This is a genomic window from Streptomyces sp. NPDC001380 (assembly GCF_042895785.1).
Classification (GTDB): Bacteria; Actinomycetota; Actinomycetes; order Streptomycetales; family Streptomycetaceae; genus Peterkaempfera.
Window position 1 is genome coordinate 562,692 of record NZ_JBIAWP010000001.1, and the last position, 56,840, is coordinate 619,531.

A 56,840-nucleotide genomic window follows, 5' to 3' on the forward strand; every position below is an offset into this window, starting at 1 on the left:
TGCTGCCGGTGCCGGGCACAACCGTGGCCGGGCTGCTGCCGGAGCCGGCCGTGGAGGTCCCGACCTACCACCACCAGGCCGTGGACCGGCTCGGCGCGGGCCTGCGGGTGGCCGCCCGCGCGGCGGACGGCACGGTGGAGGCGCTGGAGGGGGACGGGCCGGGGTTCGTGCTGGGCGTGCAGTGGCACCCCGAGCAGGGCACGGACGTGCGGCTGGTGCACGCCCTGGTGCGGGCGGCGGCCGGGTCCCGGTAGGAGGCCGCCCCGGCGGGACGGGACGGACGGGACGGGGCCGGACGGGCGCGGACCGGACGGGACGGGCGGGCCGGGGCGGGCGCACGGCGGCGCCCCGCCGCGCCGGGGTCTCCGGTGCGGCGGGGCGCGGTGCGGTGCGGACCCGGCCGGGTCAGGAGGCGCCGAGCGGGGCCATGCGGTCCACCAGGCCCGGCTGGGACCTCAGCCAGGTGCGGACGCCGTCCTGCTCGTGGCCCTGTCCGGCGTCGTGGATGGCCTGCTCCAGGCCGCCGAGCTGCTCCTCGGTGAGCCGGAAGTCCTTCATCCAGCGGGAGACCTGCGGGAACTCCGAGGGGAAGGACCGGTGGGCGAGGGTGTGGAGGCGGTCGCCCCTGCCGAAGAGCCCCCTGGGGTCGGCGAGCTTGGTCAGCGGGTACTTGCTGTACGCCCAGTGCGGCGACCAGAGCACGACCGCGACCGGCTCCTTCGCCTTGACCGACCGCTCCAGCTGGGCGAGCATCCCGGCGGTGCTGCCGGTGGTCAGCTGGTACTCCTTGTCCAGGCCGTAGCCCTTGAGCACGGTGGACCGGAGCAGCTTCATCTCGCCGGCGCCGGGCTCGATGCCGATGATCCGGCCGCCGAACTCCTTCGAGCGGCCCCTGAGGTCGGCCAGCGAGCGCACGTCCTTGACGTAGGAGGGGACGCTGACCTCCAGCGAGGTGGGGCCGTACCAGGAGCCGAGGTCGGTGAGGCTGCTGCGGTACTTCCTCCAGTAGTCGGCGTGGGTGACGGGCAGCCAGGAGTCGAGCTCGACGTCGACCCTGCCCGTGGACATGCCGGTGTAGAGGGCGCCCACGTCCATGTTCTGCACCTGCGGGCGGAAGCCGCGCTGCTCCAGCACCTCCTTCCAGAGGTAGGTGGCGGCGACGCCCTCGTCCCAGTTGATGGTGCCGATGTCGACCGTGCGGCCGTGGCCGACGTCGTGGCCGGCGGGCAGCGCGGCACGGGTGCCGCCGCTGCCGCCGAAGGTGTGCAGGCCGCCCGCGACCAGGGCGAGGACGACGACGGCGACCCCGGCGACGGCGGTGCTCGGCCGGTAGCGCAGCACGGCGGAGCGGTCGGCGGAGCGCTCGCGGGCGAGGGCGCGGCGGCCCAGCGGGGAGACCCGGCGGCCCAGCGCGCCGGTCATGCGGTCCAGGTACATGGCGAGGATGACGACGGCGATGCCGCCCTCGAAGCCGAGGCCGACGTCGACCTGGCTGATGGCGGTGAAGACGGAGGCGCCGAGGCCGCCGCCGCCGACCATGCCGGAGATGACGACCATGGAGAGCGCCAGCATGATGACCTGGTTGACGCCGGCCATGATGGTCGGCAGCGCGAGGGGGAGCTGGACGCCCAGCAGGGTGCGGCGCGGGGCGGTGCCGAACGCCTCGGCGGCCTCCACCAGTTCGCCGTCGACCTGGCGGATGCCCAGTTCGGTCATCCGCACGCCGGGGGGCATGGAGAAGACGATGGTGGCGATGATGCCCGGCACCTGGCCGACCCCGAAGAAGAAGATCCCCGGGATGAGGTAGACGAAGGCGGGCATGGTCTGCATGAGGTCGAGCACCGGGCGCAGGGCGGCGCCGACCCTGGTGGACCGGGCGGCCCAGACGCCCAGCGGCACGGCGAGCAGCACGGTGATCACGCTGGCGACCAGCACCAGCGAGAGCGTGGACATGGCCTGGTCCCACTGGCCGACGCCCTCGATCAGGGCGAGTCCGGCGAAGGAGAGCAGGGCGGCGAGGGGGCCGCGCAGCCACAGCGCCACCACGGCGAGGATGCCGGCCAGCAGCAGCGGCTGGGGGGCGCCGAGCACGGCGTCGACACCGTCGTACATGCCGGAGACGACGGTGGTGATGCCGTCGAAGAAGGGCTGGAAGTGGTCGCGGAGGAAGTCGACCCCGGTCTCCACCCAGTCGCCGAGGGGGATCCTAGCCACGGTTCACCGCCTTCCCGCCGGCCGCGGCGTCCCTCGGGGCCTGCTGCGGCACCTCCCCGGCGGCACCGCGGTCCGCGCCCGGCCCGCCGGGCCGGACGGCGGCGCGCCCGAGGACCCGGTCGCGGTCGACGTCCTCGACGAAGGCGGCGACGTAGTCGTCGGCGGGCGAGAGCACGATCTCGGCGGGCGTGCCCTGCTGGACGATGCGGCCGTCGCGCATCACCGCGATCCGGTCGCCCAGCCGCATGGCCTCGTTGAGGTCGTGGGTGATGAAGACGATGGACTTGCGCAGCTGCTGCTGGAGCTGGAGCAGCTGCTCCTGCATCTCGCGGCGGATCAGCGGGTCCAGGGCGCTGAACGACTCGTCCATGAGCAGCAGGTCGGCGTCGGTGGCCAGGGCGCGGGCCAGGCCGACGCGCTGCTGCATGCCGCCGGACAGCTCGTCCGGCCAGGAGTCCTGCCACTCGCCCAGGCCCACCAGCTCCAGGGCCTCGGCGGCGCGGCGGTCGCGCTCCCCGCGCTCCACGCCCTGCTGCTCCAGGCCGTAGCCGGCGTTCTCCAGCACCGTGCGGTGGGGGAAGAGCGCGAAGTGCTGGAAGACCATGCTGATGCGGTGGGAGCGGACCGAACGCAGCTCCCTGCCGTTCAGGGCGGTCAGCTCCTGCCCGTCGAAGAGCACGCGTCCGGCGGTGGGCTCGGCAAGGCCGTTGAGCATGCGCAGCAGGGTGGACTTGCCCGATCCGGACAGGCCCATGATGACGAAGATCTCGCCCTCGCCGACCTCGAAGCAGGCGTCGACGACGGCGGCGGTGGCGCCGTCCTCGCGCAGCTCCTCGCGGCCGGCGCCCGAGCGCAGCCTCTCCACGGCGTCGTCGGGGTGCTTCCCGAAGACCTTGAACAGATGATCTGCTTCCAGCAGGGACACGGGTACCTCTCGGTCGTGCGGGGCCGCGATCCGCGACCCCCGGATTGCTACCGCGACCGGTTACCCGGGCCTCGTGCGTACACAAACGCGTTTGTGGCCACCGTCACCGGACTCCCGCCGCCATATCGCCACGCAAGTGACGAAAGCGGGCATAGCGCCTGCACCGCGGCCGACACGGGCCGCAGTACGGCATGATCGGGGCGTGACCGCTCCCCGCCTCATGCTCCTCGACACGGCGTCGCTCTACTTCCGCGCGTACTTCGGCGTGCCCGACTCGCTGCGGTCGCCCGACGGCATCCCCGTGAACGCCGTGCGCGGGCTGCTCGACTTCACCGCCCGCCTCGTCGCCGACCACTCCCCCGACCACCTGGTGGCGTGCACGGACGCCGACTGGCGGCCGCAGTGGCGGGTCGACCTGATCCCCTCGTACAAGACCCACCGCCTCGCCCCCTCGCCGCCCGCCGGGCCGGGCGAGGAGGAGGTGCCCGACACCCTCGGCCCGCAGATCCCGGTGATCGGGCAGGTGCTGGACGCCGTCGGGATCGCCCGCGTCGGCGCCCCCGGCTACGAGGCGGACGACGTCATCGGCACCCTCACCGCCCGCGCGCGGGGGCCGGTCGACGTGGTCACCGGCGACCGCGACCTCTTCCAGCTCGTCGACGACGCCCGGCAGGTGCGGGTGCTCTACCCGGTCAAGGGCATGGGCACGCTGCAGAGCACCGACGACGCGCTGCTGCGGGAGAAGTACGGCGTGGACGGCTCCCGCTACGCCGACATGGCGGTGCTGCGCGGCGACCCGAGCGACGGCCTGCCCGGCGTCGCCGGGATCGGGGAGAAGACCGCCGCGAAGCTGCTGGCCGCGTACGGCAGCCTCGACGGCGTCCTGGCCGCGGCCGAGGACCCGTCCTCCGGCCTCACCCCCACCCAGCGCAGGCGGCTGCGGGAGGGCGCCGGCTACCTGGCGGTGGCGCCCCGGGTGGTGCGGGTCGCCGACGACGTGCCGCTGCCGGACGTCGACCCGGTGCTGCCGCGCGGGCCCCGCGACCCGATGACGCTGGAGGAGCTGTCCGACCGGTGGGGCCTCGGCGGCTCCCTGCAGCGGCTGCTGGCGGTCCTCGCGGGCTGACCGTCCCGGCGGACGCACGGCGGGGACGGCCCGGCGGACGCACGGCGGGCGTCGCGGGCGCGGCGCGCACGGAGGGACGGCCCGGGGACGGGGCGGCACGGCGCCGGCCCCCGGCACCGGGGGCGGCGCCCCCGCGGCGGACCTGCGGGGACGCCGTGGCACCCTTGGCCCGGTGAGCCCCCTCAGACGCCTGCACCCCCTGGACCTGGTCGCCCTCGCCCTGCTGCTCCTCGGGCTGCTCTCCGTCGCCACCGGGCTGCTGCCCACCGGTCCGGCGGGCGACGTGCTGGAGCGGATCGCCCCCCTGCTGCCCTTCCTGGGCACCGTCATCGTGCTGGCGGAGCTCACCTCCGAGGCCGAGGTCTTCGACGTGCTCGCGGGCCGCACCGCGCGGGCGGCCCGGGGCAGCCGCACGGCGCTCTTCCTGCTCTGCGTGGGCCTCGCCTCGCTGACCACCGTGGTGCTCAACCTGGACACCACGGCGGTGCTGCTCACCCCCGTCATGCTGGCGACGGCGCAGCGGATCGGGCTCCCCCCGCTGCCGCTGGCGATGACGACGGTGTGGCTCGCCAACACCGCGAGCCTGCTGCTCCCGGTCTCCAACCTCACCAACCTGCTGGCCGCGGAGAAGGTCGCGCTCTCCCCCACCGGCCTGGCGGCGCGGATGTGGGCGCCGCAGCTGGCCGCGCTCGCGGCCACCGCGGCCTGCCTGTGGCTCTTCCACTGGCGGCGCGGGCTGCTCGGCGGGGACGGCTACCGCGTCCCCGAGCCGCAGCGCCCGGCAGACCCGGTGCTCCACCGGGTCTGCGGACTGACCTGCGCCGGGTTCCTGGCCGCCGTGCTGGTCCTGGACGCGCCGCTGTGGGCCGCGTCCTCGGTGGCCGCGGCGGTGGCGGTGGCCGCCTTCGCGGTGCGGCGGCGCGAGGTGCTGCGGCCGGGGCTGGTGCCCTGGCGGCTGCTGGCGTTCGTCCCCGGCCTCTTCCTCGTGGTGGAGACGCTGCGGGTGCACGGCCTGGGGAGCCTGGTGGGGTCACTGACGGGCGCGGACGGGGGCCTGGCGGGGCTGCTGCGGACCGCCGGCGTGGGCGCGGGCCTGTCGAACGTGGTCAACAACCTCCCGGCGTACCTGGCCGGGGAGGCCGCCCTGCCCGGCGGCGGGCACGGCCCGCTGCTGGCGCTGCTGATCGGCACCAACGCGGGCGCCCTGGTCACCCCCTGGGCGTCCCTGGCGACGCTGCTCTGGTTCGAGCGGTGCCACGCCCAGGGGGTGAGGGTGCCGCTCCTCCGCTTCACGGCGACCAGCGCCGTCCTCGCGGTCACGGCGGCCGGCGCCGCGGTGACGGCGCTCTCCGTCACGGGCTGAGCCACCGTCACCGGCCGATCCTCCGCCACGGTCCGGGCCACCGCCACGGGCCGGGCCGCACGCGGTGCCCGCCGGCCGTCCGGACGGGAGCACGACGGGGCAGCGGGCCCGCGGCGGGCGGGAGGTGACGGCGCGTCCGCTCCGGGACGACGCCGCCGCCTCCCGCGGGTCAGCCCACGGAGGAGTAGGCGATCACGCCCCGCCGCAGCGCGTCGACGGCCTTGCGGGCGGCGCCGCGCAGCTCCTGGTCCTCGCCCGCGGCGTCCTGGATCTGGCCCAGGACGTCGATCAGCTGCTTGGTCCAGCGGACGAAGTCGCCGGCGGGCATGTCGGCGTCCCGCAGCACCGCGTCGAGGCTGTGGCCGGACGCCCAGCGGTAGGCGGCCCAGGCGAAGCCCAGGTCCGGCTCGCGCTGGCCGACACCCTCGGTGCCGGCCAGCCGGTGCTGCTCCTCCAGGGCGTCCAGGTGGCCCCAGAGGCGGACCGTCCGGTTCAGCGCCTCCTTGGCCGGGCCCTCCGGCACCCGGGGGGCGCCCGTCTCGTCGGTCTGCCGGGCCTCGTAGACCAGCGCGGAGGCGCAGGCGGCCAGCTCGGCGGGCTTCAGGCCCTTCCAGACGCCCTCGCGGATGCACTCCGAGGCCAGCAGGTCCAGCTCGCCGTAGAGGCGGGCCAGGCGCTTGCCGTCCTCGGTGACGGTGTCGCCGCTGAGGTAGCCGAGTTCGGTGAGCAGGCCGCAGACCCGGTCGAAGGTGCGGGCGATGGTGTGGGTGCGCGAGCGCATCCGGCGCTCCAGCTGGCCGGTGTCGCGCTGCAGCCGGTGGTAGCGCTCGGCCCAGCGGGCGTGGTCCTCGCGCTGGTCGCAGCCGTGGCAGGGGTGCTGCCGCAGCTCGGCGCGGAGCCGGGCGATCTCCGGGTCGTCGGCCGCGGCCGAGCGGCCCCTGCGGTGGTGGCGCTGCGGCTCGATGTGGCCGGCCTTGGTCCGCAGGGCGGAGGCCAGGTCCCGGCGGGACTGCGGGCTGCGCGGGTTGAAGGACTTGGGGATGCGCATCCGCTCCACCGGCTCCACGGGGACCGGGAAGTCCACCATCGCCAGCCGCTTGACCTGCCGCTCGGCGGTGAGCACCACCGGGCGCGGGCCCTCCTGGAACTCCGGCCGGTGCCCGCCCCTGCCCTGCGGAGGCAGGCCCGGGTCCAGCACCAGGGCGAGGCCGGAGAAGCGGCCGGCGGGGACGTGGATGACGTCGCCGGGGCGCAGCCGCTCGATGGCGTCGACGGCGGAGGCGCGGCGCTGGGCGGTGCCCTCGCGGGCCAGCTCGTTCTCCCGGTCCTTCAGGGCGCGGCGGAGCGCGGCGTACTCGTCGAAGTCGCCGAGGTGGCAGGTCATCGCCTCGCGGTAGCCCTCCAGGCCCTCCTCGTTGCGCTGCACCTGGCGGGCGATGCCGACCACCGCACGGTCCGCCTGGAACTGGGCGAAGGAGGTCTCCAGCAGTTCGCGGGAGGTGTGCCGGCCGAACTGGCCGACCAGGTTGACGGCCATGTTGTACGACGGCCTGAAGGACGACTTCAGCGGGTACGTGCGGGTGCCCGCCAGGCCGGCCAGCGCGGCCGGGTCCAGGCCGCGCTGCCACAGGACGACCGCGTGGCCCTCGACGTCGATGCCCCGGCGGCCGGCGCGGCCGGTGAGCTGGGTGTACTCGCCGGGGGTGATGTCGGCGTGGGACTCGCCGTTCCACTTGACGAGCTTCTCCAGCACCACCGAGCGGGCCGGCATGTTGATGCCGAGCGCCAGGGTCTCGGTGGCGAAGACGGCCTTGACCAGGCCCTGGACGAAGAGCTCCTCGACGACCTCCTTGAAGGTCGGCAGCATGCCGGCGTGGTGGGCCGCGACGCCGCGCTCCAGGGCGTCGAGGAACTCGAAGTAGCCGAGGACGTGGAGGTCCTCGTCGGGGATGGCGGCGGTGCGCGCCTCCACCAGGGCGCGCACCCGGGCCCGGTCGGCGTCGCTGTTGAGGCGCAGCCCGGCGGCCAGGCACTGCTGGACGGCGGCCTCGCAGCCGGCCCGGCTGAAGATGAAGGTGATGGCGGGGAGCAGTCCCTCGGCGTCGAGCCGGTCGATGACGTCGACCCGGCTCGGGGTCCAGGCGCGGCCGGGGCGGCCGTTGGGCATGGAGCGGCCGCGGCCGCGGGCGAAGCGGTCGGCGCGGCGGTCCTGCTCGGAGCGGGCGAGGCGGACCAGTTCGGGGTTGACGTCTTTGGACGGGGGCCGCGGCTCGCGCCGGCCGGCCGCCTGCTGCCGGTCGCGCCCGGTGGTGAAGAGGTCGTACATGCGGTTGCCGGCCAGGACGTGCTGCCAGAGCGGGACCGGCCGGTGCTCGGAGACGATGACCTTCGTGCCGCCGCGCACGGTGTCCAGCCAGTCGCCGAACTCCTCGGCGTTGGAGACGGTCGCCGACAGCGAGACCAGGGTGACGGACTCGGGGAGGTGGATGATGACCTCCTCCCAGACGGCGCCGCGGAAGCGGTCGGCGAGGTAGTGGACCTCGTCCATGACCACGTAGCCGAGGCCGGCGAGGGTCTGCGAGCCCGCGTAGAGCATGTTGCGGAGCACCTCGGTGGTCATCACGACCACGGGGGCGTCGCCGTTGACCGTGTTGTCGCCGGTGAGCAGGCCGACCTTGTCGGCGCCGTACCGTTTCACCAGATCGGCGAACTTCTGGTTGGAGAGCGCCTTGATGGGCGTGGTGTAGAAGCACTTGCGGCCCTCGCGCAGCGCGAGGTGGACGGCGAACTCGCCGACGATCGTCTTGCCGGAGCCGGTGGGGGCGGCGACGAGGACCCCCTGGCCGGCCTCCAGGGCCTGGCAGGCCTCGATCTGGAAGGGGTCGAGCGGGAAGTCGTACAGCTCGCGGAAGCCGTACAGAGCCGTGGCCTGCTCCTTGGCGCGGCGCCGCGAGGCGGCGTAGCGCTCGGCGGGCGACATGTCCTCCGGGTCGGGTGCGGCGTCGGCGGTCGCGGGGTCCGCGCCCTCGTGGGCCGCGGTCGCGTGGTCCGCGCCCTCGCGGCCTGCGGCTTCGCGGCCTGCGGCTTCGTGGTCAGCGGACGGGCCGGGCAGGGCCTGCGGGTCCGTGGGCTCCCGGCGGGCGGGCTCGTGCGCGGCGGGGCCGCCGCCCGGCCGGCCGGCGGGGATGGCGCTGCTCATCGGCGTCACCTCTTCTTCCCGTGGGAGTGCTGCCCGCTGGGGCTGGACGGGAGGGCGTGCGGCGGCGCCTGCGGCTGCGGGGCCGCGTCGGCCTGGGCCGGCGCCGGGGCGCAGCGGGTGTGGTCGGTGTGGTGAAGGAGCATCTCAAGCCAGAGGTTACCCGGCGGCACCGACATCGATAACACCGTTTTCGGGGCCCGCACGGCGGCGCGCTATTGACGTGAACACATCCATGGCTTCAGCATCGGGCTCGCACCTCCGATCGGACGCCCCACCGGCCGCGCCGCGGGGCATCCGTTCGTTCCGCCTCACCCCGCCGGACATCGGAGCCCCCATGACACCCAGCGCCGGACAGCGCCCCGTGCGGCCAACCCGCCTGCGCCGCTGCGCCACCGCGGCCGGCACGGTCGCCGCGCTCGCCACCGCCCTGCTCGCCCCCTCGGCCCTCGCCTCCGCGGCACCCGCGGACACCGGGAGGAGCACCGCCCCCGTCCTCGCCCCGGCCCTCGGGACCCCCGCCCTCGCCGCGCCCGACATCCCGGTCGCCGACGTGAAGGCCGACCTGGACCAGCTGCAGTCCGTCGCCAACGCCAACGGCGGCAACCGGGCCCACGGCCGGACCGGCTACCGGGCCTCGGTCGACTTCGTGAAGGGCAGGCTGGACGCGGCCGGGTTCACCACGACCCTGCAGTCCTTCACCTACAACGGCGCCACCGGCTGGAACGTGATCGCCGACTGGCCCGGCGGCGACACCGCCCACACGGTGATGTCCGGCGCGCACCTCGACTCGGTGACGGCCGGCCCCGGCATCAACGACAACGGCTCCGGCTCGGCCGGCATCCTGGAGGTCGCGCTCGCCGTCTCCCGGGCCGGACTGCAGCCCGCCAAGCACCTGCGGTTCGCGTGGTGGGGCGCCGAGGAGTACGGCATGGTCGGGTCGAAGCAGTACGTGAACGGCCTCTCCGCCGCCCAGCGGTCCTCGATCGACGCGTACCTCAACTTCGACATGATCGGCTCGCCCAACCCCGGCTACTTCGTCTACGACGACGACCCGGCGCTGGAGTCGCTCTTCAAGGACTGGTTCACCGCCAAGGGCATCGCGACCGAGCCCGAGACCGAGGGCGACGGCCGCTCGGACCACTCGCCGTTCAAGAACGCCGGGATCCGGGTCGGCGGCCTGTTCTCGGGCGCCGACTACATCAAGACCTCCGCCCAGGCCGCCAAGTGGGGCGGCACCGCGGGCCGGGCGTTCGACGCGTGCTACCACGCCTCCTGCGACACCTCGGCCAACCTGAGCACGACGGCGCTGGACAACAACACCGACGCCATCGCCAACGCCGTCTGGACGCTCGGCACCGGCACGGCCACCCCGCCCCCGCCCCCGCCCGGGACCGTCTTCGAGAACACCGCGGACGTCGCGATCCCCGACGCGGGCGCCGCCGTGGAGTCGCCCGTCACCGTCAGCGGGATCACCGGCAACGCCCCCTCCACCCTGAAGGTCGGCGTGGAGATCAAGCACACCTACCGCGGCGACCTGGTCGTCGACCTGGTGGCGCCGGACGGCAGCACGTACCGGCTGAAGAGCAGCAGCACGAGCGACTCCGCCGACAACGTGAGCGCCACCTACACGGTGAACGCCTCCTCGGAGGTCGCGAACGGCACCTGGAGGCTGCGGGTGCAGGACAGGTACGCGCAGGACACCGGCTACATCGACAGCTGGCGACTGACGTTCTGAACCCCGGGCGTCCCGCTCCGGCCGGCCGGCCGGCCCCTCCGGGGGGCCGGGAGGCCGGCCCCCCGGAGGCGGTCCAGGTGGCGGCGCATGCAGCGCTCGGCGCCGGCCGCGTCGCCGGCGGCCAGCAGGTCCAGCAGGTCCAGGTGGTCCCGGGCTGCGGCGGCCAGGTCCTCCGGTCCCGGGGCGCCGGGCGGGGAGGACCGCCTGCCGAGGTCGGCGGCGACCTCGACCAGCCGCCGGTTCCCGGACAGGCCCAGCAGCGCCGCGTGGAAGCGGCGGGAGGCCTCCCGGCAGCCGGCGGCGTCGCCGCGCTCCGCGGCGGCCACCGCCTCCTCGGCCGGCGGGCGCAGCGCGCCGAGCTGGGCGGCGGTGGCGGTGCGGGCGACGAGCCCGGCGATGGGGACCTCGACCAGCGCCCGCACCTCGGCGAACTCGGCCAGGTCGCGCCCGCTCGGCTCGGTCACCCGGAAGCCCTTGTTGCGGACCGGCTCGACCAGGCCCTCCCGGACCAGGTCGAGCATCGCCTCGCGGACGGGGGTCGCCGAGACGCCGTACCGGGCGGCGAGCACGGGCGCGGAGTACAGGGCGCCGGGCTCCAGCTCGCCCGAGGACAGCGCGGCGCGCAGGGCCTTGGCGATCTGGTCGCGCAGCCGCTCCTGCACCATGACCCGTTCGCGGTGCGGGAGCGGCTGCGCGCCGGGCCCCGGGGGGCCGGTGCCGGAGAGGCCGGTGTCGGGGGGTCCGCTGTCGGGGGGTCCGCTGTCGGGGAGCCCGGTGTCGGAGGGGCCGGTGTCGGGGGGTCCGCTGTCCGGGAGCCCGGTGTCGGAGGGGCCGGTGTCGGAGAGGCCGGTGTCAGGGAGCCTGCTGCCGGGAGGTCCGGCGCACGGGAGCCCGCTGTCGAGAGGCCCGGTGTCCGGGGGGCCGGTGTCCGCCATCAGGGGGTCAGGTGACGTCGTCGAAGCGCTCGGCGCGCCCCGCCTGCGCCTCGGCCGGTCCGGGCTCCCCGAGGAGGGGGGCGGCTCCGCCGACGTGCTCCACGGGGGCGAGCGGGGCCGGGGCCAGGTCCAGGACGGAGGCCTCCTCGTCGTCCAGTCCGGCGTTGGGGTCCGCGGCCCGTGCCCGGCCGCGGCGCCGGTCGTTGAGCCAGGCCACGGCGCAGGCGAGGACGTAGAGCAGCAGGATCGGCCCGGCGAGGAGCAGCATGCTGACCGGGTCGGTCGTCGGGGTGGCGATCGCCGTGAACAGGGTGATGCCCATGACCATGCCCCGCCACCAGCCGCCCATCCGGCGGGCGCTGAGGACACCGCCGAAGTTCAGCATGATCAGGACGAGCGGCAGCTCGAAGGAGAGGCCGAAGACGATGACCATGCGGGTCGCGATGTTGAGGAAGTCGTCGACGTTCTGGATGTTGGTCGCGTTGTGCGGCGTGAACGACTGCAGCGTGGCGACGGTGGTCGGCAGGATCGAGTACGCGAACCAGGCGCCGCCGAGGAAGAGGGGGATGCCGAGGGCGAGGAAGGCCAGGCTGTACTTCTTCTCGTGCCGGTGCAGGCCCGGCGCGATGAACGCCCACAGCTGGTACAGCCACACGGGGCTCGCGATGATGAGGCCCGCGGTGAGGGAGACCTTGATGGCCAGGCCGAACGGCGACAGCAGGTTGGTGACGGCGATGATGCACTGCTCGCCGCCGGTGCCGTTCATCTTGGCGGTACAGCCGTCGAGGGGCCGGATCAGGAAGTCGATCAGGTCCCGGTAGTAGAAGGCGGCGGCGATCGTGACCACCAGGATGGCGCCCACGGCCTTCATCAGGCGGTTGCGCAGCTCCCTCAAGTGGTCACCGAGGGACATGCGCCCCTCGGGGTCCTTCGGCGCCCTGGCGGCAGCCTTGGCGGACTTCAGCAACCCTGGTCCTCGACTCGTGCAGGGGGCCGGGCGGCCCGCCCGCGGCTCTGCTGGTGGTGCGGGAGGCGGTGCGCGGACCGGAGGGTCAGCGCTGGGCGTCCCGCTGCGGCGCGGCGGCCTGCTCGCCGACCGGACGCGCGCCGGCGGTGTCGCCGGGGGCGGCCTGGATGGTCTTCGGAGCGACGGGGGCCGGGTCCGCGGGGTGGTCCTGGGCGGCGCCGTCCGCCTTCATGGCCTTCGTCTCGCTCTTGAGGATCCGCAGCGACTGGCCGAGGGAGCGGGCCATGTCGGGGAGCCGCTTGGCCCCGAACAGCAGTACGACGACCACGAGGATGAGGATGATCTCGGGTGCTCCGAGCCTGCCGAACATGTGCGACTACCTTCCCGCCGAGGGGCTTGTCAGAGGTGTGCGCCTGCGGGTCGAGGCGCGGGAGGCACGGTCCGGGCAGCTGTACCGGTCTCCTGACGGCGATCGTAGCCTGCGCGGATGAACGGCCGGGATACTCCGGCCGGTCTCCGTGGGGACGGGCCCCGTCGCCTGCCCGGGGTCCGCTTCACGAGCGTAACGCGGCCGGGAGGCGGGGGACGAGTCCGAGGACCGTGCGGAGGTCACCGGCCGGCGCCGGGGGCGGTCGCGGCGAGGGCGTCGGCCAGGGGCGCGGCGGCCTCCTCCAGCGTCGCGGCGGCGCGGGCGACGGCGCGGGAGGCCGCGTCCACCTCGCGGGCGAGGTGGCGCACGTCACGCCAGAGCCGCACCGCGAGCAGGCCGAGCACGAGCAGCCCGGCGGTGGCCAGTCCGACGGCGGCGGTGGTCATCCAAGGCATGCCGCCGAGCCTAGGGCATGGGGCGCCGGACCCGGACGGCGGCGTCGCGGGGGCGGGGGCGCCGGCAGCGCGGGCGCGGGCGGCCGGACGGCGGCGCCACGGACCGCCGCGCCCCGGACCGCCGCGCCACGGAGCGCGGGCTCACGGCCCCAGGTGCAGCCGCATGGTGCTGACACCCGCGCCGGTCAGCGCGGCGACGATGCGCTCGCCGGCCGGCCTGCGCACCGCGGCGCCGCACTCCGGGCAGGTGAAGCTGTAGAAGGTCCGCTCGCTGGTGCGGCCGACGGCGAGGCGCAGCGCCTCCGCCCCCAGCTCCACCTTGCTGCGGCACTCCGTGCAGAACGCCTTGAAACGCGTGGTCGCGGACACCCGCATTCCGTTCCTCTCCGGGCCCGTCCGGGCCCCGTCCCGCCGCCCCGGGGCGCCGGTCAGCTCCCCGCCGTCCCCTGCACGGACCCGTCGGACCCGTAGGCGGCCAGCGCCTCCAGTGCGGCGGCGCGGGCCTGTGCGGCGAGGTCCGCGGGGGCGGCGATGCGGCCGTCGCGTCCGAGCCGCAGGGCCAGGCGGCGCAGCCCGGCGGGTTCCGGGGTGCGCAGGGTGATACGCAGCCCGCCGTCGGGAAGCTCGACCGCCTCGTCGTGGGTGTAGTACTCGGTGACCCAGCGGCCGGCCGGTCCGACCTCCAGGACGACCTCGGGGTCGTCGGCGTCGGGGTGCACCAGCCCGTCGGAGAGGTCGCGCACCTCCAGCGGCGGCGGGTCGGCGGGGGTGTCCAGGACGCGGATGTCGGCGACCCGGTCGAGCCGGAACATGCGGCGCCCCTCGGAGACCCGGCACCAGGCCTCCAGGTAGGTGTGGCCCTCGGTGACCAGGCGGATGGGGTCCACCTCACGCTCGGTCATGCCGCCGCGGCCGTAGGAGTAGTAGCGGAGCCAGAGCCGGCGGCGCTCCGAGAGGGCCCGGTCGACGTCGGCGAAGACGTGGCCCTCGGCCTCGAAGGTGACGCCGACCCGGGCGCTGCCCTGCGCGCTCTCGCCGGCGGCGGACTCGATCTTGGCGACGGCCCGGGTGAGCGCCTGCCGGTCCCGCTCGCGCAGGCCGGGCAGGGCCGCGACCGCGCGGGCGGCGACCAGCAGGGCGGTGGCCTCGTCGGCGGCCAGGCGCAGCGGCTGGGCCACGTCGTCGGCGTTGTGCCACCAGATGCGCTCGCCGTCGGTGTCGATGTCGAGGAGGTCGCCGCCGCGGAAGCTGGTGCCGCACATGGGCAGCACGTTGAGGTCGGCGACGAGCTCCTGCTCGGTGACGCCGAAGGCGCGGGCGACCTCGCCGACCCGGGCGCCGGGGCGTTCGCGCAGGTAGGTGACGAGGGAGAGCATCCGGCGGGTCTGGTCGATGGCGTTGCTCACCGCTGGGCTCCCTGGGGGGCGGTCTCGGGGGCGGAGGCGCCCCGGGCGGTCCCGGGGGCGGGGGCGTCGGCGGTCCCGGGGGCGGGGGCGTCGGCGGTCCCGGGGGCGGGGGCGTCGGCGGTCCCGGGGGCGTCGGCGGTCGCGGCGGCGGGGTCCGCGGGGGCGAGGCCGGCGACGGCGCGCAGCCGGTCGACGACGTCGGCGCGCAGGTCGTCCGGCCCGAGGACCACCACGTCGGCGCCGAACTCGGCGAGCCAGGCGCCCAGGCCGTGGCCGTGGGGCACCTCCAGCTCGTCCCAGTCGGCGTCCACCGGCTCGACCGACAGCGCCTTCGCCCGCAGCGGGAAGGCCGCGCCCCGGCGCAGCCGGATGCGGGCGGCGGCGGTGGCGCCCTCGCCGGCGAAGCGGGCGACGGTCTCGCGCACGTCCACGTGGTCGGGCACCTCGGCCGTGAACCGGCCGGCGCGGGCGCGGACCCGGCCGGTGATGCGACTGAGCCGGAAGACCCGGACGTCCTTGCGGTCGCGGTCCCAGCCCGCCACGTACCAGTGGCCGTGCCAGCACTCCAGCGCCCAGGGCTCGACGGTGCGCTGCTCGGGGTCGACGGCCCCCGCCTTGCGGTAGTCGAAGGCGACCGGGCGGCGGTCGCGGGCGGCGGCCAGGAGGGGTTCGAAGGCGGCCTCGCGGGCGAGGATGCGCGGCTCCAGGGCGGTGTGCTCCCGGTCGGCGGCCTCCTCGAAGGGCACGCCGGCCGCGCGGAGCTTCTGCAGGGCGCCGCTGGCGGCGCCCGCGAGCCGCGCCTGCTGCCAGACCCGGGCGGCCAGGCTGAGCGCGGCGGCCTCCTCCGCGTCCAGGGCGATCTCGGGGAGCCGGTTGCGGTCGCGGCGGGCGACGTAGCCGGCCTCGCCGTCGAGCGCGGACTCGTCGATGTCGATGACCAGGCCGAGTTCCCGCAGGTCGTCCTTGTCCCGCTCGAACATCCGGTTGAAGGCGTCCTCGCTGCCGGAGGCGGACGCCTCCCGGTAGGCCTCGATGGAGTCCCGGAGCTCCCGCTTGGAGAGCGGACGCCGGGTGTTCATCAGGCACAGGGCGAGGTTCATCAGCCGCTCTGCCTTGGCGATCGCCATCGCTGACCCTTCCGGTGTGCTGCCGGTGCACGGGGCACCTGCCGGGCGGCCGTGCCCGGCGCCTCGACCGTACCGTCACCGGCGCGACCTGGGAAACCTGGTGCGGGGGTGAAGTCGGGGCACGGGTGTGCGGGCGGCCCGGAACGCACGCCGCCCCCCGGCGGACCGGGGGGCGGCGTGCGGGTCGCGGCCGGCGGGACCGGCCGCGGGGCCGGTCGGGCGGCGGCGTCAGACCGACAGCAGGTCCACCACGAAGATCAGCGTCTCGCCGGGCTTGATGGCGGGGGTGGGGCTCTGGTTGCCGTAGGCCAGGTGCGCCGGGATGACCAGCTCGCGGCGGCCGCCGACCTTCATGCCGACGACGCCCTGGTCCCAGCCCTTGATGACCCGGCCGCCGCCCAGCGGGAAGCGGAACGTCTGGTTGCGGTTCCAGCTGGCGTCGAACTCCTCGCCGGTGCTGAAGGCGACGCCCACGTAGTGGACCTCCACCGTCTGCCCCGGCTTGGCCTCGGCCCCGTCGCCCACCCAGATGTCGCGGATCTGCAGCTCGGCCGGCGGCTCGCCGCCCGGGAAGTCAACCAGCGGCTTCTCGATGCTCACAATGCCTCTTTCCATGGCCCCGGCGGTTCCGGGGCACGTCTGTCGCGTACAGGGCGGGACGCCGCGAGGGCGGCCGCCCGGTCATTCCTACCCCGCGTCCAGGATGTCCACGACGAACACCAGGGTGGAGTTCGCGGGGATGGAGCCCTGCGCCTGGTCCTTGTAGCCGAGGGACGGCGGGATCACCAGCTCGACGCGGCTGCCGACCTTCTGCCCGACCAGGCCCTTGTCCCAGCCCTCGATGACCTGGCCGCCGCCGGTGGCGAAGGAGAACGCCTGGCCGCGGTCCAGCGAGGAGTCGAACTTCTTGCCGTTGCTGTAGAGCAGGCCGGTGTACTGGACCACGACCTTCTGCCCGGCGGTGACCTTCGGGCCCTTGCCCGGGATCAGCACGGCGGACTTCAGCTCCTTGGGCGCGGGGACGCCCTTGGGCGGCGTGATGGTCGCCGCCTTCCTGCCGTGGTCCTGGACCTGCGGCAGGCCGGCCGGGGCCGGCACCGGGGTGCCCTGGACGACGGCCGCCGGGTCGGTGGCCCGGACGATGTCCAGGGCGAAGGTCAGGGTGTGCCCGGGGCCCACCCCCGCCTGCGGGTTGCCCTGGGCGCCGAAGGCGGCCGCGGGCGGCGCGACGACGAGGACGCGGCTGCCCACCCGGTGGCCCGCGATGCTCCGGTCCAGCGCGGCGATGAGCTCGCCCGCGCCGGCCTGGAAGAACTGCGGGTGGCCGCCCTTGTCGTACGAGCCGGGGATGGCCTTCCCGCTCTCCCAGTCCTTGCCCGTGTAGTCGACGGTGACCCAGTCGCCCTTCTTCACCACCGGGCCGCCGCCCTGGGAGAGGGTCTTCACCACGAAGGTCCCGTCGGGCTTGGCCTTGGGCACCTGGATGACCGCCGGCTTCCCGAAGGCACCGGTGACGGTCGGGAGCACCGCGGCGGTGTCCTTGATCGGCGGCACGGTCGGCTGCGGGGGCGCGGACGGGGCGGCGGTGGGGGTCTGCGCGGCCTCGGCGGCCGGCGCGGCCGCGTCGTCGCCGCCCCGGTTGGTCAGGTACAGCGTGACACCGCTGCCGACGAGCAGCACGGCGAGGACCGTGCCGAGCACCACGCCGAGCCGGCCGACGCCGGTCGGCTCCTCGTCGTACCCGGCCTCGGACTGCGGGCGGCGCCGCACGTTGGAGGCGAAGACCTGCGGCTGCTCCTCCTCCGCGGGCCGGGCCGCCCGGCGTCCGACCTCGGCCTTGCGGACCACTATGGACTCGCCCGTGCCGCCCACGGCCCCGCCCGGCCGCAGCGCGGCCGGGTCGCTGGTCCCGCGGGGGTCGCCCGGGCCCGGCGCGTTCTCAGACATGACTCCCCAATTCGCCGTTCCTCGTCACTGCTGCGCAGAGCGGCAGCAGTATGTCAGGTCCGGCCGGGCGGCGGCCCGGAGCGGCGGCCCGGGGCCCCGTACGCGCCCGCGGCCGGGCGGCCGGGCGGGGCCCCCGGGCCCGGTGCCCGCCCCCGCAGCCGCCCGGCCGGGAGGACGTCAGACGGCCTGGAGGATGTCGATGACGAAGACCAGCGTGGAGTCGGCGGGAATGGGGCCCTGCGCCTTGGCCCCGTAGCCGAGCGACGGCGGGATGACCAGCAGCACCCTGCTGCCCACGGTCTGGCCGACCAGCCCCTGGTCCCAGCCCTTGATGACGTTGCCGGTGCCGATCTGGAACGCGGTGGCGCCGCCGTGGTCCCAGGAGGAGTCGAAGTTCTTCCCCGTCGCCCACAGCGCACCCGTGTACTGGGCGACGATCGTCTGCCCGGAGGCCACCTTCGGCCCGTCGCCCTTGATCAGCACCGCCTTCTGCAGCGCGGTCGGCGGCTTCTGCCCGGCGGGCACGGTGATGGTGGCGGCCGCCCTCCCGTTGTCCTTCACCTGCGGCATGCCGGACGGCGCCGGGACGGCCCGGCCCCGCAGCACGGTGTCCTGGGGCACGGCGCTCAGGACGTCGACCGCGAAGACCAGCGTGTCGTCAGGGCCCACCCCCAGGGCGGTGCTGCCCTTGCCGCCGAAGGCGGCCGCGGGAGGCGCCACCACCAGCACCCGGCTGCCGACCCTGCGGCCCACCACCCCGGTGTCGAAGGCCGGGATCAGCTGGCCGGAGCCCGCCTGGTAGAGCTGCGGCTTCTGGCCGCGGTCGTAGGAGCTGGGGATGGCCTTGCGGGTCGTCCAGTCCGTGGCGGTGTACTGGATCGTCACCCAGTCCCCCTTGCCGACGACCGGACCGGTCCCCTGCGTGGCCGTGGCCACCACGAACCTGCCGGTGGGCGGCCCGGAGGGGAGGGTGATGGACGCCCTCCTGCCGGGGGCCCCGGAGACGGAGGGCATCGGCGACGCGGAGGCCACCGGGGTCGGCACCGGCGGCGGCGAGGCCGGGGCGGAGGCGGAGGCCGGGGGGCTGCTCGGGCCGTTGGAGCCGCCGTCGCTGCCGCACCCGGTGAGGAGCATGAGGGGCAGGACGAGCAGCGCGGCGATGGGACGCACGGCGTTCCTCACTGTCGGTCGCTCAGGCCGGCCCGCGGGCCGGCGCACGGGGACCGGACGTGCGGGACCGGGCCCCCGGACCGGCTCCCCGGACCGCCGGGGGCCGGACACACGGGTCGGGTCCCCTGATGTCCGGACTCTCCGGACACCATAGGACCCGACGTGCCGCCGTTCCCGGCAGGCGGCGGCCGACGCTCCGCCGGACCGGTGATCGGTCATCCCTTCCGATCAGCGGCCCGGCGGCCGTGCGCCCGTCCTCCGCGGGCCGGTCACATGCCGGCGATGAGCTTGTCCACCCGCTCGTCCACGGAGCGGAAGGGGTCCTTGCACAGGACCGTGCGCTGCGCCTGGTCGTTGAGCTTGAGGTGGACCCAGTCGACCGTGAAGTCCCGGCGCTGCTCCTGGGCGCGGCGGATGAAGTCGCCGCGGAGGCGGGCCCGGGTGGTCTGCGGCGGCACCGACTTGGCCTGGAAGGTCTTGAGGTCGGTGGTCACCCGCTCCGCCTGCCCCTTGTTCTGCAGCAGGTAGAACAGGCCGCGGCGGCGGTGGATGTCGTGGTACGCGAGGTCGATCTGGGCCACCCGGGGATGCGACATGCTCATCCCGTTCTTCTCGCGATAGCGCTCGATCAGCTGGTACTTCATGACCCAGTCGATCTCCGTGCCGACCTTGGCGAGGTCCTCGGTGCGGACCGCGTCGAGGGTGCGGCCCCACAGGTCCAGGACGCGCTCCACCGTGCCGGTGCGGATGCCGCGGCGGTCGGCGAACTCGACCGCCTTGGCGTAGTACTCCTCCTGGATCTCCAGCGCGGACGCCTCCCGGCCGTTGGCCAGGCGGACCTGGCGGCGGCCGCTGAGGTCGTGGCTGACCTCGCGGATGGCCCGGATGGGGTTCTCCAGGGTGAGGTCGCGCATCACCGTGCCGGCCTCGATCATGCGGAGCACCAGGTCGGTGGCGCCGACCTTGAGCAGGGTGGTGGTCTCCGACATGTTGGAGTCGCCGACGATCACGTGCAGGCGACGGTAGCGCTCCGCATCGGCGTGCGGCTCGTCGCGGGTGTTGATGATCGGCCGGGAGCGGGTGGTGGCCGAGCTGACGCCCTCCCAGATGTGCTCGGCCCGCTGGCTGACGCAGTACACGGCGCCGCGCGGGGTCTGCAGCACCTTGCCGGCGCCGCAGATCAGCTGGCGGGTGACCAGGAAGGGGATGAGGATGTCGGCCAGCCGGGAGAACTCCCCGTGCCGCGCCACGAGGTAGTTCTCGTGGCAGCCGTAGGAGTTCCCGGCGGAGTCGGTGTTGTTCTTGAAGAGGTAGACGTCCCCGGCGATGCCCTCCTCGTGCAGGCGCCTCTCGGCGTCCACGAGGAGCCCTTCGAGGATGCGTTCCCCGGCCTTGTCGTGGGTGACCAGTTCGGTGACGTCGTCGCATTCCGGCGTGGCGTACTCCGGGTGCGATCCGACGTCCAGGTAGAGGCGGGCGCCGTTGCGCAGGAAGACGTTGCTGCTGCGGCCCCACGAGACGACACGGCGGAAGAGGTAGCGCGCCACTTCGTCCGGGGACAGGCGCCGCTGCCCCCGGAACGTGCAGGTGACACCGTACTCGTTCTCCAGCCCGAAAATGCGGCGGTCCATGAGGGGACTTTACGCTTTTGAGCCGCTTCTGAAACCGTTTCGGGGACGGCGGTTCGATCACGGCCCGCGGGTGCGGCGGGACTTCCGCCGATCGGCCCCGTCGGCGGCGCGGGCCGCCGCCCCGGCCGGCCCGGACCTGTGCGGGGGCGCTCCGGGCATGCCGGTGCGCCCCCGCGACCGCTGGTCGTCGCGGAGGCGCACCGGGCCGGCGGCGCGGGGCCGGAACGGCCCGCAGGGAGTCCGGGCGGGCCTTACGGCCCCAGCGGGCCGGGAGGGCCCCGCAGGGGGCCCGGCGGGTCCCTCAGGGGCCCTCCCGGCCCGCTGGGGCTCCGGGGCGGGGCTCAGAGCAGGGGCGCGGACGGGCCCCCGCCGCCCTCGGCGGCACCCTCGCCGCCGTCCTCCGGCCCGGCCGGCTTCCTCTCCAGCGGGGGCGCGACGGGCGCGTCGTCCTCGGCGGCCAGCAGGCGGCCCAGCTGGGCGCCGAGGACCCGCTTGAACTTGCGCTTCTGGGGGCGGCTGCGGTCCAGCACGGCCACCTCCAGCTGCTCCGGGGTGATGGTGCGGGGGGTGCCCCCGTTGGGGTCCCGGGCCAGGGAGTCCACGGCGAGCCGGAGCGCCTCGGCCAGGGTGAGCCCGGACCGGTGGCGCTGGCCCAGGTAGTTGCCGATGGAGTCGGCGTTGCCGCCCACGACGACGCTGTTGTGCTCGTCCACGACCGAGCCGTCGGGGGTGAGCCGGTAGATCTGGTCGTCCTCGGGGCCCTTGCCGACCTCGGCGACGATCAGCTCGACCTCGTACGGCTTCTCGCCGACCGAGGAGAAGATGGTGCCGAGGGTCTGGGCGTAGACGTTGGCCAGGCCGCGGGCGGTGACGTCGGCCCGGTCGTAGGAGTAGCCGCGCAGGTCGGCGTAGCGGACGCCGCCGATGCGCAGGTTCTCGAACTCGTTGTAGCGGCCGACGGCGGCGAAGGCGATGCGGTCGTAGATCTCGCTGACCTTGTGCAGCGCCCGGGAGGTGTTCTCCGCCACGAAGACGATGCCGTCGGTGTAGGTGAGCACGACCACGCTGCGGCCGCGCGCGATGCCCTTGCGGGCGTACTCGGCGCGGTCCGCCATGGCCTGCTGGGGTGAGACGTAGAACGGCGTCGACACCGGCTGTCGTCCCCTTCTGTCGGTGGGCCCGGACGGGGCCGGGGGTGGGTTGCGGACGGGGCGGGGCCCCCGGGGCTACAGCAGCGGCGCCTGGGGCCCGTCGGGCTGCTCCATCCGCCCGGCGGTCACCGAGCGTGCGATCTCGGCGACCTCGTCGTCGGACAGCCTGCGGAAGCCGTCCTCGGTCACCAGGGCCACGATGGGGAAGATCCGCCGGGCGAGGTCCGGGCCGCCGGTGGCCGAGTCGTCGTCGGCGGCGTCGTACAGGGCCTGGACGGCCAGGGTGGCGGCCTGGTCGGCGGTGAGGTCGTCGCGGTAGAGCTTCTTCATCGACCCGCGGGCGAAGACCGAGCCGGAGCCGGTGGCCGCGAAGCCGCGCTCCTCGGAGCGGCCGCCGGTGACGTCGTAGGTGAAAATCCGGCCGCGGCCCTCGTCGAGGTCGTACCCGGCGAAGATCGGCACCACCGCGAGGCCCTGCATGGCCATGCCGAGGTTGCCGCGGATCATCGTGGAGAGGCGGTTGGCCTTGCCCTCCAGGGAGAGCTGGGCGCCCTCGATCTTCTCGTAGTGCTCCAGCTCCAGCTGGAAGAGCCGCACCATCTCCACGGCGAGGCCCGCGGTGCCGGCGATGCCGACCGCGGAGTACTCGTCGGCGGGGAAGACCTTCTCGATGTCGCGCTGGGCGATGACGTTGCCCATGGTGGCGCGGCGGTCGCCGGCCAGCACCACGCCGCCGCGGAAGGAGGCCGAGACGATGGTCGTCCCGTGCGGGGCCTCCAGCGCGGCCGCGCCGGCCGCCGGACGGCGGCCGGGCAGCAGCTCCGGGGAGTGCTGCCCCAGGAAGTCGATGAACGAGGAGGACCCGGGGGTCAGGAAGGCAGCCGGCAGACGCCCGGTGCCGTGAGTGTTGGCTTCCACACGATCCCTTCCTAGAAGGCGGCGGTCCGCCGTACCAGTACGGCACGGACCCTACCCGTTCCATGGTCGTCTTCCACCGCGTCCGCGGTGCGGGAACGCACCGCGTCCGCGGCGGGCGGGCACCCGGTCCGGTCCGGGCGGTCAGCAGACCGCGGAGCACTCCGGAGAGTGCTCCGCGGTGCCGCCCGCCCCCCGGACCGGGCGCCGTCCTGCCGCTACTCGCCGCCCTTCTGGACGAACCCGCGGACGAAGTCCTCGGCGTTCGACTCCAGCACCTCGTCGATCTCGTCCAGGACGGCGTCGACGTCGTCGGAGAGCTTGTCCTGCCGCTCCTTGAGGTCGTCCGAGCCCTGCGCCTCGGGGGCCTGCTCCTCGACCTCCTCGGAGGAGCGGTTGGCCCGCTGCTGGCCGCCGCCGGTGTCCTTGGTCGCCATCTCCCTCACCCCGCTCACTTCGACTGCGATACTGGTCAGACCCTACCTACGGGCTGTGACAAGCGCTCCGGTTACGCGCACCTTCCTCGACGACCGGTGCTCCTCCTCATGATTCCCCCCGGAGGGGGGCTTCACCCTTGGTGACCGCCGGGTCACGAGCCGGACAGCACGCGGACGAGGTCCTCCGCGGTGCGGCAGCGGTCGAGCAGCTCCTTCACGTGGTTGCGGGTGCCCCGCAGCGGCTCCAGCGTGGGCACGCGCTGCAGCGAGTCCCGTCCGGGCAGGTCGAAGATGACCGAGTCCCAGGAGGCGGCCGCGACGTGGTCCGCGTACTGCTCCAGGCAGCGGCCGCGGAAGTACGCACGGGTGTCCTCCGGGGGCTTGACGGCGGCCCTGGCGACCGCGTCCTCGTCCAGCAGCCGCTCGAAGCGCCCACGGGCCACCAGGCGGTTGTACAGGCCCTTCTCGGCCCGCACGTCGGAGTACTGCAGGTCGACCAGGTGGAGCCGGGGGTTGTCCCAGTCCAGGCCGTCGCGCTGCCGGTACCCCTCCAGGATCTCCTTCTTGGCGATCCAGTCCAGCTCCCGGCTCAGGCTCATCGGGTCGCGCTCCAGGCGGCCGAGGACGTCCTCCCAGCGGTCGAGCACGTCGCGGGTCTGGTCGTCGGCGTCGGCGCCGTAGCGGTCCTCGACGTACTTGTGGGCGAGCTCGCAGTACTCCATCTGGAGCTGCACCGCGGTGAGGGTGCGGCCGTTGCGGAGCGTGACGATCTGCTGGAGCGTCGGGTCGTGCGAGACCTGGTGCAGGGTGCGCACCGGCTGGTCCACGGCGAGGTCCACCGAGATGAAGCCGTCCTCGATCATGGAGAGGACCAGGGCGGTCGTGCCCAGCTTGAGGTAGGTGGAGACCTCGGAGAGGTTGGCGTCGCCGATGATGACGTGCAGCCGGCGGTAGCGCTCGGCGTCGGCGTGCGGCTCGTCCCGGGTGTTGATGATGGGCCGTTTGAGGGTCGTCTCCAGGCCGACCTCGACCTCGAAGTAGTCCGCGCGCTGGCTGATCTGGAAGCCGTGCGCCGAGCCGTCCTGGCCGATGCCGACCCGGCCGGCCCCGCAGACCACCTGCCGGGAGACGAAGAACGGGGTGAGGTGGCGGACGATGTCCGTGAACGGCGTCGACCGCCTCATCAGGTAGTTCTCGTGGCAGCCGTAGGAGGCGCCCTTGTTGTCGGTGTTGTTCTTGTAGAGGTGGATCGGCTGGGCGCCGGGCAGCTCCGCGGCGCGCGCCGCGGCGGCGGCCATGACCCGCTCGCCGGCCTTGTCCCAGAGCACGGCGTCGCGCGGGTTGGTGGTCTCCGGGGCGCTGTACTCCGGATGGGCGTGGTCGACGTAGAACCGGGCGCCGTTGGTCAGGATCACGTTCGCCAGGCCGATGTCCTCGTCGGTGAGCTGGCTGGAGTCCGCGACCTCGCGCGCGAGGTCGAAACCCCGGGCGTCCCGGAGCGGGTTCTCCTCCTCGAAGTCCCACCGGGCCCGCCTCGCCCGCTGCATCGCCGCCGCGTAGGCGTTGACGATCTGCGACGAGGTGAGCATGGCGTTGGCGTTGGGGTGTCCGGGGACGGAGATCCCGTACTCGGTCTCGATCCCCATCACGCGCCGTACTGACATGCGGCCCTCCTTGCCCGGCACCGCGCCCCGACCGGGCGCGGCACTGCCCTTCGAGCCTAGAACCACCGGCGGACGTCGGGCGGATCGTCCGCCGCGCGCACCGTCCGGCTGCGGGAGATTGCGGTCTCCCGCAGCCGGACGGTGGAGGCGGTGGTGCGGCGGCCCGTGCGGGCGGCCGGTCCTACAGGTACTGACCCGTGTTGGCCACGGTGTCGATGGATCGGCCGGACTCGGCGCCCTGCTTGCCGGTGACGAGCGTGCGGATGAAGACGATCCGCTCGCCCTTCTTGCCGGAGATGCGGGCCCAGTCGTCCGGGTTGGTGGTGTTGGGCAGGTCCTCGTTCTCCTTGAACTCGTCCACGCAGGCGGCGAGCAGGTGGGAGACGCGCAGGCCCTTCTGGCCGTGGTCGAGGAAGTCCTTGATGGCCATCTTCTTCGCCCGGTCCACGATGTTCTGGATCATCGCCCCGGAGTTGAAGTCCTTGAAGTACAGGACCTCCTTGTCACCGTTGGCGTAGGTGACCTCCAGGAAGCGGTTCTCCTCGGTCTCGGAGTACATCCGCTCCACGACCGACTGGATCATGGCGTCCACGGCGGCGTCCGCCGAGGAGCCGTGCTCCTTGAGGTCGTCGGGGTGCAGCGGCAGGGTGGCCTTGAGGTACTTCGAGAAGATGTCCCGGGCCGCCTCGGCGTCCGGACGCTCGATCTTGATCTTGACGTCCAGCCGGCCCGGCCGGAGGATCGCCGGGTCGATCATGTCCTCGCGGTTGGAGGCGCCGATGACGATGACGTTCTCCAGGCCCTCCACGCCGTCGATCTCGGCGAGCAGCTGCGGGACGATGGTGTTCTCCACGTCCGAGCTGACGCCGGAGCCGCGGGTGCGGAAGAGCGACTCCATCTCGTCGAAGAAGACGATGACGGGCGTGCCCTCGCTCGCCTTCTCCCGGGCCCGCTGGAAGACCAGGCGGATCTGCCGCTCGGTCTCGCCCACGTACTTGTTGAGCAGCTCGGGGCCCTTGATGTTGAGGAAGTAGCTCTTGCCCTGCGGGCGGCCGGTGACCTCGGCGACCTTCTTGGCAAGGGAGTTGGCCACGGCCTTGGCGATGAGCGTCTTGCCGCAGCCGGGCGGGCCGTAGAGCAGGACGCCCTTCGGCGGCCGGAGCTCGTACTCCTGGAAGAGGTCGGCGTGCAGGTACGGCAGCTCCACGGCGTCGCGGATCTGCTCGATCTGGTTGGCCAGGCCGCCGATCTGCCGGTAGTCGATGTCCGGGACCTCCTCGAGGACCAGCTCCTCGACCTCGGACTTCGGGATCACCTCGTACACGTAGCCGGAGCGGGGCTCCAGCAGCAGTGCGTCACCGGACCGCAGGAGGCTGTCGCGCAGCGGCTCGGCGAGCCGGACCACGCGCTCCTCGTCGGTGTGGCCGAGCACCAGGGCGCGCTCGCCGTCCTCCAGGACCTCCTTGAGGGTGACGATCTCGCCGAGGGACTCGAACTCGAGGGCGTCCACGATGTTCATGGCCTCGTTGAGCAGGACCTCCTGGCCGCGCCGGAGCTCGTCGAGGTCGATGTTGGGACTGACGTTGACCCGCAGCTTGCGGCCGCCGGTGAAGATGTCCGCCGTCCCGTCCTCGACGGTGCTGAGGAAGGTGCCGAATCCGGCCGGGGGCTGGGCGAGCCGGTCCACCTCCTCCTTGAGGGCCACGATCTGGTCGCGGGCCTCGCGGAGGGTGGCGGCGAGCCGCTCGTTCTGGGCCGTCACACCGGCCAGGTTGGTCTGCAGCTCGACAATGCGCTCCTCGAGGATCCTCGAGTGGCGCGGCGAGTCGGCGAGCTTTCGGCGCAGCACGGCAATCTCCTGCTCCAGGAACGAGACCTGAGCGGCCTCCTCGGAATCCCGAGCCGGCCTGGCGCTGCTGCGGTTGTAGTCGTCATCGTGGGCTGCCACGGTCCTCACCTCCTCCGGGGGAGCTGGACGCTTCCAGACCCTACCTGTGCCAGGGGGCGTGTAAACCCCTAGATCAGAAAGACGGAAGGGGCGTGTCCGATCTTCACCCTTGCGCGCTTCCCCTCGCCAGGGAGATACCCACCCGGCACCTGCGGAAAGCGACCAGATGTATCGTCGATCAGGTCAATGAGCGATCGCTGCCGCCGCAACCGGACCGATCGTTGTACGAATGGCGGGAATGCCCCGGACGGGGCGACTCAGGACAGAAACGGCAGGCGAGATGTCCCCGACCGGCAGGCCTTCGGAAGCAGAGCCCCTCGAGGTGTGGATCGACCAGGATCTCTGCACCGGCGACGGGATCTGCGCGCAGTACGCGCCCGAGGTCTTCGAGCTCGACATCGACGGACTGGCCTACGTGAAGGGCGAGGACGACGAGCTGCGGCAGGAGCCGGGCGCGTCGGTCCCGGTGCCGCTGACGGTGCTTCAGGACGTGGTGGACTCGGCGAAGGAGTGCCCGGGCGACTGCATCCACGTCCGCCGCGCCCGCGACCGCGTGGAGGTGTACGGGCCGGACGCCGAGTAGGACCGCGGGACCGGTCCGCTCCCCCGCCGGCCGCCCGCGGGCGGCCGGCGGGGGCAGGGCGGTGCGGGCGGGGCCGCCCTACTGCGGGTCCGGGACCTGCGCGCGGACCCACGAGGTGCCCGCCCGCGCCCAGCTCAGGATCAGGTGGACGTCCGGGCAGCAGCGCGGCACGTCCAGGGTGGAGTAGCCCTGGACCCGGGCCGTGACGGTGCCGTCCCGGTCCGCCTCCAGCGCCAGCACGTCGAGGTTCTCCTCCGGCCGCACCAGGGTGGCCGCGATCCGCGGGCCCGCGGGTCCCGCCGCGAGGAGGTACACGCCGTCGGGCGGTGTGCCGTTCGTGCCGTCGCAGTGGGCGGCGACCACCGTCTCGGGGCGGCCGTCGCGGTCGAGGTCGGCGGAGGAGGAGTGCGCCGCCTTCACCGGGAACGGACCGCAGTCCAGCGGCAGGCGGACACGGGCCGGGTCGGGGGCGGCGGCCGGGGCCGCGGAGGGCACCGGATGCGCGGCGGGGCCCACGGGCGCGCTGGGGGCCCCGGAGGGGGCCGGGCGGGCCGTCCGGGCGGCGCCCTCGGCCGGGGCCGTGACGACGGCCGTGGTGATCACCGCGCCGACCGCGGCCGCCGTGGCCGCCCAGTGGAACGGCCCGGAGCGGGCGTGCGCGGGGCCGCCGCCCCGTCCGCGTCCCCCGTCCGCACGCGGCTCCGCGTCCGCTGCCTCGGCTGCTGCGTCCACCTGGTGATCCCCTCCACCGGCGCGGGTGTGCCCGGCCGCCGGAACGGTGGGCATGTCATGTGGCCCAGATCCTGCCACACCGTGGCGCGATCGCGTCCCCCGGGGCGGTGCGGCCGTGCGGACCGCCGGGGTGGCTGCCGGAGGCCCCGGGAGGCGGCTGCGGGAGGGGGTCCGGAGGCGGGGTGCGGCCGGGGTGCGGCGAGGGCTGCGGACGGCCCGGGGAGCACGGACGGCGGGGCGGGGCGGGCCGGAGGACCGGTCCGTCCCGCCCCGCCGTCGTGCGGGGCGGTGCGGGGGCGCGTCAGGCCGCGCCGCCGCCCGCCGCCTCGTAGTCCTCGCCGTAGGCGCCCTTGGAGGGGCGGCGGCGGCGCAGCGGGGGCTCCACGCCGTCGGCGAGCCGGCGGGCGGTGAGCAGGAAGCCGGTGTGGCCGATCATCCGGTGGTCCGGGCGGACCGCCAGGCCCTCCAGGTGCCAGGTGCGGACCATGGTCTCCCAGGCCTGCGGCTCGGTGAACGTCCCGTGCTCGCGCAGCGCCTCGACGGTGCGCGACATCTGGGTGGTGGTCGCCACGTAGCAGCAGACCAGGCCGCCGGGGACCAGCGCCTTGGAGACGGCGTCCAGGCACTCCCAGGGGGCGAGCATGTCCAGGATGACCCGGTCGACCTCGGTCTCGGCCAGGTGGTCCTGGAGGTCGCCGACGGTCAGCCTCCACGCGGGGTGCGGACCGCCGAAGTACCGCTCGACGTTCTTGCGGGCGATGTCCGCGAAGTCGGCCCGGCGCTCGTACGAGGAGAGCATGCCCTGGTCGCCGACCGCGCGCAGCAGGTAGGTGGAGAGCGACCCGGACCCGACACCGGCCTCGACGACGCGGGCGCCGGGGAAGATGTCGGCCATCGAGATGATCTGCCCCGCGTCCTTGGGGTAGACCACCGCGGCGCCGCGCGGCATGGACAGGACGTAGTCGGGGAGCAGGGGCCGCAGCGCGAGGTAGGCGACGTTCCCCGTGGTACGCACGACAGTGCCCTCGGGGGCACCGATCAGCTCGTCGTGGGGGAAGGAACCCTTGTGGGTGTGGAAGTTCTTCCCGGCCTCGAGCGTGAACGTGTAGTGGCGTCCCTTGGGGTCGGTGAGCTGGACCTGGTCCCCGACCTGGAAGGGCCCGCGACGGCGGGCGGCACCGGTCGGTTCGGACATGCGGTTCATTCTAGTGCCAGTCCGGGGGCTTCCCCGACCACGCGGCGGCCGCCCGCCCGGCGGGGGGCCGGGAGGGGCGGGGCCCCGCCGGGCACCGGCCGGGAGGCGGGACGCGGCGGCCGGCGGGCGGGAGCGGGGACGCGGCCGCAGCCGGGCGGCGGGCGGGGACGCGGCGGTCAGCGGCCCGCCATCGCGGCGGCGAGGACCCGCTCCACGTCGGCGAGGGAGAGCACCCCGTGGACCGTGCCGTCCGCCTCGACGACCAGGTACTCGCTGGCGGGCGCCCGCCGCAGCGCCGCCAGCAGCTCCTCGCCGTCGCCGTCGGCGGACAGCCGCATGCCCGGGAGCAGGTCGCGGGCGAGGGCGCCGGTGGCCGTCCAGGGGCGGCGGTGCTCCGGCACGGCGAGGACGGCGGCCTCCCGGACCAGGGCGCGCGGCTCGCCGCGGCCGTCGACCACCACGATGCCGCGGGCCCCCGCCTCGCGGGCCTGCCGCAGGGCCTCGGCGAGCGGGGTGTCCGCGGCGACCTGCACGGCCGGGCGGGTGAGGGCGCGCACCCGCAGCCGCGGCAGCGCCTCCTTGAGGCGGGCGGTGCGCAGGCTCTGCCCGGCGCCGTTCCAGATGATTGCCGCCAGGACGGCGGCGAGGACGGCGTCGGTGAGGGTGTCGGCCCCGGAGGCGGCCGGCGCCGTGCGCCGGGCGGTCAGCAGGGGCAGCCCGACCAGGACGGCCACCGCGAGGCAGCGGCCCGCCCAGGCCGCGGCCGCGGTGCCCGCCAGCGGCCGGCCGGTGGCGCGCCACACGGCGGCGCGGAGCATCCGGCCGCCGTCCAGCGGCAGGCCGGGCAGCAGGTTGAAGGCGGCCACGACGACGTTCGAGGCCATCAGGCCGGCCAGCAGCACCCCGGGCACCGTGTCGGGCCGCACGAGGCGGAGGCCCAGGTAGAAGACGCCGCCGGTCACGAGGGAGAGCAGCGGACCGGAGAACGCGAGCCAGAACTCCCGGCCGGGGGTCTCCGCCTCCTTCTCGATCTCGGAGACGCCGCCGAAGAACTGCAGCTGGATGCGGCGCACGGGGAGGCGGTAGCGGAGCGCGACCAGGGTGTGGGCGAGTTCGTGGACGAGGACCGAGGCGTAGAAGGCGACGGCGAAGAAGAGCGCCAGCAGGTAGCGCTCGCGGCCCAGTCCGGGCAGCACCGTCCCGAGTCGGCTGCCGAAGACCCAGGTGATGAGCGCGGCGATGACGAACCAGGTGGGGGTGACGTAGACCGGGACGCCGAAGGGGCGCCCCATGAGGATCCCGCCGCGCGGGCGCTCGGGGTCGTCGGGCCGTCCGGGGCCGGGCCGTCCGGGGCCGGGCTGACCGGGGCCGGACGGCAGGGGGCCGGCCGGTCCGGGGTCGGGCCGCCCGGGGTCGGGCCGCCCGGGGTCGCGGGGGGCCGGGCCGGAGGGGTCGGGGCGGTCGGGGCCGGCCGGTCCGGGGCGGGCCCCGTCCGACGTCGGCTGCCCCCTGGTCTCGCTCACCGTGGCCCCTTCAGATCGCGTCCGGCGCGGCGTCCGGGGGCGGGCCCGGGACGCACGCGTACGCCCACGCTACGTGATGGCCGGGTGCCGGACGATCGCGGGCGTGCTCCCGTGCGGCGGCCGGTGCGGGTGTGGCACCCCTGGTCTGGTACCCGCTCCGGAGGCGGGTCAGCCGCATCCGGCCCGGGAGACCGGAGGACCGCGGACGGGACGCGGGCGGGACATGGACGGGAGGCGGAGGACGGGAGGCGGAGGACGGGCGGAGGAGCGCGGGGCCGCGGGTGCCGGGAGGAACCCGGCGCGGTGTCACCGCCGGGGCATAGGGTCGGGGCATGCACCAGACCGACAGCAGCGGCACGCCCGGGGAGCCCGGCGCACCGCCGACCCCGGCCCGTCCTGCGGCGGGTGCCCCCGCCGCGGGGCGCCCGGCCGCCGCGCCCACCGGCCTCTCCCCGTCACGGGCGGCCGACTTCATGAACTGCCCGCTGCTGTACCGGTTCCGGGTGATCGACCGGCTCCCCGAGCCGCCGAGCCCCGCCGCGACGCGGGGCACGGTGGTCCACGCCGTCCTGGAGCGGCTCTTCGACAGCCCCGCGGGCGAGCGCACCCCCGAACGGGCCCGGGAGTTGCTGCGCCCCCAGTGGGAGCGGCTGCTGGGCGAGCGCCCCGAGCTGGCGGACCTCTTCCCCGACGACGCGGACGGCTCGGTGCTGGCCGGCTGGCTCGCCGACGCCGAGCGGCTGCTGGACGGGTACTTCCGGCTGGAGGACCCGAACCGGCTGGAGCCCGCCGAGCGGGAGCTGTACGTGGAGACCGCCCTGGAGTCGGGCCTGGTGCTGCGCGGCTACGTCGACCGGGTCGACGTGGCGCCCACCGGCGAGGTCCGGCTGGTCGACTACAAGACCGGCCGGGCGCCCTCGCGGGACTTCGAGGGCAAGGCCATGTTCCAGATGAAGTTCTACGCGCTGGTGCTGTGGCGGCTGCGGGGCGTGGTGCCGAAGCGGCTGCAGCTGGTCTACCTGGGCAGCGGCGACGTGGTGGCGTACGACCCGGAGCCGGAGGACCTGCGGGCCGTGGAGCGCAAGCTGCTGGCCCTGTGGGAGGCGATCGGGAGAGCCGTGGCGACCGGCGAGTGGCGCCCCCGCCCGAGCCGCCTGTGCGACTGGTGCGACCACCGCGCCCTGTGCCCGAGTTTCGGCGGTACGCCGCCGCCCTACCCGCTCGACGTGCTGCCCCAGCCGAGGACGACCGAGGAGTCGTGGTGACGATCCGAGTGCTGCTGGTCGACGACCAGCCGCTGCTGCGCACCGGTTTCCGGATGATCCTGGAGGCCGAGCCCGACCTGGCCGTGGTGGGCGAGGCCGGCGACGGCCAGCAGGCCCTGGACCAGGTGCGGGCGCTGCAGCCGGACGTGGTGCTGATGGACATCCGGATGCCCCGGATGGACGGCGTGGAGGCCACCCGGCGGATCGCCGGACCGGGCCGGGACGGGCCGGCGAAGGTGCTGGTGCTCACCACCTTCGACCTGGACGAGTACGTCGTGGAGGCGCTGCGGGCGGGGGCGAGCGGCTTCCTGCTCAAGGACGTGCCGGCGGAGGAGCTGGTGCAGGCGATCCGGGTGGTGGCGGACGGCGCCGCGATGCTGGCGCCCAGCGTGACGCGCCGGCTGCTGGACATGTACGCCACCCGGCTGCCCTCGGGCGACGAGGCGCCGCCCGCCTCGCTGGGCACGCTCACCGAGCGCGAGGTGGAGGTGCTGCGGCTGGTGGCGCGGGGGCTGTCCAACGCGGAGATCGCCGCCGAGCTGTTCGTCAGCGAGACGACGGTGAAGACCCACGTGGGCCACGTGCTGACCAAGCTGGGCCTGCGCGACCGGGTGCAGGCGGCCGTGTACGCCTACGAGAGCGGCCTGGTCCGCCCGGGTGCCCTGTAGGCGCGGCCGGCCGGCCCCCGTGCGCACGGCCCTCACGGGGGCCGCACGCACGGGGGCCGCACGCACGGGGGCCGCACGCACGGGGGCCGGCCGGAGCGGGTGCTCCGGCCGGCCCCTCGGGTCCGGCCGCGGACCTCGGCGGTCCGCGGTGCGGGTCAGCCGTCGATGCGGCTGATCTGCCAGAAGCGGAAGACGCCGGTGACGTCCACGGTGGACTCCAGGCCGCCGATGTTGTCCTTGCAGGCGTAGAACGACTTGCTCTGCCAGAGGGGAACCAGCGGAGAGGCGTGGGCGACGATCCGCTGCATCGCGGCGAACTGGTCCAGGGTGGCGCTGCGGTCGGCGATCCTGCGGGTCTGCGGAATCAGGCGGCCGGTGATCTGGGGGCTGTCCCAGCTGTTGGCGAACGTGCCGCCCTGGACCACCAGCGGGACGATGTAGTCGTCGGCGTCGGGGTAGTCGGGTACCCAGGAGACGGTGTACGCCTGGTAGACGCCGCGCTGCCAGTTCTTGGTGAAGGTGGTCCAGTCGGCCTCCTGCTTCACCTCGACCCTGAACAGCCCGCTGGCCTCCAGCTGCTGCTTGATCTGCTCCGCCTCGACGCGGTTGACACCGGTGCGGGACCAGGTGAGGGAGAAGTCCACCGGCGCCTTGATGCCGGCGGTCCGCAGGATCCGGCGGGCGGCGTCGACGCTGGGGTCTCCGTACTCGCTGTAGAAGGCGGTATTGCTGCCGAGGATGCCTGCGGGGACGACCGAGTAGAGGGCCTGCACGGTGCGCTGGTGGGAGTCGCGGGCGATGGCCTTGCGGTCCAGCAGCTGGGCGACGGCGCGGCGCACGGCGGTACGGCCGACGACCGGGTCCTTGGTGTTGAAGACCAGGTAGCGGGTCTCGGCGGCGGTTCCTTCGACGATCTTGACGCCGCCGGTCCCCTTGAGGGCCGCGTCCTTGTAGGCGAGGACGTCCTTGGGATCGAGTCCGTTGTCGGTGAGGTCGACGTCTCCGCTGTCCAGCGCCGACTTCATCTGGGAGGCCTCGTTGAAGTAGCGCAGGTTGAAGGCGCTGTTCTCCAGCTTGGCGATGCCCTTGTAGTCCGGGTTGGCGCTCATGTGCACGGTGCCGGGAATCCTGGCCCCGCCGTCGGCGGCGGGCATCTCGTCGATGCCGTCGACCTTGTAGGGGCCGGAGCCGACCATGCGGCTGTTGGGCAGCAGGGAGGCCGCCGGGTAGACCTGGTGGTCGACGATGGCGCCCGCCGGGGTGGCGATCTTGGAGGGGAAGACCGCGTCGGGGGCGTTGAGGTGGAAGACCACCTGGTCGGATCCCTTGGCCTCGATCGACGCCAGGGTGCTCAACATGATGTCCGCCGGGCCCGACGGGTCGTGGATCTTCTTCATCCGGGTGAAGGAGAAGACGACGTCCTGGGCCGTGAGCGGGTGGCCGTTGGAGAACTTCAGGCCGCTGCGCAGCGTGCAGGTGTACTCGGTCGCGCTGCCGCCGGCGAAGGAGCAGGACTGGGCCGCTTCGGGCTGCGGCGTCGTGGCGCCCGCCGGGAAGCTCAGCAGCGTCTGGTGGGTGTTGGCGAGCAGCATCCAGGAACCGGCGTCGTAGGCGCCGGCCGGGTCGAGGGTACTGGTCACCGCGGTGGTGCCCATGGTTATCGCCTTCGCGCCCTCGCCGGCGCCGCCGGGCGTGGAGGAGCCGCACGCGGCGACCGTCGAGGCGACCAGGCCGACGCAGCCGAGCACCGCCAGTCGTGTGACTGCTGACATCTCTTCTCTTCTTCTCCAGACCGGCGGTCAGGGCGCCGCTCGTTGCCGCGCCCGCCCCCGGGGTGTGGGGACGGGCCGCGCCCGCTGCGGCGTGGTGCGACGCAGCGGCCATGCCGTGCGGCCCGCGGACCGGCCGGCGGGCGCGGGTGGACGCCACGGAGCGGTGTGCGGGCCTGGGGTGGCGGTCCGTCAGGCTGCGGGGAGGGGGGCCGACGGGACCGCCACGGGGTGTCGATCGTGTGTAGCGTGCCACAACGTCCGTGCGCACCGGGAAGCGGCCACCGGCGCGGGGCCGCCGGGGGCGGGCCGACTTGGGGATGATTGTCCGCCTTGTACGGGCCGCCGGGACGCGGGCGGGTAACGAGGGTCACACCGGGGCGGGCACCAGGCGGCGCAGCAGCGCCAGGTCGACGTGCTCCAGGGAGGGCACGACGGTGCGCCCCGGCGCCTCCTCGATGCGGGCCACGGACGGGACCGCGACCAGCGTGCACCCGGCGGCCTCGGCGGACCGCACCCCGGTGGGCGAGTCCTCGACGACCACGCAGCGGGCGGGCTCGGCACCCAGCCGGGCGGCGGCGACCAGGTACGGGTCGGGGTGGGGCTTGGTGCGGGTGACCTCGTCCCCGGCGACCGAGAAGGCGAACCGGTGGGCCCCCAGGGTGCGCATCACCAGGTCGATGTCGTGCCGGTGGGAGGCGGAGACCAGGGCGGTGGGCACGCCGTGCTCGGCGAGCTCGTCGAGCAGCCGGTCGGCGCCCGGCATCAGCGGCACCCCTCCGGCCAGCAGCTCGGTGAACCGCTGGTTGATCATCATGGAGAGCTCGGCGGCGGTGAGCGGCACGCCGGTGGTGTCGATGAGGTAGTCCACCACCCGGGACATGGGGCCGCCGACGACCTTGGACCGGTGCGACTCGTCGAGCCGGTGGCCGAGCTCGGCCAGCAGGGTGCTCTCCGCCTGCCACCAGAAGTCCTCGGTGTCCACCAGGGTGCCGTCCATGTCGAGGAGGACGGCCTGGAGCCCGGAGCTGCCGGAGTCGGCTCGGGAGGCGGCGGCGGAGGTGGTGGTCACGGGCGGGGCCCCTCGGGTCGGTTCTGCGGTGCGGATGCGGGTGCGGGTGCGGTTGCGGTGCGGTTGCGGTGCCGGATCCGGTCCGGGTGCGGACGGCCCCTCCGGCGGTGCCGGAAGGGCCGTCCATGATACGCACGTCCGGGCGTGCGGGCCGCCCGGGCCGCGGCGCCCCGGTGGTGTCCCGGCGGCGCCGCGTCGGCACGTCGGGGACGCGGCCCCCGCGCCGGGGCCGGCGGGTCACCGGGCGTTGAAGTACTTCGCCTCCGGGTGGTGGATCACGATGGCGTCGGTGGACTGCTCGGGGTGGAGCTGGAACTCCTCCGACAGCTCGACCCCGATCCGCTCCGGCCGCAGCAGGTCGGCGATCTTGGCCCGGTCCTCCAGGTCGGGGCAGGCGCCGTAGCCGAGCGAGAAGCGGGCGCCGCGGTACTTCAGGGCGAACATGTCGCGGACGTCGTCCGGGTCCTCCCCGGCGAAGCCCAGCTCGGAGCGGACCCGGGCGTGCCAGTACTCCGCCAGCGCCTCGGCGAGCTGCACGGAGAGGCCGTGCAGCTCCAGGTAGTCGCGGTAGGCGTCGGCGGCGAAGAGCTCGTTGGCCGCCTCGGAGATGCGGCCGCCCATGGTGACGACCTGGAAGCCCACCACGTCGCGCTCCCCCGACTCCTCCGGGCGGAAGAAGTCGGCCAGGCAGAGCCGGCGGCCGCGGCGCTGGCGGGGGAAGGTGAACCGGGTCCGCTCGGTGCCGTCCTCGTGGAGGACGACCAGGTCGTCGCCCTTGGAGACGGCCGGGTAGTACCCGTACACCACGGCGGCCTCCAGCAGGCCGTCGGTCTGGAGGCGGTCCAGCCACATCCGCAGCCGGGGACGGCCCTCGGTCTCCACCAGCTCCTCGTAGGTGGGGCCGTCGCCGGACCGGGACGCCTTGAGGCCCCACTGGCCCTTGAAGAGGGCGTCCTCGTCCAGCCAGGACGCGTAGTCGGCGAGCGGGATGCCCTTGACGATGCGGTCGCCCAGGAAGGGCGGGGCGGGGACGGGGTTGTCGACCGCCACGTCGGAGCGGACGGCGCCCCGGTTCTCCTCCGCCTCCTCGGCCCGCGGGCGGGCCGCGACCCGGCGCTGCCGCAGCTCGGGCAGCGCGGCGCCGGGGACCCCGCGCTTGACCGCGATCAGGGCGTCCATCAGCCGCAGGCCCTCGAAGGCGTCGCGGGCGTAGCGGACCTCGCCGTCGTAGACCTCGTGGAGGTCCTGCTCGACGTAGGCGCGGGTGAGGGCGGCCCCGCCGAGGATGACCGGGTAGTCGGCGGCCAGGCCGCGCTGGTTGAGCTCCTCCAGGTTCTCCTTCATGATCACCGTGGACTTGACCAGCAGGCCCGACATGCCGATGACGTCGGCGCCGTGCTCCTGCGCGGCGTCCAGGATCGCCGAGACCGGCTGCTTGATGCCCAGGTTGACGACGTTGTAGCCGTTGTTGGACAGGATGATGTCGACGAGGTTCTTGCCGATGTCGTGGACGTCGCCCTTGACGGTGGCCAGCACGATGGTGCCCTTGCCCTGGCTGCCGGTCCTCTCCATGTGCGGCTCCAGGTGGGCCACCGCGGTCTTCATCACCTCGGCCGACTGGAGCACGAACGGCAGCTGCATCTGGCCGGAGCCGAAGAGCTCGCCGACCGTCTTCATGCCCTCCAGCAGCGTCTCGTTGATGATCTCCAGCGCGGGCCGGGCCGCCAGGGCCTCGTCCAGGTCGGCCTCCAGGCCGGTGCGCTCGCCGTCGACGATGCGGCGCTGCAGGCGCTCCTCCAGCGGCAGCGCGGCCAGCTCCTCGGCCTTGGACGCCCGCACCGACGCCGAGGAGACGCCCTCGAAGAGCCGGAGCAGGCGCTGCAGCGGGTCGTAGCCCTCACGCCGGCGGTCGTACACCAGGTCCAGGGCCACCTCGCGCTGCTCCTCGGGGATCCGCGCCATCGGCAGGATCTTGGAGGCGTGCACGATCGCGGAGTCCAGGCCGGCCTCGACGCACTCGTGCAGGAAGACCGAGTTCAGCACCACGCGCGCGGCCGGGCTCAGGCCGAAGGAGATGTTGGACAGGCCGAGGGTGGTCTGCACGGCCGGGTGGCGGCGCTTGAGCTCGCGGATCGCCTCGATGGTCTCGACGCCGTCCCGGCGGGACTCCTCCTGCCCGGTGCCCAGGGTGAAGGTCAGGCAGTCGACGAGGATCGAGGACTCCTCGATGCCGTACTCGCCGGTGAGCTGGGCGATCAGCCGCTCGGCGACGGCCACCTTGTGCTCCGCGGTGCGGGCCTGGCCCTCCTCGTCGATGGTCAGCGCGATCAGGCCGGCGCCGTGCTCGCGGGCCAGCGAGGCGATGCGGGCGAAGCGGGAGTCCGGACCGTCGCCGTCCTCGTAGTTGACGGAGTTGAGCACCGCGCGGCCGCCCAGCGCCTCCAGGCCGGCCCGCAGCACGTCGACCTCGGTGGAGTCGAGCACGATCGGCAGGGTGGAGGCGGTGGCCAGGCGTCCGGCGATCTCCCGCATGTCGGCGGTGCCGTCGCGGCCGACGTAGTCGACGCAGAGGTCCAGCAGGTGGGAGCCGTCGCGGATCTGCTCGCGGGCGATCTCCACGCAGGCCTGCCAGTCCCCCGCCAGCATGGCCTCGCGGAACTTCTTGGACCCGTTGGCGTTGGTGCGCTCGCCGATGGCCAGGTAGGAGGTGTCCTGCCGGAACGGCACCGCCTGGTACAGCGAGGAGGCGCCCGGCTCCGGGCGCGGGTCGCGGGCGGCCACCTCGCGGCCGCGCACCCGCTCGACGACGTGCCGCAGGTGCTCGGGGGTGGTGCCGCAGCAGCCGCCGACCAGGGAGAGCCCGTACTCGCGGGTGAAGACGTCGTGGGCGTCGGCCAGCTCGGCCGGGGTGAGCGGGTAGTGGGCGCCGTCCCTGCCGAGGACGGGCAGTCCGGCGTTGGGCATGCAGGAGAGGCCGACGCGGGCGTTCTTCGCCAGGTGGCGCAGGTGCTCGCTCATCTCGGCGGGGCCGGTGGCGCAGTTCAGGCCGATGAGGTCGACGCCGAGCGGCTCCAGGGCGGTGAGCGCCGCGCCGATCTCCGAGCCCAGCAGCATGGTGCCGGTGGTCTCGACGGTGACCTGGACGAAGACCGGCAGGTCCAGGCCGGCCTCGGCCAGCGCCCGCTTGGCGCCGAGCACCGCGGCCTTGGTCTGCAGCAGGTCCTGGCTGGTCTCCACCAGCAGGGCGTCGGCGCCGCCCGCGACCAGTCCGGCGGCGTTCTCCTGGAAGGCGTCGCGGAGCGCCGCGTACGGGGCGTGGCCGAGGGTCGGCAGCTTGGTGCCCGGGCCGATGGACCCGAGCACCCAGCGGGGCCGGTCCTCGGTGGCGAAGCGGTCGGCGGCCTCGCGGGCGACGGCGGCGCCGGCCCGGGAGAGCTCGAAGATGCGGTCCGCGATGCCGTACTCGCCCAGGGCCCCGAGGTTGGCCCCGAAGGTGTTGGTCTCCACGCAGTCGACGCCGACCTCGAAGTACGCCTCGTGGACGGAGCGGACGATGTCGGGACGGGAGGTGTTGAGGATCTCGTTGCAGCCCTCGTGGCCCTCGAAGTCGTCCAGCGTGGGGTCCTGCGCCTGGAGCATCGTGCCCATCGCCCCGTCGGCCACCACGACGCGGGTGGCGAGGGCCTCGCGCAGGGCGTCGGCCCTGCGCTGGTGGGCTGCGGACGGGACGGCAACGGCCATGGTGATGCTCCCTGGGTGCGACGGCTGTCGGCTATGCGCGCCCCGTCGGTTCGGGACCGCACCCGGCCAGCGTATCCGCCGGGCGCGGAAGCGTCGGCGGCGTTCCGTATCCTGGGCGGCCCCGGTGGCCCGGGTGCGGGCGCGGACCGGGGACGACGAGGAGGGGCGGGGTCTTCGGTGGGGGTACTGCGAACGGGTGCCGCGGCGGTGGCCGGGCTGCCGGGCCGGTCCCGGCGGTGGTGGCGGGGGCTGTCGCGGCCGCGGCGGGCCGCGGTGGCGCTGGCGGTGGTGCTCGCGGTCCTGGCGGCGCCGGTGGCGGCGGCCGCGGCGGCGCTGCGGCTGGCGGGGGCCGGGGAGCCGCGCGCCGACGCCCGCACCCGCGGCCGGGACGCGCTGTGGCTCGGCCACGCCTGGGTGGACGGCCGCAGGGGTCCGGCGGACACGGCGGCCCTCGCCGCGGACCTGCGCACCACGGGCATCCGCGACCTGTACGTCCACGCCGGCCCGCTGGGGCACGACGGCACGCTGGACCCCCGGCTGCACCCGCGGGCGCGCCGGCTGGTCGGCGAGCTGCACCGGGCCGCGCCGGGGCTGCGGGTGCACGCCTGGCTGGGCGACGTGGTGGCGCCCGAGCACCCGGAGGGGCTGCACCTGGACCGGCCCGCGGTGCGGGCGGCCGTCGCCGCCTCCGCCGGGCAGGTCCTGGACGCGGGCTTCGCCGGGGTGCACCTGGACCTGGAGCCGGTCCGCTCCGGGGACCCCGGCTTCCTGGACGTCCTGGACCGCACGCACGCGGTGACGGCCCGCCGCGGCGCGGTGCTCTCGGCGGCGACCCCGCAGATCGACCCGCTGCCCGGCCTGCACCGCGCGGCCGCGGCGCTGGCCGACCACCCCAAGTGGTGGTCGCAGGCGTACCTCGGGCAGGTCGCGCGGCGGGTCGACCAGGTGGCGGTGATGTCGTACGACACCGGGACGCCCCTGGAGTCGCTGTACAGCGGGTACGTGGCGCAGCAGACCGCCCTCGCGCTGGAGGCCGTGCCCGGCCGGGTGGACCTGCTCATGGGCCTGCCCGCGTACCGGGAGGAGAAGTTCGGGCACTGGGGGCACGCCGAGACGGTGGCGGCGGCGGTCCGCGGGGTGCGGCTGGGGCTGGGGCGCACCGAGCCCGGCCGGGAGCGGTTCGGCGTGGCGCTGTACGTCGACTTCACCGCGACCCCGCGGGACTGGTCGGACTACCGTGCGGGCTGGGCGGTGCGGCGCCCGGCCGGATGAGGGAGCAGGCCCCGCCTTTGCCCGTAGGCTGGTCACGTACGGTCCGCGGGGCGAGCAGCCGCGCGGGCGTCGGAAGTCGGCAGCCGGTCCGGGCCGGCTCCGGGAGGGCCCCGCGCGGGGACCGGCCGGGGCCGCCGGAGCGGCCGGAGGGAGGCGCTGGGTGATCGAGCTCGAGGACGTGCCCGAGCTGATCGACCCGGTCATGGTGGCCGCGTTCGAGGGCTGGAACGACGCCGGGGACGCCGCCTCCGCGGCGGTGGGGCACCTGGACCAGGTGTGGGGCGGCAAGGTGTTCGCCGCCCTGGACGCCGAGGACTACTACGACTTCCAGGTCAACCGGCCGACGGTGTGGATGGACGGCGCGGTGCGCCGCATCACCTGGCCGACGACCCGGCTGTCGGTGGTCCGGGTGACCGAGCCCCGCCCGCGGGACCTGGTGCTGGTGCGGGGCATCGAGCCGAGCATGCGCTGGCGGTCGTTCTGCAACGAGCTGCTGGGCTTCGCCCACGAGCTGGGCGTGGAGATGGTGGTGGTGCTGGGCGCGCTGCTCGGGGACACCCCCCACACCCGCCCGGTGCCGGTCAGCGGCGTGACCTCCGACCCGGGGCTGGCCCGGAGCCTGGAGCTGGAGGAGAGCCGGTACGAGGGGCCGACGGGCATCGTGGGCGTCCTCCAGGAGGCGTGCGCGCACGCCGGGGTGCCGGCGGTGACGTTCTGGGCGGCGGTGCCGCACTACGTGGCGCAGCCCCCGAACCCCAAGGCGACCCTGGCGCTGCTCAACAAGGTCGAGGACCTGCTGGACCTGCGGATCCCGCTGGGCGAGCTGCCGGAGGACTCCCGCGCCTGGCAGATCGGCGTGGACCAGCTGGCCGCCGAGGACAGCGAGGTGGCCGAGTACGTGCAGCAGCTGGAGGAGGCCCGGGACACCGCGGAGCTGCCGGAGGCGTCCGGCGACGCCATCGCCCGCGAGTTCGAGCGGTACCTGCGGCGGCGGGGCGACCAGGGGCCGGCGGAGCCGGGCGAGGGGCCCGAGGGCGGCCGGGCCGGGTCCCTCCGGTGGGAGGAGTCCCGGGGTCCGGAGCGCAGGGGGCCCGAGCACCGGGGCCAGGAGCAGCGGGCGCCGGAGCGGCCCTCGCCGGCGAGGCCGGCGCCGCCGGACGGTCCGGCGGGCGGGCGGCCGGGCCCGGAGCTGCCGGACGGCGGGCGGGCTCCCGGGGAACGGGAGGCGGCCCCGGGTACGGACGCGGAGAGCGGCCCCGCCGGCCCCGCGGAGGAGGACGGCGGCGCGTCCGGCCCCGGCGGGCCGGCCGACCGGGACGGCGACGGCCGGTAGCGGCCGTGCGGCGGCCCGGTGGCGGGCGACCGGCGTCGGGCAGCCGCCGGTCGTCCGCCGCCCCCAGTGGACTAGACCAAGCATGATCCTGTCAAGGCCGGGCGCCGCCGCCCGGCCGCCCTCCGCCGGATTCCGGCCGGGGCGCAGCGGGAGGGGCGCCCGGGAAGGGCGTCCGGAAAACCGTCGGGCCGCCCCGGAGGGCGGCCCGACGGTGCGCCACCAGGACTGACGGCGCGTCACGGACGGTGCGGGGAGGGCCTCCTCCGGGTCAGAGCGCCACGCCGAGCAGCGCGTCGACGGTGCGGGAGACCAGCCCGGGGGCGCCGGCGTCCTCGCCGCCCTCCGCCTCCTGCAGCGCGGCCCAGCGGTCGACCGCGGCCAGCGCCCGCGGGGCGTCCAGGTCCTCGGCGAGCGCCGCGCGGACCTCCGCCAGCAGCCGCTCGGCCGGGGGGCCGTCCGGGCGGGAGACAGCCGCCCGCCAGCGGCCGAGCCGCCGCACGGCCTCGTCCAGCACCGCGTCGGTCCACTCCCAGTCCGAGCGGTAGTGGTGGGCGAGGAGCGCGAGGCGGATCGCCGCCGGGTCGACGCCCGCGGCGCGCAGCCGGGAGACGAAGACCAGGTTCCCGCGGGACTTGGACATCTTCTCGCCGTCCAGCGCCACCATCCCGGCGTGGACGTACGCCCGGGCGTAGGGGTGCTCGCCCGTCACCGCGTCGGCGTGCGCGGCGCCCATCTCGTGGTGCGGGAAGGCCAGGTCGCTGCCGCCGCCCTGGACGTCGAAGGACATGCCCAGGTACCGCAGGGCGATGGCCACGCACTCGATGTGCCAGCCGGGCCGGCCGCGGCCCAGCTCCGTCTCCCAGGAGGGCTCGCCCGGGCGGGCGGCCATCCACAGCAGCGGGTCCAGGCGGTGCTTCTTGCCGGGGCGGTCCGGGTCGCCGCCGCGCTCGCCGAAGAGCGGCAGCATCTCCTCGGGGGTGAGGCGGGAGACCTCCCCGAAGTGCGGGTCGGACTCGACGGAGAAGTAGACGTCGCCGTCGAGCTCGTAGGCGGCGCCGCCGTCCAGCATCCGCCGCACCAGCGGCACGATCCACGGGATGGACTCCACCGCGCCGACGTAGTGGGCCGGCGGCAGCATCCGCAGGGCGGTCATGTCCTCGCGGAAGAGGGCGGTCTCGCGCTCGGCGAGCTCGGTCCAGTCGACGCCGGTCTCGGCGGCCCGCACCAGCAGCGGGTCGTCGACGTCGGTGACGTTCTGGACGTAGAGCACGTCGTGCCCCGCGTCCCGCCACACCCGCTGGACCAGGTCGAACGCGGTGTAGGTGGCCGCGTGGCCCAGGTGGGTGGCGTCGTAGGGGGTGATGCCGCACACGTAGAGGCGGGCCGTGGGGCCCTCGGGAACGACCTCCCGGGTGCGCCCTGCGGCGGTGTCGTGGATGCGCAGGGGGTTCCCGCGGCCGGGGAGGGCGGGGACGTCTGTGGCGGGCCAGGCATGCATGCCCAAAACTTTAACCGGACCATCATTTCGGCGGCCAACGGGCTTCCGGTCGTCCCCGGCCCGCCCCCGGCGGGCCGGCGGGGGCGGCCGGTCCGGGACGGCCCGGCAGGTCAGATCGGCGGCCAGGGCACCGGGGGCCAGTCCCCCGAGGGCCCGGGGTGGCGGCCGGAGTCCAGCAGCGCGGCCGTCCGCCGCCGGGCCGCGGCGATCTCGGCGGCGGTCAGCAGCGGCCGCAGCCGCTCGCCCAGCGCGCCCGCGAGGTCCGCGGCGAGCTTGCGCAGCACCTCCAGCGCCTCCTCCGGCAGCGGCTCCCCGGCCCAGCCCCACAGCAGGGTGCGCAGCTTGCCGGGGACGGCGAAGGTCACGCCGTGGTCGATGCCGTACAGCCGCCCGTCGGCGGCGGGCAGCAGGTGGCCGCCCTTGCGGTCGGCGTTGTTGAGCACCGCGTCCAGGACGGCGAGGCGCCGCAGGCGCGGGTCGTCGGCGTGCACCAGCAGCGCGGTGCGGCCGCCGCCGACGTCGGCGCGGCCGACGGGCAGCCAGCCGGGCTCGGCCTCCTCGGCGTCCTGGAGGGCCAGCAGCCGGGCCTGCGGGTCGGGCTCCACCCACAGCTGGACCATGCCCTCGCCGAACGGGCCGTCGCGCAGCACCGTCGGCGGGACCATCGCCCAGCCGGCGGCCGCGGCGACCTCGTGGGCGGCGACCTCGCGGCCGGCCAGGGTGCCGTCGGGGAAGTCCCACAGCGGCCGCTCGCCGTCCACCGGCTTGTACACGCAGACGGCCTCCAGGCCGTCCAGGGCGACGGTGCAGTACAGCACGGTGTTGGAGGCGTCGCCGAGCTGCCCGTGGACGGTGAGGGCGCCGGAGCGGAGCAGCGCCAGGGCGCGCTCCGGGTCGGCGGCGAGCGCGGCGGAGGCGGCGGGGTCGGCCTCCGGCACCTCCGGGGCCGCGTCGGGCTCCCCCGCGGCCCCGTCGCCGGGTCCGGGGGCCGCCTCGGGGGCGTCCGGGGCGCCGGCAGGCGCGGCGGTTCCGGCGGACCGGGGCGCGTCGGGCCCCGCGGCCGGGGCGGCGTCGCCGGCCGTGCGGGGGGCGGGGTCGGCGGGGTTCAGCGCCGGTACCCGTTCGCGCGCGGGCAGATGTGGCCCTCGGGGTCCAGCGGCAGGCTGCAGAACGGGCACGGCGGGCGCCCGGCGGCGACCAGGTCGAGGGCGCGCTTGGCGAAGACCCGGGCCATCGCGCCGCTGATCCGGACCCGCAGCAGCGGCGGGCCGTTCTCCTCGTCCTCGATCAGCTCGTCGTCGTCCGCGTCCTCGTCGTCCTCGCCCGCCTCCACCAGCGCCTGGGCCTCGACGACCACGCACTCCTCGCTGCCGTCCCAGGCGAGCGCCATGGTGCCGACCCGGAACTCCTCGACCAGCGGCAGGTCCAGCGGGGCCACGTCGACCAGTTCGGAGGGGGCGACCGCGGGCACCGGGGCGGTGCCGCCGCTGCGCCGCAGCACCTCGTCGAGCAGTTCGTCGACGCGCTCGGCCAGGGCCGCGACCTGCGTCTTCTCCAGGAGGACGCTGGTGGTGCGGCCGCCCCCCGTGGCCTGGAGGAAGAAGGTGCGGTCGCCGGGCTCGCCGACCGTGCCGGCGACGAACCGTTCTGGCTGGTCGTAGAAGAACACCTGACGGGGCACGCGCTGCTCCGATACTTCTGCCTCTGCTGACGTCGTGGTCCGCCTCTCACCCTACCCACCTGCGAGGGGGCGGGCGCAGCGGAGGTCCGGGCCCGGCCGGGCGGCGGCCGCCGGAGGCCCGGCGCGGGCCCGGCGGGCCGGCGGTCAGGCGCCGGTGGCGCCGCCGACCACGGCGTCCGACCGCTCCGCGGCGTCCCCGCCGGGGGCCGGCGTCCGCGGGACGAGCGAGGACAGGTCGCCGGTGTCGCCGAGCCGCAGCAGGAAGGGCCGCAGCGGGGTGTAGCGGACCGCGGTGACCGACGCCGGGTCGGCGGAGATCCGCTGGAAGAGGTCCAGGTGCAGGCCGAGCGCGTCGGCCACCACCGCCTTGATGATGTCGCCGTGGGTGCAGGCGAGCCAGACCGCGTCGGGCCCGTGCTCCTCGGCCACCCGCGCGTCCCACTCGCGCACGGCCTCCACCGCCCGGCGGCTCATGGCGGCGAGCGACTCGCCCTCGGGGCCGGGGAAGACCGCGGCGGAGGGGTGGTCCTGCACGGTGCGCCACAGGGGCTCCTTCGCCAGCTCCGCGAGCGGGCGGCCCGTCCAGTCGCCGTACCGGCACTCCCCGACGCGCTCGTCGAGGTCGGCCGTGCCCAGCTCGGGGCGGGCGGCGAGCAGCGGCTGCACGGTCTGGCGGCAGCGGTCCAGGGGGCTGGAGACCACCCGGGCCAGCGGCACCCCGGCGAGGCGGGCGGCCAGGGCCGCGGCCTGGGCCCGGCCCTCGTCGTCGAGGTCGACCCCGGGGCTCCAGCCGGCGAGGACGCCGGAGGAGTTCGCGGTGGAGCGGCCGTGGCGGACGAGCAGCAGGGTCGGCATGCGGCCCAGCCTAAGCCGCCCCTCGGAGGTCCGCGGCACCCCGGGCTGTTTCGCGGGCGTCCGGGGGGCGAGAATCCTCACGTGATCGTGGACTGCGCCATCTACAGCAACGGCAGCCGGACCAAGGGCCCGGAGGACTTCTCCGACGCCGTGGAGGCCGCCCGCAAGGCCGGGGACACCTTCGTCTGGATCGGGCTGCACGAGCCCACGGAGGACGAGTTCGCCCTGGTGACGGACGAGTTCGGCCTGCACCCGCTGGCCGTGGAGGACGCGGTCCGGGCCCACCAGCGGCCCAAGCTGGAGTCGTACGACGACTCGCTCTTCCTGGTGCTGAAGACCGTCGGCTACGACGACGAGCACGACACCGTGCACACCGGTGAGCTGATGATGTTCGTCGGCGACGCCTTCGTGGTGACCGTGCGGCACGGTCCCGGCAGCCCGCTGGCGCAGGTGCGCAGGCGCCTGGAGGAGCAGCCCGACGTGATGCGGCACGGCCCGGGCGCGGTGATGTACGCGGTCTGCGACGAGGTGGTCGACACCTACCTCGACATCTCGGCGGAGCTCCAGGTCGACCTGGAGGAGCTGGAGGCGTCGGTCTTCGCCCCGCAGACGTCGCGCTCGGCCCGCGGCAGCGGGTCCGTCGCCGAGCGGATCTACGGCTTCAAGCGGCAGATCGTGGAGTTCCGCCGGGCCACGGCGCCGCTGCAGGACCCGGTGGCGCGCCTCACCGGCGGCGGGGTGCCGTTCGTGCCGGAGGGGACCCGCCCCTTCTTCCGGGACGTGGGCGACCACCTGGCCCGGGCCAACGAGCAGGTCGAAGCGCTGGACCGGCTGCTGTCGGACATCCTGAACGCCAACCTGGCGCAGGTGAGCGTCCAGCAGAACAACGACATGCGCAAGATCTCGGCCTGGGCGGCGCTGGCCGCCGTCCCCACCATGATCGCCGGGATCTACGGGATGAACTTCACCCATATGCCGGAGCTGCGGCAGGTGTGGGGGTACCCGGCGGTGCTGCTGCTCATGGCAGGTGTCTGCGCGGGCCTGTACCGCGTGTTCAAGCGCAGCGGCTGGCTGTGACCGCGTCCGGGCGGCGGCGCACCGCCGGATATGTGAAGATCGCCGGGTGACTGGGTAGGTAGCTGCCACCAGACGGCGATCCCGGCGGGGGACGGGCGGTGAGGCGGTGCGCATGTTCCGGATCAGCGGTGCCTGGCGTACGACGGACCCGAGGCCGGAGGAGGGGCCGCACGGCGGCCGGGCCGGCAGCGACTGGTCGCCCTACGGGCGCTTCCAGGACGCGGCCCGCTCCTACTTCCTCCACGCGGACGTGGCGCTCGACGCGGTCTCCGGCGTGCTGGGGCGGCGCAGGGTGCGCGGCTTCACCCTGGAGCGGGTGGTGGACCTCACCGAGAACGGCGCCTCGGTGTGGCAGGAGGCCGCCGTCTGCGACGGCAGGCGGCTGATCCTCTGGCACAGCGAGGAGGTGACGGACGGTGAGGCGCCCGGCGGCACCGTGCTGGACTCCTCGGTGCAGGTGCTGCCGCTGGGCGCGGTCGGCCACGTGGGGATGCGGACCATGGTGGGCCGCGACGAGAACGGAGCGCGGACGAACCGCGGCGTCTACCTCGTGGTGGCCACCGGCACGGTGCAGGAGCTGTCGGCGGCGCCGGGCGAGGACGGGGGCGTGGCGACCGCGCGGTTCCGGCCGGAGGCGTTCCGGTTCTCCAAGTCGCTGGACGACGGCGGGCCGGGCCAGATCGCCCGGCTGATCGACTTCGGCCGGCTGCTGGGCCGGCTGGTGCCCGCGGGCCGCCGGTAGAGGGCCACCCCCGGGCCTCGGGCCGCGGCCCCGCGGGGGCGCGGCCCGAGGCCCGGGGGTGGCGGGTCCGGTTGCCGGATCCGGGTGGCAGACCCGGGCCGTCGGGGCGCGGGCCGTCAGGCGAGGCCGGCGAGCTCCAGGGCCTCCACGGCGGTGCGCAGGGTGGAGATCCGCTCGTCCAGGGTGAGGCCGCCCGGGGAGAGGTTGAGCGTGGTGACGCCCGCGTCCGCGTAGGCCTGCATGCGGTCGGCGATGCGCTCCTTGGGGCCGATCAGCGCGGTGGAGTCGATCAGCTCGTGCGGGACGGCCGCGGCGGCGCCGGCGTAGTCCTTGGCGAGGTAGCGCTCCTGGATCTCGTCCGCGGCCTGCTCGTAGCCCATGCGGCGGGCGAGCCGGTTGTAGAAGTTCTGCTCCTTGCTGCCCATGCCGCCGACGTACAGCGCGGTGTAGGGGCGGAAGGCGTCGGCGGCGGCCTTGACGTCGTCGGAGACGGCGACGGGCAGCGTCGGGGCGAGGTCGAAGCCCTCCAGGGTCTTCCCGGCCTTGGCGCGGCCGGCCCGCAGCGGCTCCAGGGAGACCTCCGCCTGCTCGGGGGCGAAGAAGATGCCGAGCCAGCCGTCGGCGATCTCGCCGGTCTGCTCCAGGTTCTTCGGGCCGATGGCGGCGATGTACAGCGGGATGTGCTCGCGGACGGGGTGCACGGTCAGCTTGAGGGGCTTGCCGGGTCCGCCGGGCAGCGGCAGCGTCCAGTTCGCGCCCTCGTGGACGACGCGCTCGCGCAGCATCGCCTTGCGGATGATCTCCACGTACTCGCGGGTGCGGGCCAGCGGCTTGTCGAACTTGACGCCGTACCAGCCCTCGGAGACCTGCGGGCCGGAGACGCCGAGCCCGAGGCGGAAGCGGCCGCCGGAGAGGGTGTCCAGGGTGGCGGCGGTCATCGCGGTCATGGTGGGGGTGCGGGCCGGGATCTGGAAGATCGCCGAGCCGACATCGATCCGCTCGGTCTTCGCGGCCACGTAGGCGAGCACGGTGGCGGCGTCCGATCCGTACGCCTCCGCCGCCCAGCACACCGCGTAGCCGAGGCGGTCGGCCTCCTGGGCCACCGCGATGTTGTCGGCGTCGTTGCCGAGGCCCCAGTAGCCGAGGTTGATGCCGAGTCGCATGTGCTGCCAGCCTCCGTGGTGCGGCGGGTGCGCGTGCCGGGATGCGGACGCACCGGCGGGCCGGGCGGCCCCGCCGCCTGCGAGCGTAGCCGGGCGCCCCGGACGATGCTACCGACGGGTAGCTGTGGGCTGCGCCACACGGACGCGAGGCGGACCGGCGGCCCGCGCGGGGCCGCCACGGACACGACCCCACCTGCGGATCTCCACGTCCTGCGGCGGGTCGGCCACTACGCTCGCGCCATGGAACAGCGACACCTCGGCCGGACCGGGCTGCGCGTCTCCCGGATCGGCCTCGGCACCATGACCTGGGGCCGCGACACCGACGAGCACGAGGCCGCCGAGCAGCTCAAGGAATTCCTGGACGCCGGCGGCACCCTGGTCGACACCGCCGACGTGTACGCCGACGGCGGCGCCGAGTACCTGCTCTCCCGGCTCGTCGAGGACCTGGTCCCCCGGTCGGAGCTGGTCATCGCCACCAAGGCGGGCAGCGTGCCGCACGCCGACCCCCGGTTCGACGCCTCCCGGGGCCACCTGCTGGCCGCCCTCGACGCCTCCCTCCAGCGGCTGGGCACCGACTACGTCGACCTGTGGCAGGTGCACGCGTACGACCCCGCCACGCCCACCGAGGAGACCCTGCACGCCCTCGACCTGGCCGTCTCCTCGGGCCGGGCCCGCTACGTCGGCGTCTCCAACTTCAGCGGCTGGCAGCTCGCCAAGGCCGCCACCCTGCAGCGGGCCGTGCCCGGCCGCACCCCCGTGGCCTCCACGCAGATGGAGTACTCGCTGCTGCAGCGCAACATAGAGCGCGAGGTGCTGCCCGCCGCCCTCGACCTCGGGGTCGGGCTGCTGGCCTCGTCGCCGCTGGGCCGGGGCGTGCTCACCGGCAAGTACCGGCACGGGGTGCCGCAGGACTCGCGGGGCGCCTCCCCGTACCTCTCCGGCTTCGTCCAGCCCTACCTCGACGAGCGGGGGCGGCGGATCGTCGACGCGGTCGCGACCGCCGCCGACGGCCTGGCCAGCAGCCCGCTGAAGGTAGCCCTGGCGTGGGTCCGGGACCGCCCCGGGGTCGCCGCGGCGCTGGTCGGCGCCCGCACGTCCGCACAGCTGCGTGCGGCGCTGTCGGTGGAGGCCCTTACGCTTCCCGAGGAGATCAGGGGTGCGCTGGACGACGTCTCGGCGCCGGTCCACCGCTACCCCGACCAGGACTGGAGCGAGCTGTAGCCGCCGGGCGGCCGCGGCTCCTCCGCGGACCGAGCAGCACGACGGGAGCGTGGGCCGTGAGCGACGAGGAGACCTCCGCCCCGGAGGGGCGGCCGGAGCGGGCCGGGCAGCCGGAGCGGGCCGGAGCCCCGGCGGAGGCGGACGGCGCCGGGGGGCCGGGGGCGGCCGCGGCGCGGCCGGACACCGCGAGGCTCGCCGAGGCCATCCGCGCCATGGGGCGCGGCGGGCAGGCCCCGGCCGCGCCCGGGGAGCGGCCGGCCGGGCCCGGCGCCGGCGCGGAGGCCGGGGCCGGGCCGGCGGCCGTGGGCGGCGCCGGCGCGGGCGGGCGCGCGGCGCCCGCCGACGAGCAGCGGGAGGAGGCGCTCCGCGCCGCCTCGGAGGTCCTGGCGGCGGGCGGCGCCCCGGTGGAGCTGGCCCCGGCCGCCGTGGCCGCACTGGGCGACGGCGCCGCCGAGGCGCTGCGTGAGGACCCGTGGACGGTGCTAGCGCTGCCCGGCGTGCGGCCCGAGCAGGCGGACGGGTTCGCCCGCGGCCTGCTCGGACCCGCCGCCGGTCCGGGCGACCCGCGGCGCGCCCAGGCGCTGGCCGTGTGGCTGCTGGAGCGGGCAGCCCTGCACGGGCACACGGCGCTGGAGGTGGCCGAGGTCCGCGCGGAGCTGGAGAAGCTCGGCGTGCCGGACCCGGAGACCGCACTGGGCGCGGTCGTCACCGACGGCCGGGTGATGGCCTTCCAGGACGAGGACCTCTCGGCCTCCCCCGGCGGGCGCCCGACGGCGGACGACGAGGAGGACGAGGGCCCTCCCGTGCGGATGCTCCTCGCCCTCGACCGCCTCGCCCTCGCCGAGGAGAGCCTCGCGGACGGCCTGGTGCGGCTGATGTCCACCTTCGACCCGTACGGGGAGGCCCCGGAGGAGGACGCGGACACGGCCGGTACGGACACGGCGGACGCGGGCGCGGCCGACGACGAGGGCACGGCCGACGGGGACACGGACGGCGGGCCGGGTGCGGAGGAGGGCGCCGAGGCCGGCGGCCCCGGTCCGCGGCCGGGCCCCCCTGCGTGGGAGGCGGCGGCTGCGGCCGCCCCCTCTCCGTCCGCGGCGGCGCTGGTCCGGGCGGCCGCGGAGTCGGGCCTGGTCCTCCACACCGGCGGTGAGGCGGCCCGCGCCGAACCCGCCGCCCTGGTGGCCGCCGCCCGCGGGCTGGGCCTGCGGGCCTGGGCCGCGGCCTGGACCGCGGAGGGCGCCGCGGCCCTGGGCGCCCTCGCGGACCGGGCCGGCGGCGGCCGGTCCGCTGCGGAGGCCCCCGGCGCCGCGCAGGACGCCGGCAGCGCGGAGGGCGCCGCCGACGCGGCCCCGGTCGGCGCCCCGGACCCCGGGGAGGGTCTGCCCGGCGAGGAGGCCGGGGGCCGGGAGCGGCCCTCCTCCCCCGCGGCGGCCGTCACCCTGGCCGGCCTGCTGTCCGGCACGGAGGGGCCCGGCCGGGAGGCCGACGGCTCGCTGGCGCTGGACCTGCTGGTGGTGTGCGACGCCCCCCTGCTCGACGTGGAGACGGCCGCGACCCTCGCGGAGTCGCTGGCCGACGGGACCAGGCTGGTGCTCAGCGGCGACCCCGGCCAGCTCTGGTCGGCCGGGCCCGGGCGGGTCTTCGCCGACCTGCTGGCCGCGAAGGCGTGCCCGGCGGTGGCCTCCCGGACGCCCGACTTCGGACCGATCGGCGAACTGGTCTCCGGCATCGGCGTCGGCGAGCTCCAGCCGGTCGAGGCACCCGGCCGGGAGGTCGTGATCGTCCCCGCCAAGGACGGCGGGGAGGCGGCCCACCGGGCGGTGCAGCTGGTGGTGGACTCCATCCCCCGCGCGCTCGGCATCCCCGCCGGGGAGGTCGCGGTGCTGACCCCCGGGCACGGCGGCGGCGCGGGCACCCGGGCGCTGAACGCCGCCCTCAAGACGCGGCTGAACCCGGGCCCCGGCCGGTTCGGCGGGTTCGACCCGGGCGACCGGGTCGTCCACTCCCCCGCGCCGGGCAGCTCCGTCCCGGGCACCGTGGTCTCCGCCGACGCCGCGGGCCTCCACCTCGACCTGGACGGGCGGCGCACCACGGTCCCGCGCGAGCGGGTCGCCGAGCTGCGGCACGGGTGGGCGCTCTCCGTCCACCAGGCCGTGGGTCGGCGCTGGCCGGCCGTGGTCGCGGTCCTGCCGGACGACGCCGCGGGGGCGCTCACCCGGCAGCTCGTCTACACGGCCTTCGGCCGTGCGGAGCGCCACCTGTCCGTGGTGCACGCGGCGGGACAGGCGCTGCCGCAGGCCGTGGCGTCGGTGCCGGCCCGGCCCCGCACGACCCGGCTGCGCGGCATCCTGGCCGGGCAGTAGGGGCCGGGCAGTAGGGGCCGGGCGGCAGGGGCCGGCCGACGGCGGTCCGGACGGGAGGCCGGGGCGGGCGGGAGGTCCGCCGACGGCGGGCGGACGGTACGGAGAGGGAGCCCTGACGGCGCCCGCACCGGACTCCGGCCGCTCCCGGCCCGGCCGCTCCCGGCCTGCTCGTGCCCGGCCTGCTCGTGCCCGGCCTGCTCGTGCCCGGCACGGCGGCGTCCGGCACGGATCGGCCGCCCCCGCCCGACGACGCACCGGGGCGGCTCCCCCGCGCACCGCGGAGAGGCCGCCCCGGCCTGACGACGTACCCGGTCAGTGCTCCGGGTCGAGCGCCTCCAGCTCGTCGTCGTAGACCTCGCTGACGTCGAAGCGGCAGATCAGCAGCTGCGGGTCCGCGTCGTCGAAGGGCTCCGGCAGCCACTCCCCCGGCTCGGCGGGCTCCGCCGCCGACACCCACAGCGTGGAGTCGCCCTCCTCCAGGCCGAACTCCTCGCAGCGCGAGGCGATCTCGTCGGGCTCGTACTCGCCGAAGAGCACGCCGATGGCGGCGTTCAGGCTCCCCGCGGCGGGCCGTGCGGCGCCGGGCACCGGGGGCGGCACGGCCAGGCCGCCGTCCAGGCGGACGGCCTGGGCGCGCAGCCGCTCCGGGTCGGCGACGACGTAGTCGCGGCGGATCAGCACGCTGATCGCCTCCGGCTCGTCCGGCCCCAGGTAGGCGGCGGCGCTCTCGTCGCCGGGCACCTCGAAGGGCGTCACCTCGTCGTAGGCGTCGTACAGGGTCTCGTCATAGGCGTCGGCCGCCGCAGCCAGCGCCTCGTAGGCGGCGAAGACCGCCGGGTCGTTCTCCCCCGAGCGGCGCTCGACCGCCTCCAGGTGGCGGTCGAGGGCCTCCTTGACCGCCTCGGCGGCGGCGCGTACCTCGGCAACGGTGGGCTGCGCTGCATCAGACATGGCTCAGACGCTATCCGTACCGGGTGGTGCGTCGCACCGCCCTTACCCGGCCAGGGTGTGTTTTCGGCAGAAGTGACCGGGCATGCCGGGCATGCGGGCGCCTGTCGCCCCCGGGCGCGGCGTGGGACCATGGAGTCCCGCGACTGTCGGCGGGCGTCAGTAGGCTTGCCGGAGACGACCAGCGGGAGGACAGCTTGATCCCATCGAAGACGGTCCGCCAGCCGGAGTACGAGTACCAGTCGCTGCGGCTCCCGCGGGGGACGACCCGCAACGCCGCACGCCGGCTGCTCACCGAGCACGCCGAGTACGGCCACTGGGAGCTGGACCGGCTGCGGCTGTTCCCGGACGGGAGCCGCAGCGTGGTGCTGAAGCGGAAGATCATCCGCCAGGTCCGCGCCTGGTGAGCCGGTCCCCCTGCCGGAGCGGGGGGCATGGAGCAGGACACGACGACGCGAGCGGGAACCCCGGACCGGGTTCCCGCTCGCGTCGTCGTCGCGGCGGCCGGGGCCGTCGGCCCCGGCCGCCCTGGTCCGGCCTGCGAGCGCTCAGCGGCCGCCGACGCGGCCGCGGCGGTAGAGCACGGCACCGCCCAGGATCATCCCGGCGGCGACGGTGCCGGCGAGCGCTGTGCCGCCCGCACCGGTGGACGCCAGCGCCTCGTGGGCGTGGTGGCCGACGGTCGTGGAGCCGCCGCTGGGCGCGGCGTGGTGCACCGGGGGCTTGCCCGGGCGGTGGTGCACGGGGGGCTTGCCCGGGTGGTGGTGCACCGGGGGCACGTTCGGGTGGTGGTGCACCGGGGGCTTGCCCGGGTGCCACTCGTGGCGCGGCGGCTGCTCGATGTTGAAGCACGAGTTGCCGGCGGCCGCGTTGCCGAGGCCGACGCCGGTGACCGTGTTGCCGCACGCGTTGACCGGGATGTCGACCGGCACCTGGACGGTGTTGCCGCTGAGCACGCCGGGAGAGCCCTGCGCGGTGCCCTCGGCGTCGGCGCCGCCGCCCCGGGTGGTGCCGCGGCCGTCGCGGCCGCCGTGCTCGCCCCGTCCGCCGCCGTGGACGCCGTCGTGGCCACCGCGCTCGGGAGAGACGTTGGCGCAGGTGTTGCCGAGGGCAGGGTTGAGCAGCCCGATGACGTTGATGGTGTTGCCGCAGACGTTCACCGGGACGTCGACCGGGATCTGCACCGTGTTGCCCGACCCGACGCCGGGCGAGCCGACGGCAGCACCCTGCGCGTCGGCGGAGGCAAAGGCGTAGCCGGCCGTCGACGCCAGCACGCTGCCGGTGGCCATGGCCGTGAGGAGACCCCTCTTGGCTGCCTGTCGCATTGGTTCCCCTGACCTCATTCAATTCGTGTAGGTGATGGCGTGTACTCAATCTTTACCCGCCCCCTGGTCAACGAGGGAACGGCAATCAGGTTGGGTCATTCGCGGTTTTTTCACCCGGCCGGGTGAGGATTGGACCGAAAGGCCTCACCTGCGGAGCACCGGCCGGAAGGGGGCGCGCCCTCCGGGAGACGGCCGTCTCCCGGAGGGCGCGCCCGGCACCGCTCAGACGTTGGCGCAGCTGTTGCCGAACGCCGGGTTGAGCAGGCCGATCACGTTGATGGTGTTGCCGCAGACGTTGACGGGCACGTGCACCGGAACCTGGATCACGTTGCCGGACAGCACACCGGGCGAGCCCACCGCGGTGCCCTGGGCGAGGGCGCCGCCGCCCGTGGTGGCACTCGCGGCACCGGCACCGGCCATGACCAGACCGCCGGTGGCGGCGACAACGGCGGCGATCTTCCGGTTGACCTTCATGGGATTTCCTCCTAGTTGTCAGCACAACCCTCTCGGTGGGCTGCATATGGGTGAACGAGACTGCGGCAAACGGGGTACGCCGCGGTGCGGCCGTTCACCCTCGGAGGTGATTCTCCGAATCGGTGAGCGAAAATACGGAGGCCCGTTCCCCCGGCTCTTCCGAGCCGGGGGAACGGGCCTCCCGCAGGGCCTGCGGCGGCGCCGCCGGTGTCAGGCGTCAGGCGCCAGGCGGACGGGTCAGCAGGCGTCGAGGAACCGGTCCAGCACCCGCACGCCGAACTGCAGGCCCTCGACGGGCACACGCTCGTCCACGCCGTGGAACATCCCGGCGAAGTCCAGCTCCGGGGGGAGCCGCAGCGGGGCGAACCCGAAGCAGCGGATGCCGAGGTCCTGGAACGACTTGGCGTCGGTGCCGCCCGAGAGGCAGTACGGCACGGCGCGGGCGATCGGGTCCTCCGCCCGCAGCGCGGACTGCATCGCCTCCACCAGGGCGCCGTCGAAGCTCGTCTCCACCGCCCGGTCGGAGTGGACGGTCTCCCGCCTGACGCGCGGGCCCAGCACCCGGTCCAGGTCGGCCAGGAACTCCTCCTCGAAGCCCGGCAGGAAGCGGCCGTCGACGTGCGCCGTCGCCTGCCCGGGGATGACGTTCACCTTGTAGCCGGCGCCGAGCATGGTCGGCTGGGCGGTGTTGCGCAGGGTGGTGCCGATCATCTTGGCGATGCCGCCGAGGGTCTTCAGCGTCTCGTCCATGTTCTCCGGGTCGAGCTCGACGCCCAGCGCGTCGGACAGCTCGTCCAGGAAGGCCCGCACCGTCTTGGTGACCCGCACCGGGAAGGTGTGCCGGCCGAGCCGGGCCACGGCCTCGCACAGCTCGGTGATGGCGTTGTCGGTGTTGGTCATCGACCCGTGGCCGGCGGTGCCGTCCACGGTCAGCCGCATCCAGTGCATGCCCTTCTCGGCCGTCTCGACCAGGTACAGGCGCAGCTGCTCGTTGACGGTGAAGGAGAAGCCGCCGACCTCGCCGATCCCCTCGGTGACGCCCTCGAAGAGGTCGGGGTGCTTGTCGACCAGGTACCGGGCCCCGTACACGCCGCCGGCCTCCTCGTCGGCGACGAAGGCGAGGACGAGGTCGCGCGGGGGCTTGCGGCCCGTGCGCAGGCGGTCGCGGACGACGGCCAGGGTCATCGCGTCCATGTCCTTCATGTCGACCGCGCCGCGGCCCCAGACGCAGCCGTCGGCGATCTCGCCGGAGAAGGGGTGGTGGGTCCAGTCCTCGGCGTTGGCGGGCACCACGTCGGTGTGGCCGTGGATCAGCAGCCCGGGGCGGGAGCGGTCCTCGCCCTCGATGCGGACCACGGTGCTGGCCCGGCCCGGAGCGGACTCGATGATCTTCGGCTCCAGGCCGAACTCGGCGAGCTGCTCCGCCACGTACTCGGCGGCGGCGCGCTCGCCCGGCCCCGAGTGGTCGCCGTAGTTGCTGGTGTCGATCCGGATCAGGTCGCGGCAGATGCCGGTGACCTCGGACTCCGCGGTCACCGGCTCGGGCTTCGACGCGCTCACGGTCTCTCCTGCTCTCCCGGAAGGGCCGGGGTCCGCCCCGGGGTCCGGGGCTGTGGGTGGAGGCACACTGCCGACCATCCTGCCTCCCGGCG

48 protein-coding genes and 1 pseudogene (1 of these 49 only partly in view) are annotated in these 56,840 nt (G+C 75.1%); 14 read left to right on the forward strand and 35 right to left on the reverse strand.

Features of this window, described 5'->3' with window-relative positions; genetic code table 11:
* Window positions 1–254, forward strand: the 3' end of a protein-coding gene (locus tag ACFY07_RS02520; protein WP_390867006.1) for a gamma-glutamyl-gamma-aminobutyrate hydrolase family protein. Its footprint begins 457 nt before the window's first position; only the last 254 of its 711 coding nucleotides appear in the window; the start codon falls outside the window, past its left edge; it ends in the stop codon at window positions 252–254.
* 151 nt (window positions 255–405) lie between these two features.
* Here the strand turns inward: ACFY07_RS02520 and ACFY07_RS02525 are convergent, their stop codons facing one another.
* Complete coding sequence (locus ACFY07_RS02525; RefSeq protein WP_390867007.1) at window positions 406–2,214, reverse strand: ABC transporter permease/substrate binding protein; 1,809 nt, start codon at window positions 2,212–2,214, stop codon at window positions 406–408.
* Complete coding sequence (locus ACFY07_RS02530) at window positions 2,207–3,139, reverse strand: glycine betaine/L-proline ABC transporter ATP-binding protein (RefSeq protein WP_390867008.1); 933 nt, start codon at window positions 3,137–3,139, stop codon at window positions 2,207–2,209. The genes ACFY07_RS02525 and ACFY07_RS02530 overlap by 8 nt, the downstream gene beginning before the upstream one ends.
* Before the next feature lie 220 nt (window positions 3,140–3,359).
* On the opposite strand from ACFY07_RS02530, the gene ACFY07_RS02535 reads away from it, so the two are divergent.
* A complete protein-coding gene (locus tag ACFY07_RS02535; protein WP_390867064.1) occupies window positions 3,360–4,265 on the forward strand; it encodes a 5'-3' exonuclease H3TH domain-containing protein in 906 nt (301 codons plus the stop codon).
* Between the two features lie 172 nt (window positions 4,266–4,437).
* Window positions 4,438–5,628 carry an SLC13 family permease gene (locus ACFY07_RS02540; RefSeq protein WP_390867009.1) on the forward strand — a complete coding sequence of 397 codons (1,191 nt, stop codon included), beginning with the start codon at window positions 4,438–4,440 and terminating at the stop codon, window positions 5,626–5,628.
* Between the two features lie 169 nt (window positions 5,629–5,797).
* Here ACFY07_RS02540 and ACFY07_RS02545 read toward each other — a convergent pair whose 3' ends face one another.
* The gene (locus ACFY07_RS02545; protein ID WP_390867065.1) at window positions 5,798–8,608 is read right to left on the reverse strand and encodes a DEAD/DEAH box helicase; all 2,811 of its coding nucleotides are present in this window, start codon (window positions 8,606–8,608) and stop codon (window positions 5,798–5,800) included.
* A gap of 224 nt (window positions 8,609–8,832) precedes the next feature.
* On the reverse strand, window positions 8,833–8,970 hold the full coding sequence (locus ACFY07_RS02550; protein ID WP_230647863.1) for a hypothetical protein: 138 nt from the start codon (window positions 8,968–8,970) through the stop codon (window positions 8,833–8,835).
* Window positions 8,971–9,161: 191 nt separating this feature from the next.
* Between ACFY07_RS02550 and ACFY07_RS02555 the strand changes: the two genes are divergently transcribed.
* The gene (locus ACFY07_RS02555) at window positions 9,162–10,562 is read left to right on the forward strand and encodes a M28 family metallopeptidase (protein ID WP_390867010.1); all 1,401 of its coding nucleotides are present in this window, start codon (window positions 9,162–9,164) and stop codon (window positions 10,560–10,562) included.
* Here ACFY07_RS02555 and ACFY07_RS02560 read toward each other — a convergent pair.
* From ACFY07_RS02560 to arc, 16 genes and pseudogenes are all read right to left on the reverse strand, one after another.
* Window positions 10,532–11,227, reverse strand: a complete 696-nt coding sequence (locus ACFY07_RS02560; RefSeq protein ID WP_390867066.1) for a GntR family transcriptional regulator — start codon at window positions 11,225–11,227, stop codon at window positions 10,532–10,534. The genes ACFY07_RS02555 and ACFY07_RS02560 overlap by 31 nt on opposite strands.
* 277 nt (window positions 11,228–11,504) lie before the next feature.
* Window positions 11,505–12,410, reverse strand: coding sequence for a twin-arginine translocase subunit TatC (gene tatC / locus ACFY07_RS02565; RefSeq protein WP_230647867.1), 906 nt, complete (start codon window positions 12,408–12,410; stop codon window positions 11,505–11,507).
* 139 nt (window positions 12,411–12,549) lie between these two features.
* On the reverse strand, window positions 12,550–12,834 hold the full coding sequence (gene tatA / locus ACFY07_RS02570; protein WP_390867011.1) for a Sec-independent protein translocase subunit TatA: 285 nt from the start codon (window positions 12,832–12,834) through the stop codon (window positions 12,550–12,552).
* 239 nt (window positions 12,835–13,073) lie between these two features.
* Window positions 13,074–13,289, reverse strand: coding sequence for a hypothetical protein (locus tag ACFY07_RS02575; RefSeq protein ID WP_390867012.1), 216 nt, complete (start codon window positions 13,287–13,289; stop codon window positions 13,074–13,076).
* Window positions 13,290–13,430: 141 nt separating this feature from the next.
* On the reverse strand, window positions 13,431–13,664 hold the full coding sequence (locus ACFY07_RS02580) for a hypothetical protein (protein ID WP_390867013.1): 234 nt from the start codon (window positions 13,662–13,664) through the stop codon (window positions 13,431–13,433).
* Between the two features lie 53 nt (window positions 13,665–13,717).
* A complete protein-coding gene (locus ACFY07_RS02585) occupies window positions 13,718–14,665 on the reverse strand; it encodes a helix-turn-helix transcriptional regulator (protein ID WP_390867067.1) in 948 nt (315 codons plus the stop codon).
* 200 nt (window positions 14,666–14,865) lie between these two features.
* Window positions 14,866–15,822, reverse strand: a pseudogene (locus ACFY07_RS02590) (helix-turn-helix transcriptional regulator); the annotation flags it as partial.
* A 228-nt stretch (window positions 15,823–16,050) separates the two neighbouring features.
* The gene (locus ACFY07_RS02595) at window positions 16,051–16,422 is read right to left on the reverse strand and encodes an FKBP-type peptidyl-prolyl cis-trans isomerase (RefSeq protein WP_230647871.1); all 372 of its coding nucleotides are present in this window, start codon (window positions 16,420–16,422) and stop codon (window positions 16,051–16,053) included.
* Window positions 16,423–16,509: 87 nt separating this feature from the next.
* Window positions 16,510–17,769 (reverse strand): FKBP-type peptidyl-prolyl cis-trans isomerase, encoded by a 1,260-nt coding sequence (locus tag ACFY07_RS02600; protein ID WP_390867014.1) that lies wholly within the window; start codon window positions 17,767–17,769, stop codon window positions 16,510–16,512.
* Window positions 17,770–17,946: 177 nt separating this feature from the next.
* Window positions 17,947–18,939, reverse strand: coding sequence for an FKBP-type peptidyl-prolyl cis-trans isomerase (locus tag ACFY07_RS02605; RefSeq protein ID WP_390867015.1), 993 nt, complete (start codon window positions 18,937–18,939; stop codon window positions 17,947–17,949).
* A gap of 269 nt (window positions 18,940–19,208) precedes the next feature.
* On the reverse strand, window positions 19,209–20,570 hold the full coding sequence (pafA, locus tag ACFY07_RS02610) for a Pup--protein ligase (RefSeq protein ID WP_230647874.1): 1,362 nt from the start codon (window positions 20,568–20,570) through the stop codon (window positions 19,209–19,211).
* A 341-nt stretch (window positions 20,571–20,911) separates the two neighbouring features.
* Window positions 20,912–21,721: a proteasome subunit alpha gene (prcA, locus tag ACFY07_RS02615; protein WP_230647875.1), complete on the reverse strand. Its 810-nt coding sequence runs from the start codon at window positions 21,719–21,721 to the stop codon at window positions 20,912–20,914.
* A gap of 75 nt (window positions 21,722–21,796) precedes the next feature.
* Window positions 21,797–22,639: a proteasome subunit beta gene (gene prcB, locus ACFY07_RS02620; protein ID WP_230647876.1), complete on the reverse strand. Its 843-nt coding sequence runs from the start codon at window positions 22,637–22,639 to the stop codon at window positions 21,797–21,799.
* 215 nt (window positions 22,640–22,854) lie between these two features.
* Complete coding sequence (locus ACFY07_RS02625) at window positions 22,855–23,073, reverse strand: ubiquitin-like protein Pup (RefSeq protein WP_230647877.1); 219 nt, start codon at window positions 23,071–23,073, stop codon at window positions 22,855–22,857.
* Between the two features lie 152 nt (window positions 23,074–23,225).
* Window positions 23,226–24,737: a depupylase/deamidase Dop gene (dop, locus tag ACFY07_RS02630; protein WP_374228039.1), complete on the reverse strand. Its 1,512-nt coding sequence runs from the start codon at window positions 24,735–24,737 to the stop codon at window positions 23,226–23,228.
* A gap of 181 nt (window positions 24,738–24,918) precedes the next feature.
* Window positions 24,919–26,685, reverse strand: a complete 1,767-nt coding sequence (arc, locus tag ACFY07_RS02635; protein ID WP_230647878.1) for a proteasome ATPase — start codon at window positions 26,683–26,685, stop codon at window positions 24,919–24,921.
* A gap of 280 nt (window positions 26,686–26,965) precedes the next feature.
* Between arc and ACFY07_RS02640 the strand changes: the two genes are divergently transcribed.
* Window positions 26,966–27,268 (forward strand): ferredoxin, encoded by a 303-nt coding sequence (locus ACFY07_RS02640; RefSeq protein WP_390867016.1) that lies wholly within the window; start codon window positions 26,966–26,968, stop codon window positions 27,266–27,268.
* Window positions 27,269–27,346: 78 nt separating this feature from the next.
* On the opposite strand, the gene ACFY07_RS02645 is transcribed toward ACFY07_RS02640, so the two are convergent.
* The 3 genes from ACFY07_RS02645 to ACFY07_RS02655 all read right to left on the reverse strand — a co-directional run bounded on the left by ACFY07_RS02645 (window position 27,347) and on the right by ACFY07_RS02655 (window position 30,718).
* Window positions 27,347–28,000, reverse strand: coding sequence for a hypothetical protein (locus tag ACFY07_RS02645; protein ID WP_390867017.1), 654 nt, complete (start codon window positions 27,998–28,000; stop codon window positions 27,347–27,349).
* A 301-nt stretch (window positions 28,001–28,301) separates the two neighbouring features.
* Entirely contained in the window at window positions 28,302–29,195 is an 894-nt protein-coding gene (locus ACFY07_RS02650) for a tRNA (adenine-N1)-methyltransferase (protein WP_230647881.1), read from the reverse strand.
* 176 nt (window positions 29,196–29,371) lie between these two features.
* Window positions 29,372–30,718: a site-2 protease family protein gene (locus tag ACFY07_RS02655; protein ID WP_390867018.1), complete on the reverse strand. Its 1,347-nt coding sequence runs from the start codon at window positions 30,716–30,718 to the stop codon at window positions 29,372–29,374.
* 332 nt (window positions 30,719–31,050) lie between these two features.
* Between ACFY07_RS02655 and ACFY07_RS02660 the strand changes: the two genes are divergently transcribed.
* Window positions 31,051–31,983, forward strand: coding sequence for a RecB family exonuclease (locus ACFY07_RS02660; protein ID WP_390867019.1), 933 nt, complete (start codon window positions 31,051–31,053; stop codon window positions 31,981–31,983).
* On the forward strand, window positions 31,980–32,651 hold the full coding sequence (locus ACFY07_RS02665; RefSeq protein WP_230647883.1) for a response regulator transcription factor: 672 nt from the start codon (window positions 31,980–31,982) through the stop codon (window positions 32,649–32,651). Before ACFY07_RS02660 ends, ACFY07_RS02665 begins: the two co-directional genes overlap by 4 nt.
* 155 nt (window positions 32,652–32,806) lie before the next feature.
* Here ACFY07_RS02665 and ACFY07_RS02670 read toward each other — a convergent pair whose 3' ends face one another.
* The 3 genes from ACFY07_RS02670 to metH all read right to left on the reverse strand — a co-directional run bounded on the left by ACFY07_RS02670 (window position 32,807) and on the right by metH (window position 39,233).
* The gene (locus tag ACFY07_RS02670) at window positions 32,807–34,423 is read right to left on the reverse strand and encodes an ABC transporter substrate-binding protein (RefSeq protein ID WP_390867020.1); all 1,617 of its coding nucleotides are present in this window, start codon (window positions 34,421–34,423) and stop codon (window positions 32,807–32,809) included.
* Window positions 34,424–34,790: 367 nt separating this feature from the next.
* Window positions 34,791–35,492 (reverse strand): HAD family phosphatase, encoded by a 702-nt coding sequence (locus ACFY07_RS02675; protein WP_230647885.1) that lies wholly within the window; start codon window positions 35,490–35,492, stop codon window positions 34,791–34,793.
* Between the two features lie 237 nt (window positions 35,493–35,729).
* Window positions 35,730–39,233, reverse strand: coding sequence for a methionine synthase (gene metH / locus ACFY07_RS02680; protein ID WP_390867021.1), 3,504 nt, complete (start codon window positions 39,231–39,233; stop codon window positions 35,730–35,732).
* 177 nt (window positions 39,234–39,410) lie between these two features.
* Between metH and ACFY07_RS02685 the strand changes: the two genes are divergently transcribed.
* Both ACFY07_RS02685 and ACFY07_RS02690 read left to right on the forward strand, forming a co-directional pair.
* On the forward strand, window positions 39,411–40,505 hold the full coding sequence (locus ACFY07_RS02685; protein WP_390867023.1) for a hypothetical protein: 1,095 nt from the start codon (window positions 39,411–39,413) through the stop codon (window positions 40,503–40,505).
* Window positions 40,506–40,665: 160 nt separating this feature from the next.
* On the forward strand, window positions 40,666–41,838 hold the full coding sequence (locus ACFY07_RS02690; RefSeq protein ID WP_390867024.1) for a PAC2 family protein: 1,173 nt from the start codon (window positions 40,666–40,668) through the stop codon (window positions 41,836–41,838).
* Window positions 41,839–42,106: 268 nt separating this feature from the next.
* Here ACFY07_RS02690 and mshC read toward each other — a convergent pair whose 3' ends face one another.
* The 4 genes from mshC to ACFY07_RS02710 form a co-directional block, all read right to left on the reverse strand.
* Window positions 42,107–43,336, reverse strand: coding sequence for a cysteine--1-D-myo-inosityl 2-amino-2-deoxy-alpha-D-glucopyranoside ligase (mshC, locus tag ACFY07_RS02695; RefSeq protein ID WP_390867025.1), 1,230 nt, complete (start codon window positions 43,334–43,336; stop codon window positions 42,107–42,109).
* A 110-nt stretch (window positions 43,337–43,446) separates the two neighbouring features.
* A complete protein-coding gene (locus ACFY07_RS02700; protein WP_374228041.1) occupies window positions 43,447–44,274 on the reverse strand; it encodes an SCO1664 family protein in 828 nt (275 codons plus the stop codon).
* Window positions 44,275–44,441: 167 nt separating this feature from the next.
* On the reverse strand, window positions 44,442–45,017 hold the full coding sequence (locus tag ACFY07_RS02705; RefSeq protein ID WP_230647890.1) for a DUF3090 domain-containing protein: 576 nt from the start codon (window positions 45,015–45,017) through the stop codon (window positions 44,442–44,444).
* Between the two features lie 144 nt (window positions 45,018–45,161).
* A complete protein-coding gene (locus tag ACFY07_RS02710) occupies window positions 45,162–45,872 on the reverse strand; it encodes a histidine phosphatase family protein (protein ID WP_230647891.1) in 711 nt (236 codons plus the stop codon).
* 81 nt (window positions 45,873–45,953) lie between these two features.
* Here ACFY07_RS02710 and corA point away from each other — a divergent pair, with 81 nt between their 5' ends.
* A complete protein-coding gene (gene corA, locus ACFY07_RS02715; RefSeq protein ID WP_390867026.1) occupies window positions 45,954–46,949 on the forward strand; it encodes a magnesium/cobalt transporter CorA in 996 nt (331 codons plus the stop codon).
* 112 nt (window positions 46,950–47,061) lie between these two features.
* Window positions 47,062–47,691, forward strand: coding sequence for a hypothetical protein (locus ACFY07_RS02720; RefSeq protein ID WP_390867028.1), 630 nt, complete (start codon window positions 47,062–47,064; stop codon window positions 47,689–47,691).
* A gap of 116 nt (window positions 47,692–47,807) precedes the next feature.
* On the opposite strand, the gene ACFY07_RS02725 is transcribed toward ACFY07_RS02720, so the two are convergent.
* A complete protein-coding gene (locus tag ACFY07_RS02725) occupies window positions 47,808–48,854 on the reverse strand; it encodes an LLM class F420-dependent oxidoreductase (RefSeq protein WP_230647894.1) in 1,047 nt (348 codons plus the stop codon).
* A 240-nt stretch (window positions 48,855–49,094) separates the two neighbouring features.
* On the opposite strand from ACFY07_RS02725, the gene ACFY07_RS02730 reads away from it, so the two are divergent.
* Together ACFY07_RS02730 and ACFY07_RS02735 are read left to right on the forward strand one after the other, a co-directional pair.
* Window positions 49,095–50,075: an aldo/keto reductase gene (locus tag ACFY07_RS02730; RefSeq protein WP_390867030.1), complete on the forward strand. Its 981-nt coding sequence runs from the start codon at window positions 49,095–49,097 to the stop codon at window positions 50,073–50,075.
* 56 nt (window positions 50,076–50,131) lie between these two features.
* Window positions 50,132–52,441, forward strand: a complete 2,310-nt coding sequence (locus ACFY07_RS02735; RefSeq protein ID WP_390867032.1) for an ATP-binding domain-containing protein — start codon at window positions 50,132–50,134, stop codon at window positions 52,439–52,441.
* 312 nt (window positions 52,442–52,753) lie between these two features.
* Here the strand turns inward: ACFY07_RS02735 and ACFY07_RS02740 are convergent, their stop codons facing one another.
* On the reverse strand, window positions 52,754–53,392 hold the full coding sequence (locus ACFY07_RS02740; RefSeq protein ID WP_390867033.1) for a hypothetical protein: 639 nt from the start codon (window positions 53,390–53,392) through the stop codon (window positions 52,754–52,756).
* A gap of 197 nt (window positions 53,393–53,589) precedes the next feature.
* Between ACFY07_RS02740 and ACFY07_RS02745 the strand changes: the two genes are divergently transcribed.
* Window positions 53,590–53,796, forward strand: a complete 207-nt coding sequence (locus ACFY07_RS02745; RefSeq protein ID WP_230647959.1) for a DUF5703 family protein — start codon at window positions 53,590–53,592, stop codon at window positions 53,794–53,796.
* Window positions 53,797–53,937: 141 nt separating this feature from the next.
* Here ACFY07_RS02745 and ACFY07_RS02750 read toward each other — a convergent pair whose 3' ends face one another.
* From ACFY07_RS02750 to ACFY07_RS02760, 3 genes are all read right to left on the reverse strand, one after another.
* Complete coding sequence (locus tag ACFY07_RS02750; protein WP_390867034.1) at window positions 53,938–54,714, reverse strand: chaplin family protein; 777 nt, start codon at window positions 54,712–54,714, stop codon at window positions 53,938–53,940.
* A gap of 222 nt (window positions 54,715–54,936) precedes the next feature.
* Window positions 54,937–55,188: a chaplin gene (locus tag ACFY07_RS02755; protein WP_230647898.1), complete on the reverse strand. Its 252-nt coding sequence runs from the start codon at window positions 55,186–55,188 to the stop codon at window positions 54,937–54,939.
* Window positions 55,189–55,425: 237 nt separating this feature from the next.
* Window positions 55,426–56,748, reverse strand: coding sequence for a M20/M25/M40 family metallo-hydrolase (locus tag ACFY07_RS02760; protein WP_230647899.1), 1,323 nt, complete (start codon window positions 56,746–56,748; stop codon window positions 55,426–55,428).
* Window positions 56,749–56,840 lie beyond the last annotated feature (92 nt).

Excerpts from the sequence above, each read along its gene's own strand:
- ACFY07_RS02535 (WP_390867064.1), top strand. The coding sequence starts at position 3,360 with ATGCTCCTCGACACGGCGTCGCTCTACTTCCGCGCGTACTTCGGCGTG.
- ACFY07_RS02545 (WP_390867065.1), bottom strand. The coding sequence starts at position 8,608 with ATGTCGCCCGCCGAGCGCTACGCCGCCTCGCGGCGCCGCGCCAAGGAG.
- ACFY07_RS02550 (WP_230647863.1), bottom strand. The coding sequence starts at position 8,970 with ATGCTCCTTCACCACACCGACCACACCCGCTGCGCCCCGGCGCCGGCC.
- ACFY07_RS02555 (WP_390867010.1), top strand. The coding sequence starts at position 9,162 with ATGACACCCAGCGCCGGACAGCGCCCCGTGCGGCCAACCCGCCTGCGC.
- ACFY07_RS02560 (WP_390867066.1), bottom strand. The coding sequence starts at position 11,227 with ATGGTGCAGGAGCGGCTGCGCGACCAGATCGCCAAGGCCCTGCGCGCC.
- tatC (WP_230647867.1), bottom strand. The coding sequence starts at position 12,410 with ATGTCCCTCGGTGACCACTTGAGGGAGCTGCGCAACCGCCTGATGAAG.
- tatA (WP_390867011.1), bottom strand. The coding sequence starts at position 12,834 with ATGTTCGGCAGGCTCGGAGCACCCGAGATCATCCTCATCCTCGTGGTC.
- ACFY07_RS02575 (WP_390867012.1), bottom strand. The coding sequence starts at position 13,289 with ATGCCTTGGATGACCACCGCCGCCGTCGGACTGGCCACCGCCGGGCTG.
- ACFY07_RS02580 (WP_390867013.1), bottom strand. The coding sequence starts at position 13,664 with ATGCGGGTGTCCGCGACCACGCGTTTCAAGGCGTTCTGCACGGAGTGC.
- ACFY07_RS02585 (WP_390867067.1), bottom strand. The coding sequence starts at position 14,665 with ATGCTCTCCCTCGTCACCTACCTGCGCGAACGCCCCGGCGCCCGGGTC.
- ACFY07_RS02600 (WP_390867014.1), bottom strand. The coding sequence starts at position 17,769 with ATGTCTGAGAACGCGCCGGGCCCGGGCGACCCCCGCGGGACCAGCGAC.
- pafA (WP_230647874.1), bottom strand. The coding sequence starts at position 20,570 with ATGGACCGCCGCATTTTCGGGCTGGAGAACGAGTACGGTGTCACCTGC.
- ACFY07_RS02625 (WP_230647877.1), bottom strand. The coding sequence starts at position 23,073 with ATGGCGACCAAGGACACCGGCGGCGGCCAGCAGCGGGCCAACCGCTCC.
- dop (WP_374228039.1), bottom strand. The coding sequence starts at position 24,737 with ATGTCAGTACGGCGCGTGATGGGGATCGAGACCGAGTACGGGATCTCC.
- ACFY07_RS02640 (WP_390867016.1), top strand. The coding sequence starts at position 26,966 with ATGTCCCCGACCGGCAGGCCTTCGGAAGCAGAGCCCCTCGAGGTGTGG.
- ACFY07_RS02650 (WP_230647881.1), bottom strand. The coding sequence starts at position 29,195 with ATGTCCGAACCGACCGGTGCCGCCCGCCGTCGCGGGCCCTTCCAGGTC.
- ACFY07_RS02660 (WP_390867019.1), top strand. The coding sequence starts at position 31,051 with ATGCACCAGACCGACAGCAGCGGCACGCCCGGGGAGCCCGGCGCACCG.
- ACFY07_RS02670 (WP_390867020.1), bottom strand. The coding sequence starts at position 34,423 with ATGTCAGCAGTCACACGACTGGCGGTGCTCGGCTGCGTCGGCCTGGTC.
- metH (WP_390867021.1), bottom strand. The coding sequence starts at position 39,233 with ATGGCCGTTGCCGTCCCGTCCGCAGCCCACCAGCGCAGGGCCGACGCC.
- mshC (WP_390867025.1), bottom strand. The coding sequence starts at position 43,336 with ATGCATGCCTGGCCCGCCACAGACGTCCCCGCCCTCCCCGGCCGCGGG.
- ACFY07_RS02710 (WP_230647891.1), bottom strand. The coding sequence starts at position 45,872 with ATGCCGACCCTGCTGCTCGTCCGCCACGGCCGCTCCACCGCGAACTCC.
- ACFY07_RS02720 (WP_390867028.1), top strand. The coding sequence starts at position 47,062 with ATGTTCCGGATCAGCGGTGCCTGGCGTACGACGGACCCGAGGCCGGAG.
- ACFY07_RS02725 (WP_230647894.1), bottom strand. The coding sequence starts at position 48,854 with ATGCGACTCGGCATCAACCTCGGCTACTGGGGCCTCGGCAACGACGCC.
- ACFY07_RS02730 (WP_390867030.1), top strand. The coding sequence starts at position 49,095 with ATGGAACAGCGACACCTCGGCCGGACCGGGCTGCGCGTCTCCCGGATC.
- ACFY07_RS02740 (WP_390867033.1), bottom strand. The coding sequence starts at position 53,392 with ATGTCTGATGCAGCGCAGCCCACCGTTGCCGAGGTACGCGCCGCCGCC.
- ACFY07_RS02750 (WP_390867034.1), bottom strand. The coding sequence starts at position 54,714 with ATGCGACAGGCAGCCAAGAGGGGTCTCCTCACGGCCATGGCCACCGGC.
- ACFY07_RS02755 (WP_230647898.1), bottom strand. The coding sequence starts at position 55,188 with ATGAAGGTCAACCGGAAGATCGCCGCCGTTGTCGCCGCCACCGGCGGT.